Annotated in this window: 54 protein-coding genes (2 of these 54 cut by a window edge); 24 read left to right on the forward strand and 30 right to left on the reverse strand. The window is 41.2% G+C overall.

The features are described from left to right. Nucleotides 1–74, forward strand: partial view of a GNAT family N-acetyltransferase gene (locus tag RIC88_RS19345; protein WP_350219307.1) — the end only. The gene continues 109 nt to the left of window position 1, outside the view; 74 of the gene's 183 nt are visible here — the last part of the coding sequence; its start codon lies off the left edge, out of view; it ends in the stop codon at nt 72–74. A 189-nt stretch (nt 75–263) separates the two neighbouring features. On the opposite strand, the gene RIC88_RS19350 is transcribed toward RIC88_RS19345, so the two are convergent. Next, a complete protein-coding gene (locus tag RIC88_RS19350) occupies nt 264–3098 on the reverse strand; it encodes a M16 family metallopeptidase (protein WP_350219227.1) in 2835 nt (944 codons plus the stop codon). Nucleotides 3099–3293: 195 nt separating this feature from the next. On the opposite strand from RIC88_RS19350, the gene RIC88_RS19355 reads away from it, so the two are divergent. Then, nucleotides 3294–5405, forward strand: a complete 2112-nt coding sequence (locus tag RIC88_RS19355) for a M1 family metallopeptidase (RefSeq protein WP_350219228.1) — start codon at nt 3294–3296, stop codon at nt 5403–5405. A 41-nt stretch (nt 5406–5446) separates the two neighbouring features. Here RIC88_RS19355 and RIC88_RS19360 read toward each other — a convergent pair whose 3' ends face one another. The 9 genes from RIC88_RS19360 to RIC88_RS19400 form a co-directional block, all read right to left on the reverse strand. Beyond that, nucleotides 5447–5800 (reverse strand): SiaC family regulatory phosphoprotein, encoded by a 354-nt coding sequence (locus RIC88_RS19360; RefSeq protein ID WP_350219229.1) that lies wholly within the window; start codon nt 5798–5800, stop codon nt 5447–5449. Between the two features lie 241 nt (nt 5801–6041). Continuing rightward, the gene (locus tag RIC88_RS19365) at nt 6042–7976 is read right to left on the reverse strand and encodes a S9 family peptidase (protein WP_350219230.1); all 1935 of its coding nucleotides are present in this window, start codon (nt 7974–7976) and stop codon (nt 6042–6044) included. Between the two features lie 109 nt (nt 7977–8085). Continuing rightward, nucleotides 8086–11703 (reverse strand): ABC transporter permease/M1 family aminopeptidase, encoded by a 3618-nt coding sequence (locus RIC88_RS19370; protein WP_350219231.1) that lies wholly within the window; start codon nt 11701–11703, stop codon nt 8086–8088. A gap of 25 nt (nt 11704–11728) precedes the next feature. Beyond that, a complete protein-coding gene (locus RIC88_RS19375; protein ID WP_350219232.1) occupies nt 11729–12622 on the reverse strand; it encodes an ABC transporter ATP-binding protein in 894 nt (297 codons plus the stop codon). 213 nt (nt 12623–12835) lie between these two features. Then, entirely contained in the window at nt 12836–14878 is a 2043-nt protein-coding gene (locus RIC88_RS19380) for a penicillin acylase family protein (RefSeq protein WP_350219233.1), read from the reverse strand. Nucleotides 14879–15132: 254 nt separating this feature from the next. Continuing rightward, entirely contained in the window at nt 15133–18270 is a 3138-nt protein-coding gene (locus tag RIC88_RS19385) for a WD40/YVTN/BNR-like repeat-containing protein (RefSeq protein WP_350219234.1), read from the reverse strand. A 91-nt stretch (nt 18271–18361) separates the two neighbouring features. Beyond that, a complete protein-coding gene (locus RIC88_RS19390; protein WP_350219235.1) occupies nt 18362–20977 on the reverse strand; it encodes an ABC transporter permease in 2616 nt (871 codons plus the stop codon). Further along, the gene (locus RIC88_RS19395; RefSeq protein WP_350219308.1) at nt 20974–21306 is read right to left on the reverse strand and encodes a PadR family transcriptional regulator; all 333 of its coding nucleotides are present in this window, start codon (nt 21304–21306) and stop codon (nt 20974–20976) included. The genes RIC88_RS19390 and RIC88_RS19395 overlap by 4 nt, the downstream gene beginning before the upstream one ends. A gap of 221 nt (nt 21307–21527) precedes the next feature. Then, nucleotides 21528–22028, reverse strand: coding sequence for a metallophosphoesterase family protein (locus RIC88_RS19400; RefSeq protein WP_350219236.1), 501 nt, complete (start codon nt 22026–22028; stop codon nt 21528–21530). Between the two features lie 106 nt (nt 22029–22134). On the opposite strand from RIC88_RS19400, the gene RIC88_RS19405 reads away from it, so the two are divergent. The 7 genes from RIC88_RS19405 (at nt 22135) to RIC88_RS19435 (ending at nt 28717) form a co-directional block, all read left to right on the forward strand. Further along, the gene (locus tag RIC88_RS19405) at nt 22135–23058 is read left to right on the forward strand and encodes an ATP-binding cassette domain-containing protein (protein WP_350219237.1); all 924 of its coding nucleotides are present in this window, start codon (nt 22135–22137) and stop codon (nt 23056–23058) included. A 4-nt stretch (nt 23059–23062) separates the two neighbouring features. Further along, nucleotides 23063–23785 carry an ABC transporter permease subunit gene (locus RIC88_RS19410; RefSeq protein ID WP_350219238.1) on the forward strand — a complete coding sequence of 241 codons (723 nt, stop codon included), beginning with the start codon at nt 23063–23065 and terminating at the stop codon, nt 23783–23785. Between the two features lies 1 nt (nt 23786). Then, nucleotides 23787–25301, forward strand: coding sequence for a GldG family protein (locus tag RIC88_RS19415; protein WP_350219239.1), 1515 nt, complete (start codon nt 23787–23789; stop codon nt 25299–25301). A 12-nt stretch (nt 25302–25313) separates the two neighbouring features. Continuing rightward, nucleotides 25314–26213 (forward strand): DUF4340 domain-containing protein, encoded by a 900-nt coding sequence (locus RIC88_RS19420; RefSeq protein WP_350219240.1) that lies wholly within the window; start codon nt 25314–25316, stop codon nt 26211–26213. Between the two features lie 63 nt (nt 26214–26276). Further along, the gene (locus tag RIC88_RS19425; RefSeq protein WP_350219241.1) at nt 26277–26807 is read left to right on the forward strand and encodes a thioredoxin family protein; all 531 of its coding nucleotides are present in this window, start codon (nt 26277–26279) and stop codon (nt 26805–26807) included. Between the two features lie 81 nt (nt 26808–26888). Continuing rightward, entirely contained in the window at nt 26889–27635 is a 747-nt protein-coding gene (locus RIC88_RS19430) for a head GIN domain-containing protein (protein WP_350219242.1), read from the forward strand. Between the two features lie 62 nt (nt 27636–27697). Next, the gene (locus tag RIC88_RS19435; protein WP_350219243.1) at nt 27698–28717 is read left to right on the forward strand and encodes a tetratricopeptide repeat protein; all 1020 of its coding nucleotides are present in this window, start codon (nt 27698–27700) and stop codon (nt 28715–28717) included. Here the strand turns inward: RIC88_RS19435 and RIC88_RS19440 are convergent. Further along, nucleotides 28702–29415 (reverse strand): DUF8737 domain-containing protein, encoded by a 714-nt coding sequence (locus RIC88_RS19440; protein ID WP_350219244.1) that lies wholly within the window; start codon nt 29413–29415, stop codon nt 28702–28704. The genes RIC88_RS19435 and RIC88_RS19440 overlap by 16 nt on opposite strands. Before the next feature lie 74 nt (nt 29416–29489). Here RIC88_RS19440 and RIC88_RS19445 point away from each other — a divergent pair, with 74 nt between their 5' ends. The 7 genes from RIC88_RS19445 to RIC88_RS19475 all read left to right on the forward strand — a co-directional run bounded on the left by RIC88_RS19445 (nt 29490) and on the right by RIC88_RS19475 (nt 34514). Further along, complete coding sequence (locus RIC88_RS19445) at nt 29490–30131, forward strand: NUDIX hydrolase (protein ID WP_350219245.1); 642 nt, start codon at nt 29490–29492, stop codon at nt 30129–30131. Between the two features lie 67 nt (nt 30132–30198). Beyond that, the gene (locus tag RIC88_RS19450) at nt 30199–30348 is read left to right on the forward strand and encodes a hypothetical protein (RefSeq protein WP_350219246.1); all 150 of its coding nucleotides are present in this window, start codon (nt 30199–30201) and stop codon (nt 30346–30348) included. A gap of 173 nt (nt 30349–30521) precedes the next feature. Beyond that, complete coding sequence (gene fsa, locus RIC88_RS19455; RefSeq protein ID WP_350219247.1) at nt 30522–31178, forward strand: fructose-6-phosphate aldolase; 657 nt, start codon at nt 30522–30524, stop codon at nt 31176–31178. 51 nt (nt 31179–31229) lie between these two features. Next, complete coding sequence (locus RIC88_RS19460; RefSeq protein ID WP_350219309.1) at nt 31230–31433, forward strand: fructose-6-phosphate aldolase; 204 nt, start codon at nt 31230–31232, stop codon at nt 31431–31433. A 9-nt stretch (nt 31434–31442) separates the two neighbouring features. After that, complete coding sequence (locus RIC88_RS19465) at nt 31443–32153, forward strand: cell division ATP-binding protein FtsE (protein WP_350219248.1); 711 nt, start codon at nt 31443–31445, stop codon at nt 32151–32153. Between the two features lie 78 nt (nt 32154–32231). Beyond that, nucleotides 32232–33467 carry a DEAD/DEAH box helicase gene (locus RIC88_RS19470; protein ID WP_350219249.1) on the forward strand — a complete coding sequence of 412 codons (1236 nt, stop codon included), beginning with the start codon at nt 32232–32234 and terminating at the stop codon, nt 33465–33467. A gap of 3 nt (nt 33468–33470) precedes the next feature. Next, the gene (locus RIC88_RS19475) at nt 33471–34514 is read left to right on the forward strand and encodes a saccharopine dehydrogenase family protein (RefSeq protein ID WP_350219250.1); all 1044 of its coding nucleotides are present in this window, start codon (nt 33471–33473) and stop codon (nt 34512–34514) included. A gap of 182 nt (nt 34515–34696) precedes the next feature. Here the strand turns inward: RIC88_RS19475 and dinB are convergent, their stop codons facing one another. The 4 genes from dinB to RIC88_RS19495 form a co-directional block, all read right to left on the reverse strand. Further along, entirely contained in the window at nt 34697–35773 is a 1077-nt protein-coding gene (gene dinB / locus RIC88_RS19480; RefSeq protein WP_350219251.1) for a DNA polymerase IV, read from the reverse strand. Between the two features lie 82 nt (nt 35774–35855). Further along, nucleotides 35856–36650: a pilin gene (locus RIC88_RS19485; RefSeq protein WP_350219252.1), complete on the reverse strand. Its 795-nt coding sequence runs from the start codon at nt 36648–36650 to the stop codon at nt 35856–35858. Between the two features lie 286 nt (nt 36651–36936). Then, nucleotides 36937–38154: a hypothetical protein gene (locus RIC88_RS19490; protein ID WP_350219253.1), complete on the reverse strand. Its 1218-nt coding sequence runs from the start codon at nt 38152–38154 to the stop codon at nt 36937–36939. A 112-nt stretch (nt 38155–38266) separates the two neighbouring features. Continuing rightward, the gene (locus RIC88_RS19495) at nt 38267–39172 is read right to left on the reverse strand and encodes an AAA family ATPase (protein WP_350219254.1); all 906 of its coding nucleotides are present in this window, start codon (nt 39170–39172) and stop codon (nt 38267–38269) included. A 185-nt stretch (nt 39173–39357) separates the two neighbouring features. Between RIC88_RS19495 and RIC88_RS19500 the strand changes: the two genes are divergently transcribed. Beyond that, the gene (locus tag RIC88_RS19500; RefSeq protein ID WP_350219255.1) at nt 39358–41268 is read left to right on the forward strand and encodes a PAS domain-containing sensor histidine kinase; all 1911 of its coding nucleotides are present in this window, start codon (nt 39358–39360) and stop codon (nt 41266–41268) included. Further along, the gene (locus RIC88_RS19505) at nt 41261–41641 is read left to right on the forward strand and encodes a response regulator (RefSeq protein WP_350219256.1); all 381 of its coding nucleotides are present in this window, start codon (nt 41261–41263) and stop codon (nt 41639–41641) included. Before RIC88_RS19500 ends, RIC88_RS19505 begins: the two co-directional genes overlap by 8 nt. Before the next feature lie 20 nt (nt 41642–41661). On the opposite strand, the gene RIC88_RS19510 is transcribed toward RIC88_RS19505, so the two are convergent. The 11 genes from RIC88_RS19510 to pdxA form a co-directional block, all read right to left on the reverse strand. Continuing rightward, nucleotides 41662–42300, reverse strand: coding sequence for a transglutaminase-like domain-containing protein (locus tag RIC88_RS19510; protein ID WP_350219257.1), 639 nt, complete (start codon nt 42298–42300; stop codon nt 41662–41664). 19 nt (nt 42301–42319) lie between these two features. Beyond that, a complete protein-coding gene (locus RIC88_RS19515; protein WP_350219258.1) occupies nt 42320–43021 on the reverse strand; it encodes a VOC family protein in 702 nt (233 codons plus the stop codon). Nucleotides 43022–43210: 189 nt separating this feature from the next. Beyond that, entirely contained in the window at nt 43211–43762 is a 552-nt protein-coding gene (locus RIC88_RS19520; RefSeq protein ID WP_350219259.1) for an REP-associated tyrosine transposase, read from the reverse strand. Between the two features lie 281 nt (nt 43763–44043). Next, entirely contained in the window at nt 44044–44943 is a 900-nt protein-coding gene (locus RIC88_RS19525) for a hypothetical protein (RefSeq protein WP_350219260.1), read from the reverse strand. Between the two features lie 228 nt (nt 44944–45171). After that, nucleotides 45172–46518 (reverse strand): acetyl-CoA carboxylase biotin carboxylase subunit, encoded by a 1347-nt coding sequence (accC, locus tag RIC88_RS19530; protein WP_350219261.1) that lies wholly within the window; start codon nt 46516–46518, stop codon nt 45172–45174. Nucleotides 46519–46529: 11 nt separating this feature from the next. Next, on the reverse strand, nt 46530–47000 hold the full coding sequence (gene accB, locus RIC88_RS19535; RefSeq protein ID WP_350219262.1) for an acetyl-CoA carboxylase biotin carboxyl carrier protein: 471 nt from the start codon (nt 46998–47000) through the stop codon (nt 46530–46532). Between the two features lie 66 nt (nt 47001–47066). Then, nucleotides 47067–47630 (reverse strand): elongation factor P, encoded by a 564-nt coding sequence (efp, locus tag RIC88_RS19540; protein WP_350219263.1) that lies wholly within the window; start codon nt 47628–47630, stop codon nt 47067–47069. Between the two features lie 19 nt (nt 47631–47649). Then, a complete protein-coding gene (locus RIC88_RS19545; RefSeq protein WP_350219264.1) occupies nt 47650–48648 on the reverse strand; it encodes a beta-ketoacyl-ACP synthase III in 999 nt (332 codons plus the stop codon). A gap of 10 nt (nt 48649–48658) precedes the next feature. Continuing rightward, entirely contained in the window at nt 48659–48850 is a 192-nt protein-coding gene (gene rpmF / locus RIC88_RS19550) for a 50S ribosomal protein L32 (protein ID WP_089356102.1), read from the reverse strand. 23 nt (nt 48851–48873) lie between these two features. Beyond that, nucleotides 48874–49416, reverse strand: a complete 543-nt coding sequence (locus tag RIC88_RS19555; RefSeq protein ID WP_350219265.1) for a YceD family protein — start codon at nt 49414–49416, stop codon at nt 48874–48876. Nucleotides 49417–49454: 38 nt separating this feature from the next. Further along, entirely contained in the window at nt 49455–50498 is a 1044-nt protein-coding gene (pdxA, locus tag RIC88_RS19560) for a 4-hydroxythreonine-4-phosphate dehydrogenase PdxA (RefSeq protein WP_350219266.1), read from the reverse strand. Nucleotides 50499–50546: 48 nt separating this feature from the next. Here pdxA and rsmA point away from each other — a divergent pair, with 48 nt between their 5' ends. Genes rsmA through RIC88_RS19575 form a run of 3 tightly spaced genes read left to right on the forward strand, consistent with a single transcriptional unit; the run spans nt 50547 to nt 53609 of the window. Beyond that, nucleotides 50547–51305 (forward strand): 16S rRNA (adenine(1518)-N(6)/adenine(1519)-N(6))-dimethyltransferase RsmA, encoded by a 759-nt coding sequence (gene rsmA / locus RIC88_RS19565; RefSeq protein ID WP_350219267.1) that lies wholly within the window; start codon nt 50547–50549, stop codon nt 51303–51305. 1 nt (nt 51306) lies between these two features. Further along, nucleotides 51307–52671: a magnesium transporter gene (mgtE, locus tag RIC88_RS19570; protein ID WP_350219268.1), complete on the forward strand. Its 1365-nt coding sequence runs from the start codon at nt 51307–51309 to the stop codon at nt 52669–52671. After that, nucleotides 52668–53609: an NAD(P)-dependent oxidoreductase gene (locus RIC88_RS19575; protein ID WP_350219269.1), complete on the forward strand. Its 942-nt coding sequence runs from the start codon at nt 52668–52670 to the stop codon at nt 53607–53609. Before mgtE ends, RIC88_RS19575 begins: the two co-directional genes overlap by 4 nt. On the opposite strand, the gene RIC88_RS19580 is transcribed toward RIC88_RS19575, so the two are convergent. Continuing rightward, the gene (locus tag RIC88_RS19580; protein WP_350219270.1) at nt 53604–54131 is read right to left on the reverse strand and encodes a hypothetical protein; all 528 of its coding nucleotides are present in this window, start codon (nt 54129–54131) and stop codon (nt 53604–53606) included. The genes RIC88_RS19575 and RIC88_RS19580 overlap by 6 nt on opposite strands. A 329-nt stretch (nt 54132–54460) precedes the next feature. On the opposite strand from RIC88_RS19580, the gene greA reads away from it, so the two are divergent. The 3 genes from greA (at nt 54461) to RIC88_RS19595 (ending at nt 55597) form a co-directional block, all read left to right on the forward strand. Then, nucleotides 54461–54931, forward strand: a complete 471-nt coding sequence (gene greA, locus RIC88_RS19585) for a transcription elongation factor GreA (RefSeq protein ID WP_502880013.1) — start codon at nt 54461–54463, stop codon at nt 54929–54931. Further along, nucleotides 54931–55326 (forward strand): HIT family protein, encoded by a 396-nt coding sequence (locus RIC88_RS19590; RefSeq protein ID WP_350219271.1) that lies wholly within the window; start codon nt 54931–54933, stop codon nt 55324–55326. The genes greA and RIC88_RS19590 overlap by 1 nt, the downstream gene beginning before the upstream one ends. Before the next feature lie 88 nt (nt 55327–55414). Then, nucleotides 55415–55597 (forward strand): hypothetical protein, encoded by a 183-nt coding sequence (locus RIC88_RS19595; protein WP_350219272.1) that lies wholly within the window; start codon nt 55415–55417, stop codon nt 55595–55597. Nucleotides 55598–55639: 42 nt separating this feature from the next. Here the strand turns inward: RIC88_RS19595 and RIC88_RS19600 are convergent, their stop codons facing one another. The 3 genes from RIC88_RS19600 to ruvC all read right to left on the reverse strand — a co-directional run. Then, nucleotides 55640–56365 (reverse strand): hypothetical protein, encoded by a 726-nt coding sequence (locus RIC88_RS19600; protein ID WP_350219273.1) that lies wholly within the window; start codon nt 56363–56365, stop codon nt 55640–55642. Beyond that, nucleotides 56355–57017, reverse strand: a complete 663-nt coding sequence (locus tag RIC88_RS19605; protein WP_350219274.1) for a hypothetical protein — start codon at nt 57015–57017, stop codon at nt 56355–56357. Before RIC88_RS19605 ends, RIC88_RS19600 begins: the two co-directional genes overlap by 11 nt. Before the next feature lie 114 nt (nt 57018–57131). Next, nucleotides 57132–57671, reverse strand: the 3' portion of a protein-coding gene (gene ruvC, locus RIC88_RS19610; RefSeq protein ID WP_350219275.1) for a crossover junction endodeoxyribonuclease RuvC. 15 nt of this gene lie beyond the right edge of the window; only the last 540 of its 555 coding nucleotides appear in the window; the start codon falls outside the window, past its right edge; it ends in the stop codon at nt 57132–57134.

Below are 57671 nucleotides of genomic sequence, written 5' to 3' on the forward strand. Positions count from 1 at the left end.
CGAATATTGCGGCTCAAAAGGCGTTCGTTGCGACCGCTGGAAGGAGGCAAGAAGAGGGGTGTAGTGTTAGTTGAGTTCTGAAGTAATTGAAACTAACTTTTGGAAAGGTTCAAAAAAGCTTAATAACTAATGGTTAAAACATCCTCGCTAGGGAAGGAGAGGCGAAGGATTATTTTGGTTGAGTAGAATTAATAATCCTACTCCAGTTTATTGAAAAAAACCTCCTCAATCTGAATCAAGGAGGTTCTGGGTCTATTTTAATTTTATTCTTCCGGCATTAATACAATCTCAATCAGATTATCCTCGAGTAGGTATTTTTTGGCTGAGTTTTGAATGTCTTCAAGGGTAAGACTCTCTATAAATTCTTCATAATTGTAAAAAGTAGTGATATCCCGATCATTGGAATAGTAGCTAGATAGTTGATTTAACCAATACCTATTCTCTCTTAAGTTCTCTTTACGATCAATTCGCTGAGCTTCTTTGATTTCATTCAGGTCTTCTTCAGTGATTCCTTCATTTTTGATTTTCTCAATTTCACCGTAAACAGCACTTTTTAATTCGTTTACATTTTCTGGTCCGCACGGGAATGAAATTGTGAATGTATAGTTTTCATATGGACTTTCACTCATATAGCCTCTCGCACCTACGCCATATACACCACTTTTTTCTTCACGTATGAGGTCTATTAGGCGGTTGGTCATTACTTCACCAAGACTTCCCAAAATATAAGCTTCCTCTTCATCATATGGTGCTACTCCCTTGTAGTTAATCGAAACCTGACTTTTTGGATCTGTTCCTTTATTGATCACTTTTTCCAGTTTACCTGCAGGTGGTCTTATTCCAAGATCTTCCCACATTTCATCTTTTTCTATAGTTGGAATACTAGCCAGGTATGTTTCTAAAAGAGGTTTAATTTCTTCCTCATCGAAATTACCCACGAAGAAGAATACAAAATTTGTCGGGTCAGAAAAGCGTTCTTCATAGATATCATACGCCTTATCCAGGTCAATATTGGACAGTTGTTCTGCTGTTGGAAACCCAACTCTTGGGTGATTATTACTTAATATCTTAATGGACTCATTCTGGAAGTAGAACTGAGGATTGGACATCAAGTTTTGATATAACATCGTATTTCTCATCTTATAAGACTCAAAACTTTGAGGGTCTTTTCTTGGGGATGTAAAATACAAGTGGATCATTTGCATGAGTGTCTCCATATCCTTAGGAGCTGCATTTCCATTGAATCCTTCATTATAGGTGCCAACATATGGGTTCACACGCACAGTCTTGCCCGAAAACAGTTTATCAAGATCTGTTTTAGAATAATCAGCTACACCACTTTCTCCAACAATATTTCCTGAATAGGTTGCGCTTTCATATAAGTCATCTTCATACAGCGAGTGTCCCCCATGGCTAAAGGCTGACATCAATACTTCATCATTTTTGAAATCAGTGGATTTCAAAACTACTTTTACCCCGTTTGAAAGAGTTAACTCAGTTGCATCAACTACTTCAAGTTTTGATGTTTTGGAGATTGCTCCTTTTGTTGGTTTGGATGGCATTAGTTCTGATCCAGCCACCTCATCTGTATATGCTTCTATCTTGTTATTTTCAATTTCTTTAAGAAGAGCCAATACATTTTCTTCAGTTACCTCCGGATTCTCCTTTTCAGGCCCTGTTATCACCACCACCCGATCACTATCTTTAATCCATTTCGGAGCGTATTTATTAATTTCATCCAATGAGATATTTTCGAATTGCTTTTCGGCAAACTCGTAAGCGAATGAAGGCGAAACAATGATTGATCCATTGAGAAATGATGAAACATATTGAGATGCAAGTCGACGACTTTCTGTTTTGTCGTCCTCTTTCATTTGTTGTTCCAGGTTGTTAAGTGTTCTCTTTTTCGCCCGTTCCAGTTCGCCATCGGTGAATCCATGTCGTCTGACCCGTTCATTCTCTTCTACAAGGGCTTCAAGGCCGTTCATGATACCATCTTCACCTACCATAGCAAAAGATGAATAGGTTTTCTTGGTTCGCACCATTCGTCCGTACCCGGTGCTGGCAAACACAAATGGGGGCTCACCTGATTGTCTTAGCTCGTTTAAGCGTTGATTTAGCATGCTATTAAAAAGGTCGTAGGTTAGCTCTCGCCGGTAATCATTCAGTGTCTTTTCATCAGACTGGTCGTTTTGTTTATAAACAAGCTGAACTTGAGTGAATGGAGCCTCTTTGTCTTGCTCGATTGCTACATAAGTTTCCTGATGGCTTGGTACCTCAAACTGGTTTCTTTCTTTCGGATCATCAGGATTTTTTAATTTTCCGAAACGACTCTTGATTTCATTTTCCATTTCATCAAGATCGATATCGCCAACAGCAACAATCGCCATCAGATTTGGTCTATACCAATCCCGATAGAAGCTGCGAATGGTCTCATAGCTGGCATTCTCAATAACTTCTTTTTTACCGATAGGTAAACGCTCTGCATATTGAGAATCTTTGAACATGACAGGGAACCATTTATCCCTCATTCGCTGATTGGCACCTTGTCCGAGCCTCCACTCTTCAATGACAACACCGCGCTCTTTATCTATCTCTTCTTCCGAAAAGTCCAGACCACTGGCCCAGTCTTCCAATACCATGAGCCCTTTGTCAAGAACGGCCGGATCACCGGTAGGAATCGGAAGCATATATACCGTTTCATCGAAGCTGGTATAAGCGTTTAAGTCCGCTCCAAACTCCACGCCGATAGATTGCAGATAGTTGATGAGTTCATTCTTTTTGAAGTTCTTACTCCCATTAAATGCCATGTGTTCTACAAAGTGAGCAAGGCCTTGCTGATCATTGCTTTCCAAAATGGATCCGGCATTTACAACTAACCTGAATTCAATTTTATCTTCTGGCTTATTGTTCTTTTTTAGGTAATATGTAAGACCATTTTCCAGTTTCCCTATCCTAACACTAGGGTCTGATGGGATAGGACTTGTAAGTGGGCGATCAATTTCGCCTGAAACTTCTTTTTCTTGACCGAAAGAAACTAGGCCAAGAATAAAGCATAAAAAGAAGCATAAAAGCTTCGTTAAGTGATTAGGATTCATAGTTGTTAAATGATTTAAGTGAAGAATTAAGTGGTTTGTAAAAGAATAGCTAGTTATAAGTATTCCAAATGCACAATTTAATACTTTTTAACTAGTTGTATGCAATGATATTTTTTCAATTTTATAAATGATATTCACTTTCCTACAACAATTTGTTTTCTTTACGCATCATCTTATTCAAAAATTAAAATCACTATGAGAAAAGTATTTGCATTAATCACACTAATACTTTGTGTATCACTCATGGCACAAGAGAAACGATTCTTTATGCCAAAAGAGATGCAGAAAGCTTATAAAAACGGTACCAGATCATATGATGGTATGCCTGGAAAAAACTATTGGCACAATACTGTAGACTATGATATAATAGCTTCAGTAGATCCTGAGACAAGAAGTATCAATGGAGCATCTATTATCAAATATCAAAATAATAGTCCGGATGATCTATCTGCGATTGTGGTTCGTCTTTATAATGATGTGTATAAGAAGGGAAACACTCGGCTCACAACAATAGATGAGCGTGATGTGAATGATGGTATCACATTAAACATGGTACAGGTAAGAGGTGATTCCATTGATTTAGAAGGTAGTTCAGTGACTCGGAGTGGAACAAACTTATTCTTACGACTTGACGAGCCGGTAAAAAGTGGAGAAAGCATAGAACTTGCTATCAACTGGGAAACGGTAATACCATATACTAATAGAAGGACAGGAGTGGCTGACAGTACATCATTTTTTGTAGCTTACTGGTATCCGCAAATTGCCGTGTACGACGATGTGTTTGGATGGGATACTCAGAACTACACATTCCGAACAGAGTTTTACAATAACCTGGCAAATTTCAGTGTTGAGTTTTCGGCACCTGAATCATTTACTATATGGGCGACAGGCGTCCTTCAGAATCCTGGTGATGTTTTCAATAATGATATTCTCGACCGCTACAACACTGCATTAACAGCCACTGAACCACTAGACATCATTGGTGGTGATGATCTTAAGGATGGTTTTGAGCATAAATCTGGTACATGGAAGTTTAAAGCAGATGAAGTGCCTGACTTTGCATTTGCTATGAGTGATCATTATGATTGGAATGCTGCCTCCCAAAAAGTGAATGGTGAGGATGTGTTGATCAGTTCGGTATATCCTACCGGCAATCCTCAGGCCTTTGCGGCTATGACCCCCAATCAGCAAAAAACAATGAAGCATTTTTCTGAGGACATTCCCGGAGTACCATATCCATACCCTCGATTTACTACCTTCATTGGTCTTGGTGGGGGCGGAATGGAATTCCCAATGATGGCCTACAATGGAGGTCCCGGACTAGGAGTAACCGTACACGAAATGTTTCACATGTATTTTCCAATGTATGTTCGTGTGAATGAAAGAAGGTTTGCATGGATGGATGAAGGTTGGGCAGATTACGTCACTTCACTGGTAACGAACCGGTTTTTCCAGAATGACAGTTCTGACCTGTTTACCAACTACAAAGGAAGTGTTGGTGGCATGCAGGGGCAGTATGAGGACTTACCACTTTTTTCTTCTTCACAGTTTATGGATGGAACCAACTACGGCTACTCAGCATATTCATTACCTGCGTTCATCTATTCTGTGCTTCACCAGCATTTAGGTGATGAAATGTTTTTTAAGGCATATAAAGAGTATATCAATCGATGGGCAAAGAAATCACCGATTCCATTTGATTTCTTCTATACATTCGAAGATGTTAGTGGTCAGGATTTAAGTTGGCTATGGAAGCCGTGGTTCTTTGAGTTTGGCGCTCCTGATGTGAAAATCGGAGAACTGAAAAAAGACAAGCTTACCATCATCAACTCAGGAAGCCGCCCGGTCCCTGTTAAAGTGGATGTAAATTATAATGATGGAACTGACTTTTCTACAACACTTTCGTCTAAGGATATTTATGGTAAGAAAGAATTCGAAGTAACAATTCCTGAATACAAGAAAATTGAGACCATAGCTGTTAATGCGAGTGTTCCGGATTTGGATGATACCAATAACTTTTTTCCTTCCCTTCAGGAACGTATGGCAAGTGTGAATATTCCTGAATCAATTCTTGGAACCTACGCCATTGCCAACTTTAATATCAATGCGATATTGGAAAAAGAGGACGGTCTGGTAAAAGTGAAAGTGCCAGCGGCAGGGATGAACATGGTGGTTTTACCGAAAGAAGACAAGTGGCAGTCACTTGATGGACAGGTAATCATTGTATTCGATGAAAGTGGTGATAAGACCAGTATGAACATGGAATTGAAGCAATTTGGTGTGACTGTACAAGGCACAAAGGAATAATCACTAGATAATGCCCTCCCGAATTATTGGGAGGGCATTATTTAGTAATCCACGTATTGGAACTTCATTTCAGACCGATTTTCCAAATCTTCGCCTAGCTCTTTATGATCTTCATCCCCTTTTTCGCTAAACCACCTAACCATAACCATGGCACCCATGGCCTGTTTTTCTTTCAATTCCAACATCATTTGATATAAACACTTCATGGTGCCCGTATCAAAGTGCTCTAGTTTGATTTCTACAATGAATGTGGGGACTGTAGTGTTTTTTATCTGCTCAATAAATGGCAAATAAAAATCCTGTACATCTCTCATTGCTGACCTACCTTCAATTTTTATTAATCCTGTGTTTGGATTAAATCTTATATTTGGTATTACATCTTCATTCGCTGACATGTGGATGGTGGTTTATTGGCTTTAACTCTTCAAATTTATCGGATTACGCTGACTTGAAAAATAGCATTATTTTAATGAAATTTTCTATCCAGAATAAATGGCCTTAACCCCACATTGGAGATAAAAAAACAGCACGACGATTAAAATCTGGATACGTCAAAGTTTCATGGAGTAATGAGTTTGTTTCATAAAAAAGGGCAGCAAAACGCTGCTCTTTCGATTTATTGTTTCATATTTTTTCTTAAAGCGTACCCGCTTCTGAAGATTCCTCTACAGGAGCCTCTCCTTTTAGGAACTTATCCAAAAAATCTTTGATCTGACCATACCCTTCAATTGCATTTTCATTTTTACGGAAACCGTGACCTTCGTCATCAAAGATGACATATTCTACAGGTACACCGTTGGCGCGTACTCCTTCTACAATTTCATCTGACTCCACTTGTAACACCCGAACATCATTGGCACCCTGAAGAACCATGAGCGGCTTGGTCACATTTTGCGTATGAAAGAGTGGAGAGATTTCATAGAGACGCACTGAGTCTGCTGTGGTTGGATCACCGAGTTCATCATAAAGTGCTTTTCTAAAGCTTTCCCAATAGGGAGGAATGGATTTCAGGGTTCTCAACCAGTTGGTTACACCGAAGATATTTACACCCACATCAAATGCCTCCGGCTCAAATGTAAGTGCGGCCATGGTCATATATCCCCCATACGATCCACCAATGATGCCGATTTTCTCCATGTCAACGACACCAGTGGAAGCAAAGAAGTCTTTACCAGCGACACAATCTTTTAGGTCTTTGTCCCCATGGTTTTTGTCATCCAGGTGATTGAATTTCTTTCCATACCCGCTGCTTCCGCGGTTATTTACTGCCAGTATTGCATAGCCGTGATTTACAAGGTATTGATTCAGCGGATCATAGTTAAGTCTTGATTGCCCACCCGGACCACCATGTACTCTAACGAGTGCCGGTACTTTATTTCCTTTCGTTGCTTGTTTTGGTTGATAGTAAATAGCAGGAATCTCTAACCCGTCAAAGGATTTGTAGCGAACCACCTGGCCCTCAACCAGGTCATTTACATCAATCTCAGGATTGAGCGTATTCGTCAGTTTTTTCAATTCTTCCGTTTCAAAATTGTAAACATAAATATTGCTTGGAGATGCGGACGTGCTTACGGTCAGCCGTGCAAGCATTTCGCTTTTTGAGATATTGACGGATGAAATACTGCCACCTTCAATTTCCGGTAATTGAACTTCTTCTCCGCTTTCCTGATTGAAGATTTTGACCACCGTCTTTGCATCTTCATTGATGCCAATCACACGGTATTTTTCATTCCAGGAATCATACGCGTACCACACATCCCAGTCTGTAGCGAAGATGGTTTCCACCTCTCCGGTTTCCAGATCTCTTTTGGCGAGGTATACGAAATCAGCCCCTTCGTCTGTGGTGTAATACAAACTTGAATTGTCTAAGCTGAAAAATTGAGGATTATAGGTTGCATCGCCTTCATGCACTGAGATATCTGTTTTCTCACCTGATTCCCTGTCATACAAATACATTTTTCCGTCGGCACTGGTAATCGCTTCGGTCAGCGCATAGAATCGTTCATTAGGTGAAATGGCCCCCACATCCAGCCCATCATTGTTTTGATAAATAATTTCGCTCACAGGCATTTCATCATCCATGGATGAGATTTGCATTTCATAGATATCCATGTAGCGAGGATCTCTTTTATTGGAAGTCAGGTACATGCTTTGCTCATCCCGACTCCAACCCCAAAATCCATTGCGGATGCTGTCTCCGGGAGTCAGGTCCTTGGATTGACCTTCAGTCGACATCATAAAAACCTTGTAGTTTTCATTTCCACCCTCGTCAAATGAAAAGATGAATCGATCATCATTTGGGAAGTAGGTCTGACCAAAATAGGACTCTTCCGTAGAATTTGTTAATTGCACTTTCTCTCCTGTTGCAATGTCTACTTCGTACACATTGAAGATGCCCGTTTCATTACTGTTGATCAACAGCTTTGACTCGTCCGGTGAGAAGCTGCCTCCACCAATGCTTACATTCTCATAGAATTGAGCGATGGTGTAGTTCTTGACTTCAGGAACTTCTTCTTTAGAGGTACAAGAGGCTAAAATTGATAGTGCAAATAGTTTAGTTAGGAGTTTCATATTTTGATAGGATTTGGTTACTTCTTTTAAGATAAACAATTCGGAAGGCTATAAATAGAAAAAAGCAGCCGAGCGGCTGCTTTTTAGTATAGATGTTCATTTTAGAGTGTCAGGATGATTCTCCCAACGCGGCTTTTTTTGTATTATCATCCGGATTTCTATCGATTAGCTTATTTAATGGATCTATGCCAGCAGATGATGGTTTTTGATCTACCTCTACCTGTATAGAGGTTTCATCTCCGGTAAACAGATGTTTTTTAAGATAAATCAACTTCTCCTTGCCTTTTTCATCACTCGAATAAATACCGACATCAATCCAGTCATTGATGGTTATTTGTGTGGAATAGCCCAGACTGTCAGATTCCATTTTTTTTGTATTTAAATCCAGAGTGACGGTGTATTTATCAGCACTCACTTCCTGATAGGTCGCTTCATCTACTTTATTCTCGTAAAGAATGATTTTGTCAAAGAAGTCAGTTATTACCCCCTGGAGGCTATCAGCCGTTACGTCCCTTAGGTACCTAATTAAATCAATGGTCGTGGCATATCTTCCATTTCGTTCCATGGATCCAAAACCCCAATCATTAATCAATCTATTAAGTGCCACGTTGACGCTATCCTCTCCAATGTAATCCTGTAATGCGTACATGATATTGGCGCCTTTTCCGTAGTGGATGTAGGCCTGATTTTCTGCCAATGCGAGTGGCATTTCTTTTTTCTGCTCCGTTGTTCTTCCTCTGAGATACCTGTTGAGTTCTTCTTTGAGGAATTCTTTTAGGTGCTCCTGAGGATACTCCTGCTTCATAACCATTAATGCAGAGTATTGAGAAAGTGTCTCGGAAAGAACCGCACTTCCCTGGACATTTGCTGGGAAAAGTTGATGACCCCACCACTGGTGGGCCAGCTCGTGAGCGGTCACAAAGTACGTTACATCCACATCATCCTCTTCTTCCACTTTAACCATAAATCCAATGGCTTCTGAGAATGGGACCGTATTGGCAAATGACTGTGCAAAGGAAGCATATCTTGGAAATTCCAGGATCCGCATCTGTCTGTATTGATAAGGGCTGAAGTTTTCCGAGAAGTACTTGAAGGAGTGCTTCATGCCTTTCATCATGCTTTCCAGGTTGTATTCGTGCCCCGCATGGTAGTAGATTCCAAGATCAATGTCTCTTGTCACCGAGTCATTCAATGCGATTGTGGTTTGATCTTTAACCACCTCATAACGGGCAGAAACAATGTTGAAGAATGGCATCATCGGCTGATCCATTTTGTAATGGAAGTATCTTCTGCCATTTTCTTCCCATTCCCTTTGAAGGTAACCGGGAGCTATGGCTATCTGATCAGGCACAGTTCCTATGACGATTTCAAAGTCCACTCCATGTGAGTCGTCACTGATGAAATTCTGACTCAACCCGATTGGATTGTCACGCTTCATCATACGTTCTTTTGGCTTCAGGTCATTGTCTTTCCGGTCATCATCACTCGCCAATTCATTACCGGAATTGTATCCTAAACTCGGAAAACTGCCATTATTTAGAAATGTACCATTGAAGACGATGCTTGTATTTGATCCGGATTCCTTGAATCCTTTGGTGTCATAGACGTACTTAAAGTTTAAGGTAATCGAATCCCCGGGCAGTAACGGAACTGCCAACTGATGGACGTAATATCGATATTCATCATAATCTTCCACAATCGTCGTTGGCCGACTAAAAGTCACAGTCTCATAGGTAAGATCCTCGTCCAGCCCCAATTGTAAATGGATATTTTCGATTGGCTCATCTTCAAAATTTTTAAGGGTGTAGGCGCCTTCCATACTATAGTCACGGTCATATGGATATATCTCACTCTTGACACTAATCGATGTGACTTTCGGCTGCTTGAGAAATTCGTACTTTTTCAAGGTACGTTCATAGTCAGCCTGTAACGCCTCTTGCTCATCAGAATTCCGGTAGGTGTTTTCAATATTGGTGTTGTAGAAAATGTAACATCCGGACATGATGAAAGTAAGGAATGTGGTAATGATGAGCGTTAGTATGGGTCTTGAAAGTCTCAGTTTCCCTATGTGCCACCTCCATTTCATTGCTGCTTCTGATCCTCTCACCGCAAAGACCACCGCCACTCCAAATAGGAAAATGCTGAATGCCAGCCAATACAGATCAAACCAGGAGAAGCTGGTAACGAAATGTCCAAAACCATTCATTTCAGAATAGGTACCCAAACTCGCACTTCCAAATTGGAACAGGCTGTGTTCAAATCCTAGCAGATCTAGGACGCCTGTAGCGATGAAGAATACAATCACCACCGCGTGTCCAAGAAACTTATTATTTACCATTACCTGGACGAAAAAGGCCAGGAGTGAAAACAAGACCACAAATGAAAGTGTCTCTGTAAATAAGGTGTAGAAGTAAACCGGTAGATCAAATTTATAATATCCCTTAAAAGCCTGTATCAGCACCCCGGAACCGATAAGGAAGAAATTGAGCACAATGAATACGAGTATCAGCCCTAAAAACTTACTGACCAGGCTGATAAAGTCCGGCATAGGAAGGGCATCCTGAATTAAGTGGATTTTTACGTCACGTTCTCGCCAAACCAGTTCGCCCGAATAGAATACCAGAATAATCAGAAAGAATAGCCCAAAGGAATTTGTGATCAACTCCACCATCAGGTAGGTGGTGGGGTAGGTATAGGTTCCAAAAACCCTTCCGACAAAGAAGGAATTTACAATCATTAGAAACAGTCCAAACCCAATAATGGCTTTGAACGGAATACTCCGAATGACAGTCTTGAAGTAAAACCAGGTCTGCTTTCTTAGCTGTAACAAATACTTGTTAAAGCCGAAGTTGAAATTAACAGTAGGAATTGAAACGTTGGTTTTCGATGCACTTTCCGCTTTGGCAGCTTTCTTCTTGAACCAGGACTTTCTCACCACATTAAAGCTGAAGGAGAAATAGCCTACAACTAGTGTGATGATACCGATGGCCACCCATATCATTCGATTCCAAAAGACAATTCCTGTAAATGGAACAACCATGCTGTTTTGCTCAGCTACCGTCCAGTATTGAATCTTGTTTTGAATGGTGCGAATGGCAAATGGATCTACGAGTGCTGCTATCGTGCGATTGTCTACTTCCTGAGTAAGTATGAGCGCTATCTGGTATACCGCAAATAGCAAAATCCATTGTGCATATACCGTAACCATTTTTCGTGAAAGCGCACCTGTGATGAAAAATAGTGCGCTCGAAAAGAAAAGGTTAGGGAATACAATAGTTGCAAACGGATGGAGGTAGTGATAGAGGTTAAAAGGGAGCATTTTGTCTTTATCAGGATTAAAAAGCTCTCCTAGCATGAACCCGAGCATCATTCCCACAAACACGAATAATACAACAAGGAATGATCCTAAAAACCGACCAACCAGATAATCAAACTTGGTAATCGGTGAAGTGAAGAGCATGGACTCTGTGTTATGTTCAAAGTCCCTGAGAACGGCAACTCCCATAATAGCCGAGGTGATCATCATCATGATACCGGACAGGATGGCCATCATATTTGCAATGGTGGTAGGAGAGTTTTCCTTCACCAATCCTGACCCACCCCCAACTTGAATGATATCTGTACTCATTGTCAGTACAGCCATCAGAAAAAGTATTGCAAAGTAGACATAGGTGGCAGGCCTCTTTTTACGATACTGAATTTCGAATTTTAATATTTTAAACCACATGATTTTATTCTTTTGGGTTGGGGAATTAAGCTGGTATAGCCTCTGTGCTGACGGAAGACAGAATATACGAGAAATACACATCCTCTAAATCTGCCTCTACACTTTCAAATGAAGGATCAGGATTGGCATCCGATAATACATGGATTTCTGGTTTCCCTGCAATTAATCGGTCAGAAATTACTGTGAACTGCTCTTTGTATTTCTCCAGCTCTGCTTTTTCTATCTTCTTGCGCCACACCTTGCCTTTAATCGCATCCAAAGCATTTGAAGGACTTCCCTGATATAGGAGGTTGCCCTGATTTATGATTGCCATATTGGTGCACAGCTCCTTTACATCATCCACAATGTGGGTACTCAATATCACAACGGTGTTTTCTCCAAGCTCACTAAGGAGGTTTAAGAATCGATTTCTTTCGGCAGGATCCAGTCCTGCTGTTGGTTCATCAACGATAATCAATTTGGGATTTGAGAGCAAGGCCTGTGCAATGCCGAAGCGTTGTTTCATACCTCCGGAGTATCCTCCCAGGTTTTTCTTTCGCGCCTGCCACAAATTCGTTTTGTGAAGTAGTGATTCGACCAGTTCTTTTCGTTCTTTTTTATTGGAAACGCCTTTCAAAACCGCCAGGTGATCGAGTAGTACTTCCGCGCTGATTTTAGGATATACACCAAACTCCTGAGGCAGGTACCCAAGAATTTTCCTCACCTCATCTTTTTCCCTCAATACGTCCAGGTCACCTAAAGTGATGCTTCCGGAATCAGGCTCCTGAAGGGTAGCAATGGTTCGCATCAAACTGGATTTACCGGCTCCATTGGGGCCAAGCAGTCCGAACATGCCAGTAGGAATGTCGAGTGATACATCATTAAGTGCCTTTACCCCATTGGAGTAGGTCTTCGATAGATTTTTAATCAATAGGTTCATTGGTTGGATTATTTTTTAGTAAGATGCACATGGAGGTCTATAGGTGTCAATTTATTTCATTTTAGTGTTCCGGGGTTACATGAAATGATAAATGGTCGATCAGGCAGGTTGTATGACCTTATTCCTTAGGACTGTGGGATTGACAATCGATTCTTCTGTAAGTTTTTTTTGATTTCTGGAGACACAAATCGATGTATGAGCTAAAAATCAACCTCACTCGGGATGATAAATACGCTCAGCATTTTTCTTCACTTCATTGATATCCAGCGTCATGGGCTTTCGCTGCTGGTTAAGGAATAATGGAATCTGGTCATCATAGTGCGGACTTTCCTGACGATTGGATGCGCCAAAGACATTGACGGTCTCGATGATTGGAAGGCCGTCTTTGGGATATCGCACCATCATGATGTACGATTCGCCGGTTTTCGCTCGTACTTTTCCTTCCCCCATGTAATCAGAGTGCATGGCTGCAATGACATCCGGCAGCCCACCGATTGGGTATTCATCATCCCCCCGTACGAGCTTCTGATATTCACCCAGCGTTACATCAATCTTTCCGAAATAGAGAAGCAGGTATCTTCTCACATAATCCACTGCTTTGTAATACTGTTCGGTTGAGATGTTCTTGACATCAATTTTATCAGAAATACGGGCTAAACCCTGGTACAAAATATTCAGGTGAGCAGCTCCCATTGCATTCACGTCTGCTTTCTTATTCCAACTTTGGATAATCTCCAAAACTTGAGCCGCTGAATCCGCAAGGGCCGGATCCAGGTCAAATACAGGATTAAGGTCGATCCAATAAACAAGTGAGTCAGGGAGGGTAGCATCATATTTGATGTCCAGGAAATCATTCCAGCTAAGCTTATCGTACTGATCAATCAACTCCATGAAACGATAGCTTCGGTTGTTGTCAAAAGCACGATACCCCATGGTGGAATCGAAATCAGTGGGGTTTAGATTGTTGGCTGGATCTGTTGCGCTAAAAGCGCCATTGTTGGTATTGAAAAGATATCCTGATGACGGGTTTGTGATCTGGGGGAGATCGGAGAATGGATGGTATTCCTGAGGAATTGTTTCCAATGTGTTTCCCGGAAGGGTAGTACTCCAGTCATATTCAGAATTCCTAACGGGTACTTTGCCATTACCTACATAAAAGAGGCTGTCATACTTGTCCGCATAGACGATGTTAAAACTAGGAATGGCAGTCATGGACAAAGCTTCTTTAAACTCCAGCAGGTTGGTAGCTTTATTCATTTTATACCACTGTTCGATCGCCCGGATCTCTTCAAAAATGGCCATATGAAAGGCGAAAGCGCCTTTTGTATTTTTAACAACCGGTCCATAAACGGAGTAGTAAGCATCTCGTTTCACTCCGATCTTGATTCCCAGGAATACTTTGACTTTCAGTTTGATCTTTCGTTTTTCCAGCTCCAGCCACTCATCATCTACCCGGTACAGGTTTTCTTCTTCAGGATGCATTTCCAATTGAAATACATCGCGCTTATCAAAGTAGTTGACCGTATGAGCCCAACCTAAATGCTCATTGGTTCCATGAAAGATCACCGGTCCACCAGGGAATAATCCTCCAAGCATATTCCAACCTTCATCACTGACCAGATGCGCTTCATACCAGGCGGCAGGACCTTCCAATGGTTGGTGTGAGTTCACTGCCAGAAATACTTCATCATTGGTTGTTTTTTTTCTACTGATCGCAAAGGCATTGGATCCCTTCGTTTCAAAATCAACCGTATCAATATTTCCATCAAAGAGATTTCGAATCAGGTTATCAGCTCCATCCTGAACAGCCAGCTGTAAAACATACGCTTTGAAAATATCAGTCAGAGACACAGGAAATGCCTTTTTTACCAGCACTTCGTCTTTGTGCGATTCAGCGTATGCGTTCAATCCAGCAATGTATCCTTTGGCTATTTTGATGAATGCAGGATCCACTTCATCCAAATGCTCGTTGACGATATCCTCGCATCGTAAGAGCCCAACAACATAGTCAATGGGTGCACCATCCGGTCCCTGATAGCGTCCCATCATTTGCTTGGCTGCCAACAAGATCTCCTGAATGGTTTTAAAATCATCCTCCGCATGCGCCCAGGCTAAACCATAGGAAACCTGAGCATCTGTAGGGGCATAGATGTGCGGCACACCCCATTCATCACGAATGATTTCAATTTCAGAAGGGTTGAATTGCCCATTGCAAACGAAAGTTGCAAGAACCAATATCAGAACTAGTAATCGCATGGTCCTCCGGTCTTTTTGCTGTTAATTTAGGATTTTATTTACGTGCTGTTTTTGGTTCGTAATTCAAAATGGCACTTCTATTTCAAAATCAGATTCCCATGACTCAAATGACTATCGTCATTTTCCCAAGGGAATAAGGTTGATAAAGGAACCCGATTCCCTTGCGAACGACGAAGGAGTAAGACTTGGGAATCTCGTCTCTCAAATAGTAATTATAGACCACAGTTTGGGACTTCACAGCCAGATTTATGATTTCAATCTTCCAAAATCACCGCCGGCAAGTTAAGTTTTTTGTAGAGGTCATTGAATGCTTTTAACTCAATATTGATCAACTCATTTCTGCGATCAGCATACGATTCCCACTCTGCTTTAAGGTCGTCAAAGCGTTCTTTTGCTCCCTGCGTCAACCGTGGATCTGCCACATCAATGAATGATTTCAAGCTCATCAATTGACTGTTTAGCTTATTCTGGAAGTTGATCACATCCTGAAAGGTTTCTTGTTTCGGTTGGATGAGTTCGTTTTCCCAGTCTTCAATTTTCTGAACCAGTGCTTTAGCGGTATCTAATAAGCCCTTGGCTTCCTTCATGTCTTTCAGCCTTTTCTGATAGGCCTGAAGTTGTGACTTTCCTGACCTCATGGTATTGACACTTTCGTGCATGTCACGAACCATGTCCTCAATAGCTGTCAGCATTTTTTGCTGAGCGTCCCATTCGGTTTTAGCATATTCCTGACCGGGTACTTCCAGGATATTCACCTGAGTAGTTATGGTGTCTTCAGTTGTCAAAAGTCTGATGGAGTAAGATCCAGGGGCGACTCTTGATCCGGCGTAATCACCAAATGAGAACACACCATCCACTGCCGGAAGCGTCTCTCGTTTGAAGTCCCAGGTAAAGCGATTGAAACCCTTTTTGACTGGTAAAATCTGCGGAGCAGGAGGGCCACCCTGAAAGGATTTGAAGGATTCATCTTTTTGACTGGAATAACTTCTGATCACCTGATCTTTTTCCAATATTTCAACTCTCAATTCCACACTATCCGGTAATTCCTCGCTTAGGAAATAGTCAAAAGTCACTCCGGAAGGAGGGTTCTTCCCGGCTTCAACCGGCGCACTACCACCCAGGATTCTGTAATGATTTTCTTTGGTGAATACTGCGCCGTTTTTCTTTTCTTTTCCTAAGGTTCCCTGAATAGCACTCAAGTCATCCAATATCCAGAATGATCGTCCGGCCGTGGCTGCCACCAGGTCATTTTGTCGGATGGTGAGGTCATTGATTGGAACGATGGGTAGGTTTAATTGCAGCTTTGACCAGTTTGCTCCATCGTCCGGTGATACATAAAGTCCGGTTTCAGTGCCTGCATAAAGTAGGCCTTTCACTTTCGGATCTTCTCTCACCACTCGCACAAACCCATTCGGATCATCGTATCCGTTCGTGATCTTCGTCCATGATGCCCCGTAATCATTGGTTTTGAAAACCAGAGGCGTGAGGTCATTGAATTTATATCGCATCACAGTGATATACGCTGTTGCAGGATCATGCGGTGACACTTCAATTGAGTTGATGATGCCTTCCTGAAGTCCTTTTGGAGTCACGTTGGTCCAGTTTGCTCCTTCATCCTTTGTGATATGCACCAGACCATCATCAGACCCAACCCAAATCACTCCCTTTTCATGTGGAGAGGCGGCTAAGTACATGATCGTGTTGTAATTCTCTCCACCGGCCGCTTCGTTGGTAAATGGTCTGCCGCCCGGCCCTTGTTTGGTGGTGTCATTTCTTGTCAGATCAGGAGAAATGGTGTTCCAGGTGAGCCCACCATCCGTAGTTTTGAAAACCACATTACCCGCATGGTAAATGGTATTTGGATCATGCGTAGAGGCCACAATCGGTGCATTCCAGTTAAATCGATGACTAAAGTCTTTCGGAATGCCACTCAATCGTTGTTCCAGGTATTGCATCACCGGTTTTCCTTCTCCAGTTGATTTCTCCCATCGCTCGATAATACCCTGATAGCAGCCTCCATAAATGACCTCCGGGTTTTTCGGATCGAATGCCAAATAAGCACTTTCACACCCTGCTACAGAATACCAGTCTTTCCAGCCAATGCCCCAACCATTGGTCCGGCTTGGAATGGCAATGGCAGAATTGTCCTGCTGACCGCCGTACACATTGTAGGGAACCAGATCATCGGTGATCACCCGGTAAAACTGAGCGGTTGGTTGATTTTCTTGAGTCGACCAGCTATTGCCTCCATTAAACGAGACATTCGCTCCACCGTCATTGGAGTTGATCATCAGTTGGTTGTTGGTTGGGTTGATCCACAGGTGATGATTGTCCCCATGAGGAACAGAAACATTCGAGAAGCTTCTACCTCCATCGATGGATTTCATGACAGGTGCATTGAGTACAAAGACCTTATTCTCATCCTGCGGATCGGCAAATACTTCCATGTAATACCACGAGCGTGTGATGAGGACACGGTCCTTGTTTAACTGCGTCCACTTTTTCCCAGCATCATCGGATCGGTATAATCCACTTTTGCTCCCTTCAGCTTCGATGATGGCAAAGACTCTTTCCGGATTTGCTCTGGAAACGGAAATACCAGCTTTTCCAAACTCTTCAGGTAATCCTTCTTCCATTTTCTCCCAGGTTTCGCCACTATCCACTGATTTGTAAAGTCCCGATCCCGGGCCACCCGATCTTACGGTCCATGGGTACCGCTGATGATCCCACATCGCTGCATAGAGGATGCGTGGGTTGGTCATGTCCATGGATAGAGATGAAGCTCCTGTACTATTGTCTACAAACAAGATTTTCCGCCAATTGGCACCACCATCGATGGATTTGTAAATACCTCGTTCACTCGAAGGACCATACAATGCACCCTGAACAGAAACATAAATGATATCCGGATTGCTAGGGTGGATGACTACATCAGAAATATGCATGGATTTATCCAATCCGATGTGTTTCCAGGTTTTTCCTGCATCTGTGCTTTTGTATACGCCATCACCACTGGAGGTCATGACCCCTCGTACGGCATGTTCGCCCATTCCTGCATAGATGACATTCGGGTCTGATTCAGAAACGGAGATTGCTCCGACAGTTCCGGTCTTCAGTTGGCCGTCTGAGATGTTTTTCCAGTTGATACCACCATCGGTTGTTTTCCAGATACCACCTCCGGTTGTTCCCATGTAGTAGGTCATGGGGTCATTTACCACGCCACATGAAGCGACACTTCGCCCGCCTCGGGTCGGTCCAATATTTCGCCATTTGAGCCCCTCATACAGGGAAGCATCTATTTTGTTGGAGTCGGTTGATTTGGTTTTTTTCTTTTGAGCTTCCAAGGCCAAAACAGAAAGTACCAGAATGGTTAAAGTCAGGAGTTTCTTCATAATCTAATTAGGTTAGGATTATGAAGATACAAAGAGCTGATCACATAGCTGCTTGTTGTGTGATCAGCTCTCATTTTTCATATTTGAACGGTCATTCTTCTTTCAATGCATTGGCAGGATTAGCTACTGCGGCCCTATAGGATTTAGCACTCACAACTACCCATGTAAGTAATAGAATCAGGATAATGGGTACTATCAATAGATACCATGAAAGCTCTATTCGGTAACTATATCCTTCCAGCCAGGAGCTGAGCCAATAAAATGCGCCCGAGATTCCTATAGCTCCACCAATAATCACCAGACGGGTAAAGTCTTTGATCATCATCCGAAGAAGTGAAGGTACTGTAGCCCCCAGTACTTTTCTTACAGCTATTTCTTTGAATCGTTTTTGCAGAACGAAAGTCGTAAGTGCGAACAGACCTAAGAGTGCAATGATGATCGCCAAAAAGGAAAATGTAGTGAATACCTGACCAAACTTCAATTCACTTTCGTACTGTTTTTGATAGGAATCATCTAAGAAATGGCCATCAAAAGGATAACCTGGAACATGCTCGTTCCATTTTTGCTCCACCTGATTGAGCGTGTTCAGAATATCTGAAGTGTTCACCTTCGCCAAAACATACGCCTGATGGAACATTCCCACCTCTGAATTGATCGGACCGTATCTGTATATCAATGGATCGATCTCACTTTTCAAGGAGGCATAATTGAAATCTTTCATTACACCAATCACTCGATAGGTGTGACCACCGGGTCTTTGCAATTCTTTGCCAAGCGGCTCTTCCCAACCAAGCTCTTTCACCAATGATTCATTGATAACGACAGTTGCACTGTCAGAAACACTGTTATGTTCAAAAAAGCGTCCTTTTACAATTTCCAGTCCGAGGACTTTTTCCATGTCCGGAGATGCAAACCCATTATTAGGTGCAATGCGTCTGTTATCTTCATTTGGAACCTGGTACGTCCAGTCACTCGATCCATGGAAAGGAATATGGCTCGATTTGGAAACTACTTCAATGTCTGCAAGTCCTTCCAATTCATTCTTGAAAACATCGTACTTTTCTCCAAGCTGTCTTCCATTGTTTATCACGAGTGTCTGTTCTGTGTTGATACCGAGATCCTGAGACTGCATAAACATCACCTGCTTAAAAATGACAGATGTTGCAGCTACAAGGAAGATCGAGATGGCAAATTGAAAAGCTACTAACCCGCTCCGCAAGCCTTTTTTCCCTGCTTGCTGCATTTGACCCCTAAGCGCCTTCAAAGGTGTGAAGTTGGAAATGATATAAGCAGGATATCCTCCAGCCAATAAACCAACGATGAACAGAATAACAAGTATGGAAAGGATGTTAGTCAGTGAGAACAGGTCGGTTATTTCAAAAGCTCTGCCCGTAAGCTGATTGAAATAGGGGAGTGAGAAGACGGATATAATGACAGCTAATATGATTGCGAGAAAAGTTATAAGGATCGATTCTATTAAGAACTGTGAAATGATATTTTTTCGATAAGAGCCAAGCGCTTTTCTAATTCCTACTTCTTTGGATCTCACTGCAGATCTGGCTGTAGCCATATTAATGTAATTAACACATGCGATTAGCAGAATGAATAAAGCGACCATTGAAAAGACGACTACATTTTTTTTGTCTCCTCTGGCACCCATTGAAAAATGCGGATTCTCCAGATGGATTTCTCTTAATGGGTGGAGCGTAAATCCGTAGATCCGATCCGGATATTCTTCCACCAGATCTTCGAATGTAGCATGCCCGGAATACGCAATTAATTGTGGACCTACATATTTTTCGTAAAGACTTACCAGCTTATTATTCATTTCCTGACTTGTGATGCCAGGCTGAATTTTAGCATACGTCCAGAAATTGTTTCCTGTCCAGTTTTGATTGGCGGATACATTGTCCCAAACTCGTCCAATAAATTTGAATGGAAAGTGAGTGTTTTTAGGCGGATCCTTCACCACAGCAGTCACCTTCATATTGTTTCCATCAACAACAATGGTTTTTCCCATGGCCGATTCGCCCGGAAAAAATTTCGTAGCTAAGGATTCCGTGAGTACCAAATCCTCAGGCCCATTGATTGCGCTTTCTGGATTTCCACTTACAAACTCCATTTGAAAAACCTTGAAGATGTTTTCATCAGCCCAAGCAGATCCGTCTTGAAAAAAACTTTGGTTACCTATTTGAAAATGAGACTCCCAAAGCCCACTAATTCGAGTTGTAGCTTCCACCTGTGGATATTCCTCCATCATTGTTTTAGCCAGCAGCTCCGGTGTGTATCTTCCACGCTCACCATTTGCTACCCTGTATACATGCTCGCCTTCAGGATAAAAATTATCATAGCTCTGCTCATGAAATACATACATCATGATAAGGAGACATGAGGCAAGGCCTATGGCTAGTCCTGCAATATTTATCCCCGCGTAAGACTTCTGTCTGATCAGGGTTCTAATAGCAACTTTTAAATAATTCTTGATCATGGCAAGAGTGGTTAACCGTTCAAAATCTTCTAGTCCTTTTAAATATCTTAATCTGAAAAAGCGAATGGTGTTCCACCCGAACCTTCTTCTGGCTTTTTTGGTAGCTCCATCTCGTTCAAAGAGCTCATACAAGTCCCCCTCGATCTGCTCCAGGTATTTTTCTTTGTAGAAAAACTGAAGAAACTTGAGGGCCCATTTTGGTGGAGTATGCTTTTTCATCCGTATCCTAAAATCGTTTTGGGAATTTGGTTGTAAAGCTCATTTCTGGTTTGATACACATACGTGATCGCTTTTGAGCCTTCGGCTGTTACTTTAAATAATCTCTTTCTTCTACCGCCTCGTTCAGCACTTGCACCTCCCATATAGGAGGAAACAAAATCCTTTTTTTCAAGACGATCCAGTACCGTGTGGACTGCACTTATGTTAACCTTCCGTCCAATCTGGTTTTGGATTTCATCCATCACCTTGACTCCATATGCTTCTTCATTAAGGATAGCAACGATCATTAGTACTAGCTCCTCTAGTTCCCCCAATTGATATGATTTAATCTTCATCGCACATTTTCGCTTTTCGCGATACTTGTTTCATTCATAAATGTAAATCAAATACAATTGAAAAAAAGAAAGGTTGCATTTTGAAAACATTTTTGTTTCAGTATTCCATTGCGAACGACAAAGGAATGGGACTTTGGAATTAATTAGAAGATTCCCATGACTCGGCTTCCTGCTAGTAAGCCTCCCAAGGGAATAGTGATTAGGACGAATGGATTTTAAGCTTTCGCTCTTGGCCCCATCTCTACCACTTCCAAATTCTTGATCTCACCAGCTTCCAAATCAAACCTCAATAGTGTCTTCACTTTATGAAACCCATGCTTGCCTGCAGCACCCGGATTCATAAATAGAAGATTATTGACTTTGTCAGGCATTACTTTCAAAATGTGGGAGTGACCACAAACCAGTAGCTTAGGTTGGTATTGTTTCACATAGGATAGCACCTTCTTATTATACTTAGGAGGCTTTGCAGCAATGTGAGTGATGAGTACTCTGACCCCCTCTCGTTCAAATATTTCACCTTCTTTGTATTCCTGTCTCAGTTTACCACCATCAATATTACCCCAAACAGCAATGGTCGGTTTAAAAGCCTGAAGTTCTTCCAACACCTCCATGGTTCCGATATCACCGGCATGCCAGATTTCATCAACCTGTTCAAAGTATTTGAAGACTTTAGGGTCAAGGTATCCATGTGTATCAGATAGGAGTCCTATTTTCATTTTAAAAGGTCGTGTTAACAAATTTTAACAGCTTAGAAGCTGTTCACTATTGAACTTTTTTTCTTCAGTTTTTAAACTTGCCAGCGATTTTTGAAAGCTAGCAAATATGGCAATAGTAGTAGAGAATCTCACCAAAAAATATGGTGTTCAGAAAGCTGTAAATGATATCTCGTTTGAAATAAATACAGGTGAGGTCGTCGGTTTCCTCGGGCCGAATGGGGCGGGTAAGAGTACGACAATGAAAATGATCACCTGCTTTATGGCACCAACCATTGGAGATGTAACGGTTGAAGGCGCCTCCATCTTATCTGAACCGGAGGAGGTAAAACGAAAGATCGGCTATTTACCTGAAAACAATCCCCTGTACCTGGATATGCCCATTGTGGATTACCTGCGATTTAGCGCGGAGATTCAGGGAGTGGAAAAATCGGAAATACCTGCTCGCATAGGTGAGATGATCGAAAAATGTGGTCTGGATGCTGAGAAGCACAAGAGTATTCAGGAGCTTTCCAAAGGATACCGACAAAGGGTTGGGTTGGCACAGGCGATGATTCACGATCCGGAGGTGCTCATTTTGGATGAGCCAACTACCGGACTTGATCCTAACCAGATCGTTGAGATCAGGAAGTTGATTAAGGAGCTTGGAAAGGAAAAAACGGTCATCCTTAGCTCGCATATCCTTTCAGAAGTAGAAGCGACATGTGACCGTATTCTAATCATTAATAAAGGAAGAATTGTTGCAGATGGCACTTCGGATACTTTACGCCAACAGGCTCAAGGTCAGGAGCTGCTCACCGTTCATATTGAAGCTTCCAAAGGAGATATTCAGAAAGAACTGCTGGGATTAAAAACAGTAGAGACCGTTTCATTAATTGAAGGAAAAGAGCATTGGTTTACGGTGCAAAGCAAACCGGACGCTTCTTCAAGAAAGGAAGTGTTTGACATGTGTGTCAGTAAGAAATGGTATTTGCTTGAAATGACAGGCATTGAAACTCGCCTGGAGGATGTGTTTAGAAACCTAACCAACTAAAGTGATGAGCAAAGTTTGGATCATAACGAAACGAGAATTGTCGGCCTTTTTTGATTCACTCATAGCCTATGTGATGATTATCCTCTTTCTGGGACTCAGTGGATCATTTACCTGGTTATTTGGAACAAACATCTTTATGCTGGGGCAGGCCAATCTGGATGTGTTTTACGATGTGGCATACTGGTCTTTGTTCTTTTTTATTCCTGCTATTACAATGCGTATGATTGCAGAAGAAAGCAAGTCAGGAACGATAGAGCTGTTGATTACCAAAGCAATTTCAGATAATCAAATCGTCTTAGGAAAGTTTTTGGCTTGTCTGATTCTTGTCGGAATCGCATTGATGTGCACCATTCCTTATTACTTCACCATCAGGCAGCTAGGTAATGTAGATGATGGAGCCGTGCTTGGAGGATATCTGGCCATGATATTTCTTTCAGCCAGTTACATTGGTATCGGTCTTTTTGCCAGCAGCCTCACGCAAAATCAAATTGTGGCGTTCCTTTTAGCGCTATTCATAGGCATATTTTTTCACATGCTTTTTGACGTGATCGGATCCGGGTCCACGGGATTTATTGGAGAGGTATTTAGCTATTTAAGCATTCGTACACATGTTGATTCACTGAGTAGGGGAGTGATCGATAGCAGGGATATCATATATTTTCTTTCACTCATCCTTATTGGCTTACTAGGTACCCAAATCATGTTGTCTAAAAGAAATTGGAAGTAAGATGAAAAAGCAGACGATAATCATACAACTGCTGGTCATTATCGCGATTGTAATTGTTGGTAATATTCTGTCAAACCAACTATATCTCCGGCTAGATTTTACTGAAGATAAGCGATATACACTGAGTGATGCTACCCATGAGGTTTTAGAGGGTTTAGAGAATGTAATTACCGTAACCGCCTATTTTTCTGAAGACCTTCCACCACAGCTTTTGAGCAATCGTAAAGATTTTGAAGACATGCTCATTGAGTATGAACAGCGGTCAGGAGGCAATGTAGTGTATGAGTTTGTTAACCCAAATGAAGATCAGACCAAAGAGCAGGAAGTTCAGCAGAAAGGTATTGGACCTATTATGATCAATGTCAGGGAAAATGACCGGGTGGAACAGATGCGGGCTTATATGGGTGCGGTGTTGCAAATGGGTGATAAAAAAGAAATCATTCCTTTGATCCAGCCAGGTGCTGCGATGGAATATGAACTGACAACTTCGGTTAAGAAATTGTCAATCTCTGATAAGCCAAAGATAGCCTTACTTCAAGGACATGGGGAGGTTGGTCTTTCGACTATATCTCAGCTTCGGCAGCAATTGAATGTTCTTTATAATGTCGAGAACTATACCATTTCGGAAGGAGAAAATATCCCGTCATATTATCGTGCAGTCATCATTGCAGCTCCAAATGACACCATTCCACAAAGTCATTTTAATAAGTTGGATAACTACTTAAGTAGTGGCGGAAACATTTTTGTGGCATATTCTAATGTTCAGGGAGACCTACAGCAAGGGATGCTCACAACCTCTCCGGATATTGGCCTAGTGAAATGGCTTGAGGATAAAGGCATAAAGCTTGGTAGCGATTTTGTGATTGATGCAGAGTGCGCTACAATCACCGTAACTCAACGGCAAGGTTACTTTACCATCAATAGCCAAAAAGAATTCCCATTCTTTCTACGAGTGACCAACTTCGCGGATCATCCGATGACCAAAGGCTTGGATGAATTAACATTCACATTTACCTCAAGCGTCGTTCCGATAGCTAATGATTCAACCGTTAGTATTTCATCCATTGCTTCTACATCAGCCAATTCAGGGGTGGAGCGTGCGCCATCATATATTGATATACAAAGAAGATGGACTCAAAATGATTTTGGCATGGGTGTGCAGTCTTTGGCAGTTGCTGCCGAAGGAGTCAGTAAGGGGTTTGGAAAAATGGTGGTGGTTGGAAACGGGGATTTCTTCGTAAATGGTGAGGGGCAGCAAGCCAGGCAGGTACAAGCGGACCATGTGAATTTTGCTTCCAATGCGATTGACTGGCTGGCAGATGATACCGGGTTAATCGATTTGAGAACCAAAGGAATCACCTCCAGGCCACTGGAAAGCATTGAAGACAGTACCAAAAATGTGCTTAAGTACAGCAATGTGTTTGCTCCGATTTTATTGCTACTTATTTACGCATTCATAAGAAAGCTTCGCAATCAGCGAAAGAAACAAAAATGGATGCAAGGAAATTTCGAATAAATCTATGAGTCGATGAAAACGAAAAATCTGTTAATCATTTTAGGTGTTTTGGTTGTCGGTTTGGCAGTAGTTCAGTTGACTAAACGATCTGGAAAGAGTGATGCATTAGCTGATGAACTGGTTTCCATAGACACGGCTAAAGTATCCAGGGTGGAAGTTGTAACGCTTGAAGGAACAATGTCACTCAAAAAATCTGAAAATGGTTGGGAGGTTTCCTTACCGAGTGGAGGATTTAAACAAGCTAAAACAAGCTCAATTACTTCATTGCTAACCAACCTGAATACCATAAAGCCTGGTCGACTTGCAGCCAGAAAACAGGATAAGTGGAACGATTATGCAGTTGATTCAACAGGAACCAGAATTCGTATTTTCGAAGGAGATGATTTATCCTCTGATCTGGTGATTGGCCGCTTTGGGATGGAGGGGCAGAGAAGTTACTACACATTTGTTCGATTGTTTGATGATGAAAATGTATATGTCGCCGATAATTTCATGGGAATATCCGTAGGTAAAGAAGCTGTAGATTACCGAGATGGTTTATTAATGCGTTTGAAAAAAGATTCATTGACACAAATCAAATTTGATTATCCTGATAGTGCATTCGTCCTTACGAAAGATGAGCATTGGTACCTCAATGATTCAAGGGCCGACAGTGCATCTGTTGAGCAATATTTAAGAGGCTTAAGCTATGTGAATAGTAAAAATTTTTATGACGCAGAATTGCAATCAAATCCTTCACATACGATTACTTATTCTTTTACAAATGCTCCAGAGATCATGGTTAGCGGGAATCTGCAAGATGACACCCATATCATCCAAACCACAGAGAATAGACACGAGGTATTTAATGACAGCACCATTGCTGCGAAGCTATTCAAGGGAAAAAATGCTTTCCTGCCGACATCTGATTAATTTCTTAAATCATTAAATTCGTGAAATGAACCAAGAGAAGGTGTTGTCTCGTTAAAGGTTACAATGAAGATTTTACGAATTTTTTTAAGTACTGTACTTATACTCTTACTAGGTAGCTGGGGGCAGCCAGAAGTTGCTGAAGTTAATTGGCTTACTTTTGAAGAAGCCATTGCCCTGCATGAGCAAAAACCTAAAAAACTCCTTATTGATCTGTATACCGATTGGTGTGGCTGGTGCAAAGTGATGGATCAGAAAACCTACAGCAAGTCAGAGATTGCGAATTACATCAATGAAAATTTTTATCCGGTAAAGTTCAATGCTGAGCAAAAGGAATCGGTAGAGTTTCGTGGACACACATTTAATTTTGTAGCGCAGGGTAGAAGAGGAGTTCACGAACTGGCGGCTGCTCTTACCAGAAACCAGCTAAGCTACCCTACAACTGTTTTTATGGATGAAGAATTGAGAATAATTCAACCAATTGCCGGATACCTTAAGCCGGAACAAATGGAGCCCATTTTGCTATTCATTGGCGGTGATCATTTCAAGACGACAGCCTTTGAGGATTTTAAGAAAAATCACAAATCTTCACTCTGATCTGCAACCTTTGATTTTTTCTTGAATCTATATGAGTAAATATTGAGTACAAAGCTCATCCTAACTCTTAAATAAAAAGTCATGAAGAAATCATTACTAATAACACTACTCGGAATTTTTGTAGCAGGTGCTGCATTAGCCCAATCAGAAGAAACCAGAAGCTTATCTTCATTTTCAGAAATTTCAGCTCATGAAGGCATTGATGTTTTTATCAAAGCAGGCGATAAAGAAGAAGCCAGAATTGTCTCGGACAGTCACGATCTTGATGAAGTGCTTACGGAAGTGAGCGGAGGTCGTTTGAAAATACATCTGGAGGGAAATAATCACAGAAACATTGATGTAGATGTTTATGTGACCTACAAATCAATCAACGCCATATCGGCCTCTTCAGCAGCATCATTAACAGCAGAGGGTACGATTGACGCTAACGGAAGTGATTTTGATATAGATGTAAGCAGTGCAGGCGATATAGAAGCTAGTATCGAAAATGCTGATGAAGTGGAGATAGATGCTTCGAGTGCTGGAGATGCCAAATTAAGAATAGAGGCGATTGAAATAAATGCCGAAGTATCCAGTGCAGGAGAGATTGAAATATCAGGTGTTGTAAAGAAACAGGATATTCAGGCCAGTAGCTCAGGAGATTATGATGGGTACGATCTGGAAAGTGATGAAGTGGAAGCAAGTGCCAGTAGCGGCGGAGGCATTAAAGTTAATGTCAGTAAAAAATTGGACGCAAGAGCGAGTAGTGGTGGCTCTGTAAGATACAAGGGGTCGCCTACTTATTTAGATGCCAGCTCCAGCAGTGGTGGATCTGTAAGGAAATCCTAAGTTTTTCTAAAAAACACTTCATGGCCTGCATACATTTGTGCAGGCTTTTTTTATGCTCTCAAATGAAGAACATCTTACAACTCTTAACGCTTTCCATTTTAATCTTTGGGTGCGAAAGTTCTGACGAACGCACAACTCGATTTTTCAATCTGGGAAACAATGCCCTAAACAAGGGAGATTATGACCAGGCGATTGAATACTACAATCAATCTTTAAAAGAAACTCCTGATTACGCACCTGCTTTGAATAATCGTGGAGTAGCTAAAATTGAGTCTGACCATCCTTACGAGGCAATCCTTGATTACAATCAGGCAATAACAATCCAGCCTGATTATTTAGATGCACTCTTCAATAGAGCTTATGCTTACGAGGAGATCGGCCAGTTTGAAAAAGCGTTAAATGATATTGATGCTATTCAGAAGATTTCAGGAGATTCATCTTTTGTCTATTTCTATCAGGGGTTGATTCAAACCCAAATGAGACTATATGATGAAGCACTTAATAGTTTCCAGGTCGCTGACAGCCTTAATCCATTAAACCCGGAAACGCTAATCAATATGGCTACCATATTTTACTTTAAAGAGGCGTATGATACGGCAATTAATCTGGTGAATCGGGTTTTGGAATTGAGTACTGAGGATGCCAACGCATTTAGCCTTCTTAGTTTAATAGAATTAGAAAAAGGTAACTATCAGGGTTCATTGGCAGAAGTCAATCGAGCAATGGATATCGTTCCCGGCGAACCGTATTTTCTGAATAACCGTGGCTATATCTACTTGCAAATGGATTCACTCAATGCTGCAATTGGAGATATCAACCGCAGTATTGTCCTAAACCCTAAAAATGGTTGGGCTTATCGGAATAAAGGGATTTATATGATGAAAAAGGGTGATTTAAAAGAGGCAATCAATCTCTTTAATAGGGCAATTACGACCGGAGAATTTATAGATGAGCTTTACTTTTATTTGGGAAACGCACATTTTAAGCTCGGAGATACCAAAACAGCCTGTTCTTCATGGAAAATTGGTAAGAATCTTAATGAGTTAAAAAGTCAGCAGATGCTGGATCAATATTGTAACTGATCGGTTTTCAGGAAAAGTTGCAATAATGAGACAAGGTGACTGAAAACCAGTACCGGAATGATGAAAGTTGGTAACAGTATATAAGGAAAGAAGAATACAGCCAGATTGGCTACATCTGTTAGGGATGGGGTGTAGAAATAAGGCGTATAACCAATGGCCATTCTTACAAACAGGAAAAGCAATGCAACAGACATCAGGTTCCAGAATATGGCCCCAATTCTATTCTGAGTGCGTGAACCCACAAGGAAAACTGCTGCAAACGGTGCTGAAATTCCTGAAATAATATCCAGGTTTGATCCTTCGAAAGTGACATCCATCGGCATAGCTTTTGAGATGGCAAGCCACCATAGCACCATTTGGAGTGGAATTCTTACAATATGAATATAATGAAGCGTTGTGATCGGCATTTTGGCGATTACAGCTCTGGATCTGGGAATTATAAAAATGAAAAGGATGGAAGAAAAAGCAATGCCGGCGGTTATCGGAATTCTGGGGATACCGGACAGGTTTGTATAGAATCCGTCAAACACAAGAACACAAATAGTAAAAATCCAGGCTACCAGAATGGTGATGACAAGCGAAGAAGTAATGTTTTTCTTCCCCGGAGTGGCATAGCTCACAGCGTAATATATAAAACCTAGCAGGGCGATTACGATGGCGATAAACGTTCCCGCTACGTATCCAGGGACATCTTCCATTTGATATGAGTAGGGTGCTTCTAGCAAGATAAATAAAAAATGAAATCAAACTGTCATGCTTAATTTGCATCGAAATGAATTTCGATGAACTGACCGGATTCTTGGAGAAGCGTGTGCAAATGCCCATGCCCGGAGACGTTGCGCACCAGAAAATGAAGCCAAAAATGGCAAATGGAGCTCCTTTAAAATTAAAACACAGCACTCCGCCACGCAGAGGAGGTGTACTGATTTTGCTCTATGAAGATCAAGGAAAGGTGCGATTCCCACTTATTCAGCGGCCTAGTTACGATGGAATACATAGTGATCAGATGGCCCTCCCGGGAGGAAGATATGAGGAGGAAGATCTTGATCAATTTCATACAGCTTTAAGGGAAAGTCATGAAGAGATTGGAGTAAGTAAAGAAAAAGTGGAGGTGATAGGTAGTTTATCGGAGTTTTTTGTTGCTGCCAGCAACTACATGGTCTTGCCTGTCATTGGTAAACTGGATCATAATCCCAAATTCATTCCTGAACCACGAGAGGTGGCAGACATTGTTACCCCACTGGTCAGTGATCTTATTGATCCTAGTCGTTTGAAAGAAAAGGAAATAGTGGTTAGGAATGGATATAAACTACAATGCCCCTATTTCGATTTGGAAGATCGCACAGTCTGGGGAGCTACTGCAATGATGTTAAGTGAATTGGTAGAAATTCTAAAAGAATATCCGGTTCGGTAACATATTCATTACCCAATCATAACTTTTTACGTTATTGATCGTCATTGTTTGACAAGTAATTTTGAGTATGGAACCTTTTGAAAGAGAATATGACGACTCAATGTCGGATTTTGATGATCGTTTAGATATCAATGAGGATTATTATACGGTTGAAAATGATGATTCTGAATCACTAAAGGAAGAAGATGGATTTTATCGCCACCTTGATGAATACTAATCCCAAATAATCCTTACTTCCTTCTGATCTATTTACTAATTTTGCAGCGGCAAACGGGTACGACCAGCTCCTGCTGAATCCCCCAGGACCTGACGGTAGCAAGGGTAGGCGGTCGTAGCGGTGCGATGCTTCGTTTGCCATTTTTTCTTTCCTCAAACTAACTTCCTTAACAAATGAAATTTTTCATTGATACTGCAAATCTTGACGAAATCAGAGAGGCTCAGGATTTGGGCGTACTCGATGGTGTAACGACCAACCCATCACTTATGGCCAAAGAAGGCATCACAGGTGAGACGAATATCCTGAAACACTACAAAGACATCTGCAACATCGTGGACGACAATGTAAGTGCAGAAGTGATAGCTACCGAGTATGATAAAATGGTAGCAGAAGGGAAAGAGTTGGCTAAAATCGACGACAAGATTGTCGTGAAAATACCAATGATCAAAGATGGTGTTAAAGCCATTTCAGCTTTGACTGCTGCGGGAATTCGGACAAACTGTACCTTAATATTTAATGCAGGACAGGCAATTCTAGCTGCGAAGGCAGGAGCAAGCTATGTTTCTCCATTCATCGGTCGATTGGATGATATATCCATGGATGGATTAGCATTGATTGAGCAGATTGTAGGAATCTATGATAATTACGGATTCGAAACGGAAGTATTAGCAGCCTCAATCAGACATAATATGCACTTGATACAGTGTGCTGAAATTGGTGCTGATGTTGCAACCTGTCCGCTGAGTGTCATAACAGGGTTGCTTAAGCATCCGTTAACAGATTCAGGTCTCGAGAAATTTTTAGCTGATTATAAAAAATCGAACAAATAAGATAATACGTAGTTGGTGATGGAAGCATTAGATTTACTTAAGTTAGAAGAAATGTACATCATCAAGGTGAAGGGAAAAGCTAAAATTCCTGACTATATTCAAATCAGGGATCAGGACTTTGTACTGGTTGCTTACTTCAGAACCGACCGTCCGCTCAAACGTATGGATAAGTTTGGTCTTGAAGGGAAAGATCAGGAGCTTAAAAACCTGATCAAAGAGTTGCCATACGGCAAACTTCAAAAATTAGAGTTATAAGTAAATCAAATGTCTTTTTCTGAAGAACCCGTCGTTCGCGTTTCCAATGCATCCATTTTTCAGGAAGATCATACGGTCTTAAGTGAACTAGATTTCACCATTGACAAAGGAGAATTTGTCTATCTGATCGGCAGAACAGGAAGCGGAAAATCCTCACTTTTAAAGACATTATATGCTGACTTGCCTTTGAGGTTAGGTCATGCAGAAGTAGTTGGCTATCCCATCAGTAGTATAAAGTCCAAAGATGTTCCTTTCCTTCGTAGAAAGATTGGCATCATCTTTCAGGATTTTGAACTTTTTTACGATCGATCAGTTGCAGAGAACCTGACTTTTGTGATGAAAGCAACTGGCTGGAAAGAGCCGGCTAAGATGAAAAACCGAATAGCCGAAGTTTTGATGAGGGTTGGACTCGGAGCTATTTCAGCCAAGATGCCACATCAGCTTTCCGGCGGGGAGCAGCAGCGTGTGGTGATTGCCCGGGCTATGATAAACGAACCTCAAATTCTTTTCGCAGATGAGCCGACTGGTAATCTGGACCCTGATGTAAGTGACGGTATTTTGAAACTTTTCGAAGAGATCAACAACAGCGGGACAGCCGTCTTGATGGCGACTCACAATCATAAATTCATCGAAAGATTTCCACATAGAGTTTTGAAATGTGAGAAAGGAAGAATACTTGATTCTTCCAAAGAAAAATTCGAACTGAGCGGTTGGTTTTAATCTCCCTATTTTTTTCGGCGTACCTTTGTCAGACATAAGGAATGGCACTAAGTATCGCTATTTCTTTAAACAATCTTTATGACATTTAATTCATTGGGTTTGTCCGAACCCCTGCTGAAAGCAATCAGTAAAAAAGGATATTCAGAACCTTCACCTATACAATCGAAGGTTATCCCCATTATTTTAGAGAAAAATGATGTGCTGGCTTCAGCACAAACCGGAACAGGAAAAACGGCCGGGTTTACTTTGCCTATTCTTCAACTTTTATCCAATGGAGAAGTTTATCGCAAAAGACCGGTGAGAGCACTTATCCTTACTCCTACACGAGAGTTAGCAGCACAGATTTATGATAACGTCAGAGCCTATTCGGCTTACATGGACATCAGATCTGCAGTAATCTTTGGAGGGGTAAAAGCCAATCCCCAAATAGCGGCATTGAGAAACGGAGTGGACATCCTAATCGCCACACCGGGACGATTACTCGACTTATACAATCAGCAGGCACTTTCTTTACATAAGGTTGAAATACTGGTATTGGACGAGGCAGATCGAATGTTGGATATGGGCTTTCAAAGAGACATCAATCGCATTTTGGATAAGCTTCCGCCCAGGAGACAAAACCTTCTTTTTTCAGCTACTTTCTCCAGAGAGATCAAACGTCTGGCAAATGAGTTTATGCGCCAACCAAAATATGTGGAAGCAACTCCGGAAAACACGACCGTTGAAAAAATCAACCAGCAAGTATACCGTGTAGATAAGAATCGAAAAACTGATTTGATACTTGATTTGATTGCCGGAGGAAGATGGCAGCAGGTGCTGGTATTTACCCGTACCAAACACGGAGCAAACCGATTGGCAGAAAAGATGGTGAAAGCAGACATCAGTGCTGCAGCCATCCATGGAAATAAGAGCCAGGGAGCCAGAACCAAGGCTTTGGATGGATTTAAAAAAGGAAATGTAAGAGTTTTGGTGGCAACAGACATTGCGGCACGGGGTTTGGATATACCTTTATTGCCACATGTGATCAATTTCGAATTGCCCAATGTGCCTGAAGATTATGTGCATCGGATTGGACGAACAGGAAGGGCAGGAGCGAGTGGGATTGCACTGTCATTGGTTAGTTTAGATGAAATGGAGTATTTACGAGACATTGAAAAATTGATTGATACGCAGATACCAAAGGAGGTGATGGAGGGGTTTGAACCAACAGAAAAGCAAGGAGACTTGCCTCCGTCTACAAAAAAGAAGAACTTTAAACGATCAAATTCAAAGCCCAAAAATTTCAGAAGAAATAAAAATCCAAAACGCAAGTAAACAATGAACAACCTCCTTATTTATGGTGCTTATGGATATACAGGGCGATTGATTGTAAAAGCTTGTCTGAAACAGGGAATAAAACCCATTATTGCTGGTAGAAGTCCGGAAAAGGCCATGATTTTTGCCAACAAACATGGTCTGGAATATGACGTGTTTGAAGTTTCAAACAGGGAAAAGCTGGAAAACTGGTTGCGAAGAGGAGATGTAGTGATTCATTGTGGCGGTCCATTCATACACACTGCCAAAGCGATGGTTCAGGGATGCTTAGCTACCAATACACATTACCTGGATATTACGGGCGAGTTTCAGGTTTTTGATTTAATAAAAGAGTACGGAAATAAAGCAAAAGAGAAAGGCTTGATGCTGCTTCCAGGTGTAGGTTTTGATGTAGTTCCATCGGATTGCCTAGCCAAGCACCTACACAATAAACTACCTTCTGCTACCGATTTAAAGCTTGCTTTTGTCAGCAAGGGAGGAAAGCTTTCACGTGGTACAGCCAAAACCATGATTGAGAATTTGGGTGAGCCGCAGACCAGGCGAAGAGATGGAGACTATGAAGGTGTTCCAATGGGAAAGTCTGCCATGGAAATTGACTATGGTTCATTCAAGCAGATATCCATGGGGATTTCCTGGGGTGATATTTCCACTGCCTATCACAGCACCGGAATCCCGAACATTGAAGTGTTTTCAGGAACTACAGAGCAGCAGCTTTCAAAAGTGAAACGTGCCATGAGGTTATCATTTATGCTTCGGTCTCGAACCATTAAAAATTTTCTGATGAACCAAATGGACAAGCGACCGGATGGGCCCAAAGGAAAGAGGAGAAAGGAATCAAACATGTATTTGTGGGGTCAGGTGAGTGATGGAAATAAGAAATTAGAAGCAAGGCTAGTTACTCCGAACGGCTATACGCTTACTGCTCTCACCTCTGTACTGATTGCCAATAAGATATTAAACGGAGACATCAAGCCTGGTTTTCAGACTCCATCTTCAGCTTATGGGGAAGGGTTGATTCTTGAGATCGCAGGATGTGAGTATTTGTAATGCTGAAAAGCATTATTCTACAAAACTGTTATATAATGGCTCAAATCTGAGCTTAGTGAGTGATTCCCATGACTCGATCATTACTTATGGGAATGATCTCCCAAGGGAATAGGGAGAGCGTTTTTGCCGTATTCCCTTGCGAATGAGGTACGAATGAGGCATGGGAATCTCAACAAAACAGCTCAAAACTCTAACGTCAGCTGACTAGGAGTTTCCGGCTCCTCATCTTTCTTAAAATTCGAAATACCAACTCCGATTAATCGTATCCCTTCTTCATTTAAGAGTTGTTCCGTAAAGAGGGATTTGGCTACCTGGACATAAACCTCTTCTTCATTGATGGCCTGATCCTCCGTTTTACTTCTGGTAATCTGTTGGAAATCCGCATATTTGATTTTGATGGTGATGGTATGTCCATCCTCAGCTTTACTTTTTTTATAGCGCTCAAACGAGATGTGCGCGATCCGTTCAATCTCCTCGATGACATCCTCCCATTCATAAATGTTGTCCTCGAAGGTACGCTCTGCGCTGACTGATTTGGTATCTCTCGTAGGTTGTACTTTTCGAGGATCAATTGCCCGACAGATGTTGTAGTAGTACTGACCTGATTTGCCGTATCGTAGTTTCAGATCTTCCAGGGACTTTTTGCGTAGATCCTTTCCGGTAAAGATTCCTGCCATTACCATCTTCTCTGCTGTTACTTTCCCGATCCCGTGAAAGCGATGTACAGGTAGCTTAGCCACAAACTCCTCTGCATCCACCGGTAGGATGACGTAAAGGCCATCTGGCTTGTCCATGTCCGAGGCAGTTTTGGCAAGGAACTTATTGTAGGAGATTCCGGCGGAGGCAATGAGCCCTGTTCGTTCTTTAACCTTTTGCTTGATCTCTTTAGCGATAAGTGTAGCCGAGTTCAGTCCAATCTTGTTCTCCGTTACATCGAGATATGCCTCATCGAGGGAGAGTGGCTCCACCAGGTCGGTATATTCAAAAAACACTTCTTTGATCTGTGCTGATAGCTCTTTGTATCTGTGGAAGCGAGGTTGCACAAAGATGAGATGTGGACATTGCTTAGCTGCTTTTGCGGAGGGCATGGCTGACTTCACGCCATACTTGCGGGCTTCATAGCTGGCAGCTGCAACAACGCCGCGCTGCGAATTACCACCAACAGCCACAGGCTTGCCTATAAGCTCCGGGTTATCCAGCTGCTCCACAGAAGCATAAAATGCATCCATATCCACATGTATGATCTTACGATGCTCCACTTGTGCAAAGTAAAACAGGGAAATGACAACCCTATGTCACTTAGTGATCTAGTAAATGTTAGATTAAGTATAAATAGATTATTTATTCACAGGTATAATACTTATCGGTGAAATGCTCGTTTGGACACCACTTATCCAAATTCACGATATATACATCACTTCTCAATTTACTTTTATGGGCGTCCAAATATGCTGCTGCCTCACTTTTAGAAGTGAATATTTTCGAAATAGTTCGAAAGTAATTTCCACGGTAGAAAATCTTTGGATTCTCAATTCCGGCATTTTTGAGATTATTTAGTTCATATTCAGATTCTTGCAGATTAGTATCTCCTGTAAATACAATGACCCATCTACCAACATTTATTTCCAATAAACTTCTCTCATAAGTTGCCTTTTCTTGCTGGACAGTATTTAGTTTTTGTTGCTCTTCTTGAGTTAAGGTAGCTTGACTAAGTAGTTTGTTTTCTGTTTCTTCTAATTCTTTGAATTTTTTGTAGTCGGACTTAATCGTATCTTTATATGCAATCCATCTATCTCTAAGTCGTTCGGTCGGTGTTACGGTAGAGAAATATTGAGCAAGCTTCCATCTGGTTTCTATATTATCAGCTTCTAAAATCGTAGCAACATATTTATCATACACTTGCATTTCTTTAATTCCTGCCTCTCGTTCGGTAAATCCTGCCTCGATGGTTTTGGCAGAAAACACAATTGCCACTGAGACGATGTACCATTTGCTTATCTCTATTAGCTTTTCCAGATTCTCCTTGGATATTTTTCCTCCCCAAATAAAATAAATGCTTAAAATGACAATGGCTAATAATGGAATGCCTACATATACTAAGCCAAACCAATTGATTATGTTAGAAATAACTTCCATCTGTATAATATAGCTAACAATAAGCGATCAGGTGTGTACTATAAACCAATATAGTTAAGTATGACTGGATTTACAACAAAGACTTTGTCTGTCCTTTGCTTGTACAATGCTTTCGGGCTGCAAATCCGAAAGCACTTAGCAGCGAGACGCTAAGGCCAGAAGGGGGCATGACTCAGCCTCCAGTGCTCTTGGTATTCATCTCGCGCACCGCCCGTTCAATGCCGTGCGGAGTAAGAGGAAACATGGGCACGATTTGTTTCATCGCCTGAATGGTGTAGGTGCCTGGCTAGTACTTCAGTGGTTCGGGGTTTAGCCACACAGATTTTTTGAATTTCTTTACGATTGCCTGAATGTTTCGGATGCTCAGTGCGCTTAGTTCATAAGGCGCCATGGCAGAATCTCCGATGAAAAATACCCGGTAGTCTTTATTGTGCATCAGCAGCTTTTCAACCGAAATGTATTTAGACCTACGCTCATCAATCCAGACCCGATCGTAGATAGTATTGTGAAAATAGTATACCTCCAGGTCGTGAGCGAATCGCGTTCTCATTTTGCGAAATAGCTGCTGGACAGTTCGAACATATGGAGACATAGAATACCCACCATTATCGATCAGGACAATAATCTTCAATTCTTCATTTTTCTCACTGGAAACCTCCGGGATAAATAGGCCTCCACGTTTGAGCCCCGACTTGATCGTATGTGGTATATCCAGCTTTTCTATAGCGCTCTCTTCAATAACCCCTTTGATAGAGGCAAGTGCAGCGTCTACATTATTGTCGTTCAGTAGCGCATCCCGATCCACCGGATAATAGTTTTTGTCACCGATAACTTTCCGTGCCATCCGACCACCACCTTGTCCACCTACGCGGATTCCACTTTTAGCAGCACCACCATGTCCATAAGGGGAAATTCCACCCGTGCCAATCCAATGACTACCGCCGCTGTGATTGGTGCGTTGCTGGTCTTTCACCTTTTCCATTCGTTCCAATAGCTCTTCCAGTGTCAGATCAGAATAGTCAGCCATTTTATCCAATACCCTTTCCACTGGCTGTCCGTCTATTTCCTGAGGGTCTCCATCTTCAAGGTCCGGATTGTCCTTATCCCAGATTTCTTTTCCATTGATCACTTCCTTGATGTCATAGGATGTGAGGTGCACCTGATCCAGAAACGTATTGACCAAATCTTCCTCGGTAAGGTCAACATCTTTGTCAGCTTCATCAATGTATTGGGTCTTCCATTTTTGAAAGGTCTCCGATCGTAAGATCGCATCTTCTAGTGTCTGACCAGGAGCTATCGGGACATGCAAAAAGTATTCGTAATATGCTTTAGTGAAGGGACCAATATCTGTAGGCTCCTTTACCACAATTCCTTTTAGGGTATTGTGAAGATCTCCCAGGGTTTTAACCAATCCTTTCTGCATCGCCTTCCTCAAAATGAGCAAGGTTCTTACATCAGCCTGAAGACCATGTTTTCGAAATGCATGTGGGAGTGAGCTTAACATTTAAATTTTCTATTCAATTGTCCCCTTGAGCCTGCCTGCGGCAAAGGCGGGGGACCACAGGGCTTCAAAATTTTTCATAGTCGTCCCACCACTCAATGTGGTGGGACGACTTTTAATTCCATGATGGACTTCCCAAATTGTTATCCGCACCAATCATTCGGTTAACACGTTCCATGTCCATTTGTGTTTTAATCAATGCACCAATTCCTTCTAGTCCTTCTATTTTCTCTATGGCTTCTTTAGGTGCTATGTCACTCATATACTTTAACCAATTCAGAATTTCCCTGGTGGTAGGAGCTCTTTCAAGTCCCAATCTTCTAAGGTGGTAAAATACATCCAGGGCTACTTTCACCACTTTTTCATCTACTCCGGGGTGATGTTTCGCTACGATCTTTTCCATTACATCCTTTTCAGGAAAATGAATGTAATGATAGATACACCTTCCTTTAAATGCCGTAGGAAGCTCTTGTTCTCTATTTGATGTGATCACGATTGCAGGCATATCTTTCTCAGACGCCTCAATAATCTCACCGGATTCAGGCATGATAAATTTACGATGACTTAAAGCATATAGCAGATCATTCGGAAACTCCCGAGGGGCTTTGTCAATTTCATCGATTAGCAAAACAGAGTTTGGCTTACTGTAAGCAATAGCAGCTGGTCCTTTCACTACATAATCAGACAGATTCTCAGGATTTCGATTATTGGTAGGTCTACTCTGCAGCCCTTTTTCTTCACGTTGGGCATTGAGAATTTCTATCTGTGAATCTCGTAAATATTTCACATGATCAAATCTTGCAACAAACTGCTCTACATTGCTTTTAGATCCAACAGGATATACCTCAATATCAAGTCCCCGATCTTTTGCATAGTGAATCGGTAGTTCTGTTTTACCTGTACCCGGTTCACCTTCAATAAGTAGCGGCATCCCGAGTGTGCGTGCCATGTGAAATGCCTGTGCCAGTTCCGGATCGCAGAGGTATTTTTCAGATCCGGTCCAGTGTGTAGTTTCTGCCATTATAGATTAACTGTTTGCTGCAATTTTAGTTCATCTTCATTCATGAGCGAAAGAAATCTCAATTGTTCATTTTTTAAAGTCAGGGAACTAATAAATTTTACCGTTAAGCGAAAAGTCTTTTAATATTTTCAAACAAATCGTTATCTTTTATAAAACATTAGGAATTACGCTTAAACCACCAGCAAATGGAAAGCACCACCGATTCTTTCATTGGGAATCACATACTTGATAGAAGGATACGAACCACCCTGTCCAACGCTAAAATTACGTTATGTGAGCTAAACCTCACCACTCGGACCATTCATTGGTCTGTCGATCATTCATTTCATTTTTTCGAGTTTTCCAAATCCTATGGTGGGACATTCGACGGTTATTTTGAATTGATACATGAAGATGATAAGGAAAAGGTAGCCAGGGCCCTCGAGAATTTGAACGCGGAAGAATACATGACCCTTCAGCATCGGGTTTTATGGACAGACGGCACCTATCATTGGCTGGAAGGAATAGGTAAGCTTTACCAGGAGAATGGTGCATTACTTTTAATTGGCACCATTCAGGATATCACCGAGCGGAAAAATTTGGAAATAGAGCGTGAAGACTGGGAGCAAAGGCACAAGCTGGTAGCTGATGCAGCGGGTATTATTGTTTACGATTATGATATTGAATCCGGAAGTATCATTTGGAGTGGAAATATTGAAAGGATTCTATCATTCTCCAATGAAGAAATGGGAGATATAAACCGATGGGGAGGACTTATACATCCGGATGATCGTGAAGCTACATTTCAAGCCTTGGATGAAGCGCAAGCTCAATTGAAGACTTTTGAAGTCTATTACCGCTTCAAGAGAAAAGATGGTGAATACCGAAACATATATGATAAAGGCACCTTTCTGTCAAATGGGAAAAAAGCAATTCGTATGCTTGGAATGATGAGTGATGTGACTGAAATGATGCAGTCACGCATGGCATTGACACAAAGTGAGAACCGGTTTAGGTCTCTCATGAATAATTTAAACATTGGGGTAGCATTGTACGATCTTAATACTGTCCCTATTATGCATAATAAGACTGCCTTTACCCTTTTGGGGATGACAGAGTCACAGTTTGTCGGTACAGCAGCTCTCGACTCAAAATGGAATGTAATTGACAGTGATGGAAATAGCATGCAACCGGAGGACTTCCCCATTCCGAGGTGTATAAAGCAAAAACAGGCAATCAAACAAGTAGTGATGGGTGTTTATAGACCTGTCACAAAAGACCGGGTATGGTTGATGGTAGATGCTGAACCAATCTATGATCACAATCAGGATTTATTGCATGTAATCTGTACATATATGGATTTTTCTGCCCGGAAAAGAATGGAAGAAATTCTAAAAGAGAAAAACCGGCAATTAGTTACAACCTCAAAGGAGGTTGAGCGTAGGAACGAACGGTTGGTTGAATTTGCACAGATTGTGTCTCACAACTTGAGGTCACCGCTGAGCAGCATCGCTGGTTTGAGCGAATTGTACTTCAATAGTAGTGAAAAAGATAAAGACCAGGCGGTGAGCTATATAAAAGACGTTTGTGACAAAGCTTTGGGAACAATCGATGACTTGAACCAGGTGTTGAAAGTACAACAGGATGAAAGGGTTAAATCTGACCTGATAGCGTTTGATGAGTGCCTGGGTTCTGTTTTGGAACTTTTGAAAATTAGCCTTTTGGAAAAAAACGTTATAATCGAAACAGATTTTATTCAAGCTCCGAGTATTAATTATCCGCAGGTTTTTCTGGAAAACATTTTACTGAATCTGGTCAGTAATGCGATAAAATTCAGCTCAAAAATGGAAAAGCCGAAGGTGATTATCCGAACTGAAAGGATTGAAAATAATGTTGTTTTGTATTTTACAGATAATGGATTAGGTATAGATTTGTCTAAGTATGGAAAAGATATTTTTTCTTTTGGAAAGACCTTCCATGTTAACAAAGACAGCAAGGGTGTAGGGCTATTTCTGGTGAAAAATCAAATACGAACAATGGGTGATGAGATAGAGGTAGAAAGCATGGTTGATAAGGGTACAACATTTAAAATTGTCTTTAGGAATCAGTATGAATAATAAAGTTATTGGGTTGGTTGATGATGAAGAAGTGTTTCATTGGATAGTGGAGAAGTATGTGAAAAAACTAAATGAAGGATGCAAATTCATGTCCTTTTTTAATGGCGAGGAGATTTTAAAATACTTGAACTCAGCGCCAGAGGAGGTGCCGGACATTTTGCTTTTGGATTTAAATATGCCGATTTGCAGTGGATGGAGGTTTTTGGAAAACTATGTGAGCTCTAAAGTCAAGACAGATATGGATATTTATATCCTTAGTTCATCGATAGATCCAGAAGATAAAGTAAGAGCTAAGAATTTTTCTATAGTCAGGGAATTCATTTCAAAGCCAATCAGTAATGATTTTTTAAAGAGAGCGTTGAAAAGAATTTAGCTATAACATGGTTGATTCAATTACAACTTTAGCTCACCAGCTTCATTCAACAAACTTTTTAGTTTTGGATAATTTTCTTTCATGTTTCGCTCTATAAAGTCCAATGGTACATCATCGAACGAACCATAATCGTCTAGGTATTCCATAAATTCCTTCCCTTCCTGATTGTATTCCTGGAAAATGGAGTCTTCGCTTCCATCAAACTCCAAAGGTTCTACACCAGTGAGTCTACATAATTCCTGATTAAATGCAGGAGTTGCTTTTACCCATTTTTCATTCAAAAAAACATCAACCATTCCATGAGGGGTAAGCTCATTTGTTCCAAATTTTTCTGTGAGCCGTTCTATCGCAATGTGATTTTTAACTTTTGCAAGGTGAAGTTTGGCAGGAATACCTAGTGCCCTGAGTCCAGCAATGTAAAGTACGGATTTATCAATGCAGTGCCCATGATCTTTCCGCGCAATGTTACTTGCCTTTAGGGCCTCTTTTCTGAAGCTGATATCATAGGGATTATATCTCCAATTATCACGTACTTTCAGGTAAAGTCCAGCCGCTTTCTCCTGATCACTCAAATCAGGCGCTTTAAATTCAGCAATCAGTGCTTGTATTTCGGGTGACTCATAATCAAAGAAATAAGTACTTTTTGTGTTCTCTGTCATTCTATGTTTGAGATGAGGTTTAATTCAGACTTATCTTCAGAGTATCATTCGCGTTTTGTTTACCGAATATGACTTCTTTAATTCGAGGACGTTCAATATGTGTCAATGGCATGATTGTTACACTTCCTGTTCTAGTTTGGAATTCTACAAAACCCTGAGTATCCTTTTCACTTTTTAAATCAAAGTTCTCAAGAAGTTTGATCAAGGTTTGAGTACCCTCAATCTTTAAATTTTTAATTTTATCAAACCCGTTTGAATGGGTTATTTCATCCACTGAAAATCTCTGATCAATGTGATAATTGATAAAAAAGATATGTGCGAATTCCGATTTACTGGGGAATGAAATATAAGTCCATAATTTGCCAGGTGTAACATAGTACCGAATACCCAAAGTATTCAATTCAGATTCGATTCTATTGCGAGTTAAGCCAGTGAAAGCAAGGTAAGCTCCTTTAATTCCATCTTTTATAAGTGAGTCATATTCTTTCGCGATTGCATCTTTTGGTTCCCCCTCAATAGACATTAGTTCAAAGGAGCTATAGTTATGAAACTTAATATGGGCGTTGATCAAACCGTTTTCATGAAGTCTGCCTTGTTTAATAGAGAATCCCTTTTTAGAAAAATCATCAATTGCTTCATTTAGATTAGTGTTTATCGATATCACATGATCGATAACTAGTTCTTGGGAAAAAGTTGGTAAAGGCATTCCTGTCGCTATCAATAAAAGGATTTTAAGTCTCAGAGTAAACCACATAGAAGTCTTTATACTGTGTATAACAGCGGGTTTGTTGGAATAGGTTTCTTTCTCTTTTACCTGATGGACCGGGAGCTGAAGCGAATTATTGTGGGGTAGGGGATTAAAGATTTGGGACATTCTAAACCAACTGGTCTTAGCGTCTCGCTAAGACCGCTAATCCAAAAATACTAATTCAATCAGACCTTTCTCTTCCCCATAATCTCTGGCACTACTATACGTCCAATCTCTGGGCTCATCTACAAATCCCGCTGCAACTGGATTTTGATGAATGTATTCCAGTTTTGAGTCTATGATTTCGTTTGAATTCATTTCTATCGGATGATTATGCTGCTGCCAAAACTGAAAGTCTCTATTATTAGATTTCGCTATTCCAGCTTTCACCATTGCATTCATCAGCCATTGCTTCCTACTTTCTTGAGGATTGTTTTCAATCGCTTTTCTTATGTGCCTTGATGTATATGATTTGAAATCTCTGATAATGTCTTCGAGCTTCATTGTACCGGAAGTACCAATGATCAAATGCGCATGACTGGTCATCAAACACCAGGCTCCAACCTGCAATCCTTTCTCCTTTTGACAATACTTTAAGCTATCAATGAATATGTTCCTGTATTCTTCTCTTATGAATATATCCATCCAATGGATTACCGTGAAAGTGACGAAATAAAACTTCTCCTGATCACGGATGGCATACTTTCTACCCATCCATCAAAAATAACACATAAACTGGTTGGTATTGGTCTCAGCGAGACGCTAAGACCAGAGAGGGTGGCTTTTACTTGAGCAAATGAGATATTGGTTAGGAAGATGATTGTCAGGGTGAAAAGTTTGGTTTTCTTTTTCATTATGTGAAATTTATATCATAGTGAAGATCGTTTATAACGATCAACCAAAATCCATAGGCTTACACTTTACAAATGCTCCTGAGTGTCTAGTTCCGATACCATTTACAAATATCTCAGCAAGCCTATGGATTTTAGTTCCTGTTATTGATTTTCAATGAGTTGAACTTTCTCTTTGAGTTGGGTATTTTCAGTTTCGAGTTGGTTCATTCGCTTGTTCATGTCGATCATGTAGAGAGTTAGTTCCTCGATCTTCTGTAGCAATTTAGCGTTCATCTCTCCAAGATTGACACCATTCTCCGTTACCTCTTCTTCACTAGGTATTTCAGGAAGATGGCCGTTCTCGTTTATATGCTGTTCTACTTCTTCAAGAGTTCTGAGTTCATAATCTTTCTCAAAAACAAAGTCCGACCAACCACTTGCTTCTACTTTGATTTCTCGTGCTCCAATTGAGCCTTCTACAGCCAATTGGTGAGACCCCATCGAGTTTGTACCAATTCCAACTTGGCCATTATTTTGGATGAAAAGTCGATCGGTATTGTTTGTACGTAAATGTAAGTTAGCATTACCTTCAGCATCTATTACCACTCCTGAACCACCTGACCAAAGTTGCATGTGTTGAGTGCCAGAACCATTTGTAATCCTCATTCCATTGCCAGCTCCAGTTTCGGATTGGCGCAAGGTGAATAGGTAATTACCAATAGCACTAGTTCCAACTCCTATTTGGCCATTATTCTTAATATAAATCCTATCTTGATTATTAGTCCGAAGATGTAGATTAGCGTCCCCTTCGGCATCAATCACAACACCAGTTCCACCTGCCCAAAATTGCATGCTTTGAGTACTAGACCCATTGATAATTCTCATTCCGTAACCTGTTCCGGTATTGGACTGCTTTAACGAAAGCGAATAAGTGCCTAGCGTACTTATTCCTATTCCGACATTGTCAGTAGTTGTTAAACTGGTTCCATTATCTGACCATTGAGCAAAAACTGGAAGGTGGAATAGAATGACTAATAAGGTTAAGAGAATTGTCTTTTTCATATCTTTTGAAGATGATTGTTGAAGTTCAGAAATTGATCATAACTATAATGAAACAAGCATAAACCCATGCCAATTACGGTTTAAATGCTTTTCACATTATTCACCTTCAAATATACCGTTATCAAACAAAAACCCCTCACCGTTTCCGATGAGGGGTTTCAAATTCCCCTCCCTGGAGCGGTTCGACGGCTCGAGGTTAGGGGTGGGTTTCTTTACACCACCTACTAATTACTTCAATACACTAAAGTCCCACGTGTCCAAATACTTCGTAGTAAAGTTCCCGGACTTAAATGCTTCGTCATCCATCATTGCCAGGTGGAAAGGAATGGTCGTTTTGATGCCTTCGATTACCGTTTCTTCCAATGCACGCTTCATTTTAATGATTGCTTCCTCTCTGGTCTGCGCACTTACGATCAACTTACCGATCATCGAGTCGTAGAAAGGAGGGATAGTGTAGCCTGCATATACATGGCTATCGATCCGCACACCATGGCCACCGGGGAAATGAAGGTTTGTGATCTTGCCCGGACTTGGTCGGAATCCATTCGCAGGATCTTCTGCATTGATACGAACTTCAATCGAGTGTAACTGTGGGTAATAATTTCGTCCTGAGATCTTCTCTCCGGCAGCAACTTTGATCTGTTCTTTAATCAGGTCATAGTCAGTCACTTCTTCTGTGATCGGATGCTCTACCTGAATACGCGTATTCATCTCCATGAAGAAGAAATCGCCATGCTTGTCTACAAGGAACTCGACAGTACCGGCTCCTTCATATTTGATAGCTTCAGCGCCTTTTATAGCTGCAGCACCCATTTTCTCACGTAGTTCTTGCGTCACAATCGGAGAAGGGGTTTCTTCGATTAGCTTCTGGTGTCTTCGCTGAATGGAGCAATCCCTTTCGGATAAGTGGCAAGCTTTTCCGGTGCTATCACCAACTATTTGAATCTCAACGTGACGGGGCTCTTCCACAAATTTCTCCATGTACATCCCATCATTTCCGAAAGATGCCGCTGCTTCCTGTCGGGCACTGTCCCAGGCCTTTTTGAATTCACTTTCTTCTTTGATGAGCCGCATACCCTTACCACCACCACCGGCAGTCGCTTTGATCATCACCGGATAGCCGATTCCTTTGGCCAACTTCATGCCTTGCTCTGCAGACTCCAGCAACCCCTCAGATCCGGGGACCACAGGAACACCGGCAGCAATCATCGTTGCTTTCGCAGTTGCTTTGTCTCCCATTTTGCTGATCATCTCTTCGCTTGCGCCGATGAACTTGATACCATTTTCTGCACAAACTCTTGAGAATTCCGCATTTTCAGACAGGAAGCCATATCCCGGATGAATAGCATCAGCATTGGTCACCTCAGCAGCGGCGATGATATTAGGAATTTTTAAATAGGAATCCTTGCTGGCTGCAGGGCCGATGCATACCGCCTCATCAGCAAATCGAACATGAAGACTTTCAGCATCTGCTTTTGAATACACCGCCACCGTCTTGATACCCATTTCCTTACAGGTACGGATAATACGTAATGCAATCTCGCCTCTATTGGCGATCAAAATCTTGTTAAACATAGGAGGGTTGTTTACGAAGGTTCAACAAGGAAAAGTGGCTGATCGTATTCTACTGGTTGCGCATTGTCTACCAGCACTTTCACGATTTTTCCAGACACTTCAGATTCAATTTCATTGAATAGCTTCATTGCCTCAATGATACAGACAGGATCTCCTGCTTTTACCGAGCTACCAACTTCAACAAATGCCGGTGATTCCGGATTTGCAGAACGGTAGAATGTACCGATCATTGGGGATTTTATTTCTATCAGGTTACCATCAGATGCAGGAGCACTTCCACCACCATCTGCAGCGGGAGCAGGGGCCGCCTGAGGGGCTGGTGCCGGAGCGGGTGCTGCCAGGGGAGCCGGAGCAGAAGCAATCACATGCTGCTCAGCACTTCGCTTGATGCTCACCTTAAAATCATCTGTTTCGATATTTACTTCTTCCAAACCTGACTCAGAAAGGAAGTTTATTAATTCTTGAATTTCTTTGGCCTTCATAGGTTAATTGTTGATTAATAAAATCTTAAGAACTAAGGTATAAAATTTCTTTCAGGGAGCGTGAAATTATTTAACTCGCTCCACATAAGTTCCATCAACGGTATTGATCTTGATGACCTCATCCTGCTCAATAAACATTGGAACCTGTATGGTTGCTCCGGTTTCTACTACGGCATTTTTGGTAGCATTAGTTGCAGTATTACCCTTCACACCGGGATCCGCCTGAGTTACAGTCATAATCACGTGCTGTGGGAGTTCACATCCAAGAATTTTTTCTTCTTCAGCATGAAAAAGGATTTCAACTTCCTGTCCGTCTTTAAGAAACTTGGGTGCGTTGATAAGATTTTCTGGCACGGCAACCTGTTCGTAGGTATTGGTATCCATGCAGTGATATCCCATATCATCTTTATATAAGAATTGATGGGGTCTTCTCTCTACTCGTGCAGTAGTCACTTTTACCCCGGATGAAAAAGTATTGTCCAGCACTTTTCCAGTAGAAATGCTTTTTAATTTCGTTCGAACAAACGCAGGACCTTTACCTGGTTTTACATGCTGAAATTCTACAATAGTGAATAGATCATTATTGTATTCAATCACTAATCCATTTTTGAAATCTGCTGTACTTGCCATGAAATTATTTTTTGACTAGTTATTTAGGATCGTATGCCCATTTTACCCAGATAGCTCCCCAGGTGAATCCTCCACCAAAAGCTGCTAAAATAAGGTTGTCTCCTTTTTTAAGTTTGCTTTCGTAATCAAACAAACAAAGAGGAATGGTCCCACTGGTAGTGTTGCCATACTCTTCAATATTGAGCATTACTTTTTCATCACTAACCCCCATTCGGTTTGCCGTAGCATCGATGATTCGTTTATTTGCCTGATGGGGCACAAGGTAAGCTACATCTTCGGCCACAAGACCATTCCGTTCCATCACCTGAGCAGCAACGTCGGCCATGTTTTTAACCGCAAACTTGAATACGGTGGATCCTTCTTGGTAGGCGAAATGCTCTCTGTTTTTCACTGTTTCTTCAGATGCAGGGCGTCTGCTGCCACCGGCTTTCATATGAAGGAATGGCTCACCAGAACCATCCGATTTTAGAATGGAATCTTTGATACCAAAATCTTCCTCGGTAGGTTCTAACAAAATAGCACCTGCTCCATCGCCAAAGATGATACAGGTAGCCCGGTCAGTGTAGTCTACTATGGACGACATCTTATCAGCACCAATCACAATTACTTTCTTGTATTTGCCGGTTTCAATAAACTGAGAACCGGTAGCCAGGGCATAAAGAAAACCTGAGCATGCAGCCTGGATATCATATCCAAATGCATTCACAGCTCCTATTTTATTTGAAATGATATTGGCAGTGGCCGGAAATACAAGATCTGGTGTTGTAGTTGCACAAATCACCAGATCAATATCCTCTGCTTTGGTATTGGTTTTTTTCAGTAGCCCCTCAACAGCTTTCACAGCCATTACTGAGGTGCCCTGATTTTCACCTTTTAGTATATGTCTCCTTTTGATGCCCGTACGTGAGGTGATCCACTCATCGTTGGTGTCCACCATCTTCTCAAGGTCTTTGTTGGTTAATACATCCTCAGGGACGTAACCATGAACGCCAGTTATGGCAGCTTGAATTTTAGGCATCTGACTTAGCTTAAGCTAAAACTTCTTTCTCCATCACCACTTTACCTTTATAGTAAAGTTTGCCTTCATGCCAGAAAGCTCTGTGTGGAAGGTGTGCTTCACCTGTAGTAGGACAGATTACGAAGCTCTTGGGAGTAGCTTTGTAATGTGTTCTTCTCTTGTCTCTTCTGGTTTTCGAAATCTTTCGTTTTGGATGCGCCATCTCTTTCTCTATCTAAATTTTTCTTATTTCAATTTTTTTAGGGCTTCCCATCTGGGATCAGTGCTCTCTTCCTGTGATCCTTCATCTGTATCCGAAACATAAATCATTTCGTCAGTTTCAGGTTCGTCCTGGAATTTTGGATGAAGTTTTTTCATCGGTACTTCCAGACTGATTGATTCGTACAAAAACTCTGCAATATTGATTTCCTGTTCCCCTTTCAATATCACAAATACATCCTCACTCAATTCCTTCTCTTCGTCCCCGTATTTGTAAATGACTTCCTTATTTATAGAAATAGGGTAGTCGAAAAGCTCCAGGCTTCTATCGCATTCTAACTCAATGGAACCCTCAATGGTCAGATCGAGTGTAATCATGGAGTCTGTTTTTGTCAAAATCACATCACAAGTGCCTTTGCCCTTGCTTACCAGACTATTTTCGAAATGAGTGAAGAAATCGTCATTAAATGCGAAATTAAAGTCGTGAGTGCTGTTACTCAGTCCGAAAATCTCAATTTTAAACGCTTTCAAATCCTTCATGTCCGTCCACTTCCCGGTAAAGACCCGCAAATTTAGATAGTTTCCAAGTACTACAAAAGCTTTATGAATTACTTTTCTTCAGCACTTTCATACTGATTTTCATTTCGTTGGCGAATAATATCGTTAGCCAGGTAGAGCGCATTACGAAATGATGTCTCATCTGCTTCGTTTTTTCCCGCTATGGAAAAGGCCGTACCATGGTCGGGTGAGGTGCGAACAAAGGATAGACCAGCAGTGTAATTGATGCCCTCTTCAAAGGCCAAAGTTTTAAAAGGGATCAGCCCCTGATCATGATACATGGCTAAAACACCATCATATTGTTTGTAGGAGCCCATTCCGAAAAATCCGTCGGCGGGAAATGGACCCATCACAATGTGGTGACCGCTTTTCACTTCTTCAATAGCCGGAATAATGCTTTTCTCTTCCTCGTCACCGAGCAATCCATTTTCCCCGGCATGTGGGTTTAAGCCAAGCACTGCTACTCTTGGTTTTTTTATCCCAAAATCCTTTTGAAGGGATTTGAGCATTTTTTTCAGCTTGGTCACGATTTTCTCTTTGGTGACTTTATCGCTGACTTCCTTGAGTGGAATATGTCCGGTCACTACCCCAACCCTGAGTCCCTCATGAACCAAAAACATCAGACTTTCTTTTTCACCGTCTTCCTGTGTCAGGTATTCCGTGTGCCCGGGGAATTTGAAATCGTCAGATTGTACGAGTTCCTTGCTGAGTGGTGCAGTGGTGATTGCATCAATTTTCCCTTCTTTCAGGTCTGCTACAGCTCTTTGTAATGAAAGTACGGCATATTTTCCACCGATTTCATTGGCTTGCCCCGGATTGATTTCTACGGTTTCATCCCATACGTTTAATACATTCACTTTTTTGTGAGCCACCTTTTCGATGTTGGAAATCTGCTGATAATTGAAATCCTCTTTATCCAATTGCTTGCGGTAAAACGATATTACCTTTCCGGATCCATAAATGACGGGAGTGAACTGTTTCAAAATTCGATTGTCTTCCAATGATTTGATAATCACCTCAGGCCCAATCCCATTTACATCACCAATCGTGATTCCAATGACAGGTTTATTTTTTTTGTGTGATGATTCACTCATTTTGAAACTGTACTTTTATAAAATCGGAAGTTAATAACGGAGAATAAGTTGGCAAGCGTAAAACCCAAAAAACATTTAGGTCAGCATTTTTTAAAGGATGAAAATATCGCTTTGAAAATTGTAGGAGCACTAAAAAATGAAACAAACCTTCCGGTATTGGAAATTGGACCAGGAACAGGTGTGCTTACCAAGTACCTGATCGAAAAAGAGAATCAGAAGTTTTACGCACTGGATGTAGATACCGAATCAATCGAGTATTTGAAGAATACCTATCCTGCTCATGCGGAGCAATTTCTTTTTCAGGATTATTTGAAATATGATGTCTCGCTGGACAGGTTTAATATCATTGGCAATTTCCCATACAACATTTCATCTCAGCTCTTCTTTAAAATTTGGGACGATCGGGATAAAGTGGATGAAGTGGTGTGTATGATTCAAAAAGAGGTAGCCGATCGAATATGTGAAAAGGAGGGGTCAAAGACATATGGCATACTAAGTGTCCTGCTCCAGGCTTTCTATGAGATTGAATACTTATTCAAAGTGCCGCCCGGCGTGTTCAATCCTCCTCCAAAAGTTCAGTCTGCAGTGATTCGATTGAAACGGAATAATGTGACACAATTGTCGTGCGACGAAAAGCTATTTAAACGAGTGGTGAAAGCAGGATTTGGCAAGCGCCGCAAGACCTTGCGCAACGCTTTAAAAGACCTAAATTTGCCTGAATCTGTGACGTCTCTTGAGGTGATGAATCAAAGGGCGGAGCAGCTTTCTGTTCAAGAATTTATCTCGCTTACCGAAAAAATCGCCTGACATGGAAGCAGAAATGACTTTTGAGTTATCCGTTGAGTTCAAAGACCGGTTTCAACAAGCACTGGATGAGAAGGATACTGCTTTCATTAAATCTTCTCTTGAAGGTGTTAATCCTGCAGATATTTCTGCTTTACTTGATGAATTTGACTCAGAGGAATGCAAGTATGTTTTTGATCTCCTCACTCCTGAGACAGGTGCGCAGATCCTTGAAGACCTTGAAGAGGATGTAAGGGAAGAGTTTATCAAAGAATTCTCCCCCACAGACCTTGCATCTTTTGTGGAGTTGATGGATTCTGATGATGGAACAGATATCCTGTACGAAATGGCAGTGGCCGATCGGAATGAAGTCATTCGTCAAATTTCAGACGAGGAGAAGGCTTCCAACCTTATGGAGCTTCTTGAATATGACGAGGATGTGGCTGGTGGGTTGATGGCCAAAGAGTTAATCAAAGCAAACCTGAATTGGAGCATTTCTCGGTGTATAGAAGAAATCAGGTTGCAAGCGGAAAATGTTCAGAAAATTTACTCTGTGTATGTGGTGGACGACCGGGAAAATCTACTGGGTAAAGTCGGAATAAAGAATTTAATATTAGGGAAGTCCGGATCTAAAGTAGCTGATATCTATGATGATCAGATAATCTCTGTTGAGACATCCACCAGCGAGGAGGAGGTTGCTGCCATCATGCAGAAATATGATCTGGAGGCGCTTCCTGTTGTAAATGCAAGAGGAAGATTGGTTGGACGCATTACCATTGATGACGTAATTGATGTAATTCGGGAAAATGCGGAGGAGGAACGTCAACTTATGACAGGTGTCAGCTCCGATGTGGAGGAGGATGATACGGTCTGGAAGATTTCAAGGGCAAGATTGCCGTGGCTTATTATTGGGATGGCCGGTGGATTGGTTGGTGCGCAGTTTCTTGGGTTGTTTAAGGAGGAAATCATCATCGTTCCCGCACTGGCGTTTTTTATTCCGCTAATCACAGCTTCCGGTGGTAATGTGGGTATTCAGTCATCATCCATCGTAGTTCAAAGTTTAGCTAATCCGAACGTGTTTGCGGATAGCATGTGGAAGCGGCTTTTAAAAGTATTTTTTGTAGCCATTGTGAATGGAGCTATTCTTTCATTGATGGTTTTTGGCGCGGTAATCCTGTTTATGAAAGAGCAACCCCTGGCTGCTACTGTAGCGATTGCGCTCTTTGCAGTTGTTCTCTTAGCCTCATTTATGGGCACGATTACCCCATTGGTTTTGAATCGTTTTGGCGTAAACCCAGCGTTAGCCTCGGGTCCGTTTATAACTACAACGAACGATTTGCTGGGTTTGGCTGTCTATTTCTCGACGGCACACCTTTTGTATAATTTATGAGCACTGAAAGACGCATACTCATCGCCGATGACATGCACGAATGTATCCTCCCGCTGCTGAAAGAAGTGGGTTATGAACCTGTGTATTTACCGATGATAGACAGAGCAGGTATTTTAGAAATTATCCATGAATTCGATGGGCTGATTATCCGTAGCAAAACTTCTGTAAATAAAGAGCTGATTGATGCTGGTGTAAAGCTAAGGTTCGTTGCACGAGCCGGAGCGGGGATGGATAAAGTGGATCGGGATTACCTCGAGTTTAAAGGAATTAAAGCCATCAATGCACCTGAAGGGAACCGAGATGCACTTGGCGAGCATGCTCTTGGCTTGCTATTGTCCCTACTTCACAAAGTACCATCATCTTATGAGGAAATAAAGCAAGGAACATGGAATAGAGAGGGAAACCGGGGGATAGAGTTGAAGGGGAAGGTAGTTGGTATCTATGGAGTAGGAAATATGGGTATGTCTTTCGCTGAGAAACTTAGAGGGTTCGATTGTGAGATTATCGGGTTTGATAAATATAAAGGTGATTTCCCTGGTGGATTCATCAAAAATGTTGAATTAGAAGAGTTATTTGAGCGAACAGAGATTTTGAGTATTCACATCCCTTTGTATAATGAAACAAGACAGTTATTTAATGAGCCTTACTTACGCAGTTTCAAAAACTTAAAAGTACTCATCAATACTGCGAGGGGTGAGGTGCTGGATACGTCAGCATTAATCAAGTTACTGGAAGATGATACATTGTACGGTGCAGGTCTGGACGTATTGGAAAATGAAAAGCTGTATGCTTATTCAGAAAATGAAAAAGCTCAACTGAACAAACTCATCTCATTTTCAAACGTCATTATTTCCCCTCATGTGGGCGGATGGACTTATGAGTCTTACCAACGAATCAGCCTGGTAATTGCTGAAAAAATACGAGAGTTGAACTTATAGCAACCAATCAAGTGCTTCTTCTACAGCGTCAAACCTTCTCATATCAAGATTAGGGAGGGCTTCCTTTAATTCGCTGCTGGCAAAATGACTAAAAATACTTCCTTTTGTAGATTTTGGTTTAATGGAAGCCAACATTAGCAACTTACTTGAGACATTTCCAATACTACTTTTTATAAATACTTTGATCCACAATCTGGCCTCTGTATCAAATTGATCTAAAGTTGATTGATCAATTAGGAGTTTCTTATTTCCTTTTTCAATGGCTCTTGCACAGTGAATGACTAAATGCTTAGCAGTTTTAATGTTCACATTCCCCTTCCAGATTATTCTCGCAATTCCGTTTGTTTTATCAACTTCGAATGAGCTTCCATCCATTTCATACACGACTTCAAATTTTGCAGTCTTTTTGATGGTCTGTGCTTTGGTAGGAATTGCCATATCTTTTACTTCAGGTCGCCTTCTTAATGGGTTGAAGGTGTTAGGATTCTGATTGAAGTAATTATCGATAAATGAGGTTTTCATAGTGCTAATGAATGTTTCACAGTACTAAGCTATTTATTCCAAAGTAACGATTTTAAATATTCCGATGTAGCATGATTTCTTTGGTGTGAATAGGACTTTTTTTACGATTAAAAAATCGTGGATTCCTTTTGGAATAATACCAATTGGATAAATCTAATATCAATCATAACGATTGTAAGAGGGTCTTTTTTTAAGAATAAATTGAAAAACCGCACTTGCTTGACTTGACCTAATCAATAATGTATATTTGCATCATCAAAATAAGACAACACGAAGAAACGGCTTCACTGTGAGGCCGTTATTTTTTGTTTAAAGGGGTAAGAACAATTATGGCAGTTAATTACTACACAAAGGACGGTCTTGAGAAACTCAAAGCAGAGTTAAACGAGCTAAAGACCAAGGGAAGAGCTGATATGGCAAAGCAAATTGCTGAGGCTAGGGATAAAGGTGACTTGAGTGAGAACGCTGAATACGATGCAGCGAAGGAGGCTCAAGGACTATTGGAGTTAAGGATATCCAAGTTAGAGTCGGTAGTTGGAGACGCACGTGTAATTGACGAGTCAACGATTGACACCTCTAAAGTTTCTATCCTTTCCACTGTGAAGATCAAAAACAAGAAGAACAACATGGAGGTGACCTATCAGTTGGTTGCTGAAGAGGAGGCAGATCTGAAAAACGGAAAAATTTCGGTGCAATCCCCAATTGGGAAAGGATTGCTGGGTAAGAAAAAAGGTGATAAAGCCATGATCAAAGTTCCTGCCGGCGATATTGAATTTGAAATTCTGGACATTACTGTCTGATGGCGAGCATTTTTACAAAAATTATTGAGCGAGAAATTCCTGCACACATTGTAGCTGAGGATGATAATTACCTTGCGTTTTTAGATATCAATCCACTGACGGAGGGGCACACACTAGTGATCCCAAAGAAAGAGGTAGACTACATCTTTGATCTGGATAATGATACCCTGGCCGGACTTCACCTGTTTGCCAAAAAAGTAGCAGCAGGCATTGAATCTGTCATTGAGTGTGAGCGAATAGGCGTGACTGTGATGGGGCTGGAAGTGCCGCATGCGCACGTTCATTTGATCCCCATGCAAACCATGGACGACATGAACTTTGCAAACATGAAGCTTTCACCAAGCAAGGAAGAAATGGCCGAGACCGCTAAGAAGATTAGCAAAGCGATTAAGTAATTTAGATACTAGATCTTTGAATGTTAGATATTAGACCCGCCGGAAGGTGGGTTTTTTGTTTTAATTACACCACATTAATTTACCCACCATGGATGCAGGAATGATCAAGAAAATAGATGAGGTTCGTTCACTTCTAACCGATCCGGGGGAATTTGATAAAATAGTTGCTAAATACGAAGCTGACCCTTGCGAAGAGACCCTTAGAGCTGTCATTGATCAGATGACTGTTGAGATTGCAAAGGGGCGTGTGAAGGGTATGGAGAAAGGTTAAATTTTTGTAGGTCTGGTGTGAGAAACCGATGTAAGAATGTTTTTATGTGATTTTTTGTAAGGATCTGATTGCTCTTTGAGTTGATTCTTTTATACCCTCCGGTTCATTAGAAAGTAAATCATTAAAAAAAGTGTTGCAACATTTAATGAAATGTTTGATAACATCAGAAGAGAAAATCTTAGTAGAATATGTCTTATGGATTCTTTGAAAAGACAATGGCTGGCTTCTAAAATTTTTATCAATAAAGTTGGTCTCTTCAAGGTAACTTAGAAATTTAGCTGACCACTCATCGTGAATCTCACTCTTTTTTATAACCTGTGATTCTCCCTGGCTATTATCGATATCATCTATTGAAGCAACATTGTAAGAAAAAGATGCACCATGAGCCACCATATTCCTAAGCTGACTTAATGCTATCATGGATTTCCACTTTTTGATTTTTGATAGTTCAATTCCAATTAATTTAAATCGTGTCTTTAACTCTTCTAAATTTCTAGGATTATTTACGATTTTTTCATAGATAAAATTGAATGTAACAAGATCATGATTATTTCTTGCTCGTTTGTAGCCCTCTGAATTTTCTAGTTTTTCTTTTAAAATTTGAGTCAATGCTCCCTCAGAAAAAGCATGAAGAGCCATTATCACAATTGCATTTAATTCAGTTTTAGCTTCACTGTCTTCTATTTCTAAAATCTTCTTTATGGCCTGAACCGAAAATGAAAAGGTGAATAAATTAATTCCTAATGTTCGTATTACTCTATCCTCCACTCTTATGATTTCTTTTTTTGAAAATCACCATCTCCTCAGGCTTCCCTTTCATCAACCAGGAGATACCAAAAGCAGTCACCCCAATGATCTCCCCGATTAGTATTCCATTTGGAAATATTTCTTTGAGATTGAATCTTTTTTCCAATCCAAAATAGATAAGCATTAAAGCTATGGAAGCCCAAACAATTATGCCCATGGTTTTGTAGAACCTTACTTTCTTACCCCCAAGAGGAAACTTAAAAAAGGACATTGCCCCCACAAAAAATAGAAATAGCCCGGCAGAAACAAGATGGATGGCGCCAATGACACTACTGTAATGGCAGAAGGTGTGACATTGACCAGCATGACAAGTGGTAGGAATAAAAACAGGGATCAAGGCAAAAAAGCCCGCAATATTGGTCAATTTGTTGTCACTTACTTTTTCAGTTGCTGTCAGCGGATGTCCACGGTAGGAGAGTAAAAACACAGCCCATAGGATTAAAACCCCTGTAAAAATGGGAGTGCCAATTGTATAGTAATAATGACTTATGGAGGGTTCTACTTTCATAGTTCTCAACATAAGTATCCATGGCAGTAGAATTCCGAGGATTCCTATCGCTCTTCTTAAAGCACGATATGAACCATTAATAAGAGGTTTATTGGTGTCTGACATCTGTTTAGGTGATTGATGATACACCTAAAATTGCGTTTTTTGTCATTTAAAAGCAATACCCACATTAGGGTATATGATCTAACTACCAACAAAACAACCTACCAATTACCAACCTCACTTCACCCTTCCAGGATTATCAGCAATAAACGATTTCCAGCTTTTCTTTCCGGCATTTGAAATTCCTGACTTAGATGAGTAATGATGACAAATCGCTACTGCCAGTGCATCCGTGGCGTCCATTAGTTTAGGTGCATCTTCAAATTTTAAAAGCATTTGGATCATGTTAGCCACTTGCTCCTTACTGGCATTACCATTTCCAGTTACAGATTGCTTCACCTTCTTGGGTGCGTACTCATGGATCGGCATGTCTCTATTAAGTGCAGCTGCCATGGCAACTCCCTGTGCACGTCCCAGTTTTAGCATGGATTGCACGTTTTTCCCAAAGAAAGGAGCTTCCAGTGCTACTTCATCAGGTAGATATTCTTTCAGAAGCTCCGTCACCCGATCAAAAATTTTCTTGAGTTTTATTTCGTGGTTTTTATACTTGCTGAGGTGGATTACCCCAAACTGGATAACACTCATTTTCTCGCCTTTGCAATGGATCAAACCGTATCCCATTACATTCGTGCCCGGGTCTATTCCCAAAATGATTCG

The organism is Ekhidna sp. (assembly GCF_040220215.1).
Classification (GTDB): Bacteria; Bacteroidota; Bacteroidia; order Cytophagales; family Cyclobacteriaceae; genus Ekhidna.

What these genes read in the sequence shown, in the direction of transcription:
- RIC88_RS19425 (WP_350219241.1), top strand. Translation starts at nt 26,277, where the DNA reads ATGAAGATTTTACGAATTTTTTTAAGTACTGTACTTATACTCTTACTA.
- RIC88_RS19360 (WP_350219229.1), bottom strand. Translation starts at nt 5,800, where the DNA reads ATGTCAGCGAATGAAGATGTAATACCAAATATAAGATTTAATCCAAAC.
- RIC88_RS19490 (WP_350219253.1), bottom strand. Translation starts at nt 38,154, where the DNA reads ATGTTAAGCTCACTCCCACATGCATTTCGAAAACATGGTCTTCAGGCT.
- rpmF (WP_089356102.1), bottom strand. Translation starts at nt 48,850, where the DNA reads ATGGCGCATCCAAAACGAAAGATTTCGAAAACCAGAAGAGACAAGAGA.
- RIC88_RS19505 (WP_350219256.1), top strand. Translation starts at nt 41,261, where the DNA reads ATGAATAATAAAGTTATTGGGTTGGTTGATGATGAAGAAGTGTTTCAT.
- RIC88_RS19380 (WP_350219233.1), bottom strand. Translation starts at nt 14,878, where the DNA reads ATGCGATTACTAGTTCTGATATTGGTTCTTGCAACTTTCGTTTGCAAT.
- RIC88_RS19545 (WP_350219264.1), bottom strand. Translation starts at nt 48,648, where the DNA reads ATGCCTAAAATTCAAGCTGCCATAACTGGCGTTCATGGTTACGTCCCT.
- RIC88_RS19595 (WP_350219272.1), top strand. Translation starts at nt 55,415, where the DNA reads ATGGATGCAGGAATGATCAAGAAAATAGATGAGGTTCGTTCACTTCTA.
- RIC88_RS19440 (WP_350219244.1), bottom strand. Translation starts at nt 29,415, where the DNA reads ATGGAAGATGTCCCTGGATACGTAGCGGGAACGTTTATCGCCATCGTA.
- accC (WP_350219261.1), bottom strand. Translation starts at nt 46,518, where the DNA reads ATGTTTAACAAGATTTTGATCGCCAATAGAGGCGAGATTGCATTACGT.
- RIC88_RS19355 (WP_350219228.1), top strand. Translation starts at nt 3,294, where the DNA reads ATGAGAAAAGTATTTGCATTAATCACACTAATACTTTGTGTATCACTC.
- RIC88_RS19605 (WP_350219274.1), bottom strand. Translation starts at nt 57,017, where the DNA reads ATGTCAGACACCAATAAACCTCTTATTAATGGTTCATATCGTGCTTTA.
- RIC88_RS19475 (WP_350219250.1), top strand. Translation starts at nt 33,471, where the DNA reads ATGAACAACCTCCTTATTTATGGTGCTTATGGATATACAGGGCGATTG.
- RIC88_RS19450 (WP_350219246.1), top strand. Translation starts at nt 30,199, where the DNA reads ATGGAACCTTTTGAAAGAGAATATGACGACTCAATGTCGGATTTTGAT.
- RIC88_RS19580 (WP_350219270.1), bottom strand. Translation starts at nt 54,131, where the DNA reads ATGAAAACCTCATTTATCGATAATTACTTCAATCAGAATCCTAACACC.
- RIC88_RS19370 (WP_350219231.1), bottom strand. Translation starts at nt 11,703, where the DNA reads ATGTGGTTTAAAATATTAAAATTCGAAATTCAGTATCGTAAAAAGAGG.
- efp (WP_350219263.1), bottom strand. Translation starts at nt 47,630, where the DNA reads ATGGCAAGTACAGCAGATTTCAAAAATGGATTAGTGATTGAATACAAT.
- RIC88_RS19390 (WP_350219235.1), bottom strand. Translation starts at nt 20,977, where the DNA reads ATGAAAAAGCATACTCCACCAAAATGGGCCCTCAAGTTTCTTCAGTTT.
- greA (WP_502880013.1), top strand. Translation starts at nt 54,461, where the DNA reads ATGGCAGTTAATTACTACACAAAGGACGGTCTTGAGAAACTCAAAGCA.
- RIC88_RS19485 (WP_350219252.1), bottom strand. Translation starts at nt 36,650, where the DNA reads ATGGAAGTTATTTCTAACATAATCAATTGGTTTGGCTTAGTATATGTA.
- RIC88_RS19575 (WP_350219269.1), top strand. Translation starts at nt 52,668, where the DNA reads ATGAGCACTGAAAGACGCATACTCATCGCCGATGACATGCACGAATGT.
- mgtE (WP_350219268.1), top strand. Translation starts at nt 51,307, where the DNA reads ATGGAAGCAGAAATGACTTTTGAGTTATCCGTTGAGTTCAAAGACCGG.
- pdxA (WP_350219266.1), bottom strand. Translation starts at nt 50,498, where the DNA reads ATGAGTGAATCATCACACAAAAAAAATAAACCTGTCATTGGAATCACG.
- RIC88_RS19435 (WP_350219243.1), top strand. Translation starts at nt 27,698, where the DNA reads ATGAAGAACATCTTACAACTCTTAACGCTTTCCATTTTAATCTTTGGG.
- RIC88_RS19500 (WP_350219255.1), top strand. Translation starts at nt 39,358, where the DNA reads ATGGAAAGCACCACCGATTCTTTCATTGGGAATCACATACTTGATAGA.
- fsa (WP_350219247.1), top strand. Translation starts at nt 30,522, where the DNA reads ATGAAATTTTTCATTGATACTGCAAATCTTGACGAAATCAGAGAGGCT.
- accB (WP_350219262.1), bottom strand. Translation starts at nt 47,000, where the DNA reads ATGAAGGCCAAAGAAATTCAAGAATTAATAAACTTCCTTTCTGAGTCA.
- RIC88_RS19510 (WP_350219257.1), bottom strand. Translation starts at nt 42,300, where the DNA reads ATGACAGAGAACACAAAAAGTACTTATTTCTTTGATTATGAGTCACCC.
- RIC88_RS19495 (WP_350219254.1), bottom strand. Translation starts at nt 39,172, where the DNA reads ATGGCAGAAACTACACACTGGACCGGATCTGAAAAATACCTCTGCGAT.
- RIC88_RS19525 (WP_350219260.1), bottom strand. Translation starts at nt 44,943, where the DNA reads ATGAAAAAGACAATTCTCTTAACCTTATTAGTCATTCTATTCCACCTT.
- RIC88_RS19415 (WP_350219239.1), top strand. Translation starts at nt 23,787, where the DNA reads ATGAAAAAGCAGACGATAATCATACAACTGCTGGTCATTATCGCGATT.
- RIC88_RS19420 (WP_350219240.1), top strand. Translation starts at nt 25,314, where the DNA reads ATGAAAACGAAAAATCTGTTAATCATTTTAGGTGTTTTGGTTGTCGGT.
- RIC88_RS19430 (WP_350219242.1), top strand. Translation starts at nt 26,889, where the DNA reads ATGAAGAAATCATTACTAATAACACTACTCGGAATTTTTGTAGCAGGT.
- RIC88_RS19410 (WP_350219238.1), top strand. Translation starts at nt 23,063, where the DNA reads ATGAGCAAAGTTTGGATCATAACGAAACGAGAATTGTCGGCCTTTTTT.
- RIC88_RS19385 (WP_350219234.1), bottom strand. Translation starts at nt 18,270, where the DNA reads ATGAAGAAACTCCTGACTTTAACCATTCTGGTACTTTCTGTTTTGGCC.
- RIC88_RS19590 (WP_350219271.1), top strand. Translation starts at nt 54,931, where the DNA reads ATGGCGAGCATTTTTACAAAAATTATTGAGCGAGAAATTCCTGCACAC.
- RIC88_RS19520 (WP_350219259.1), bottom strand. Translation starts at nt 43,762, where the DNA reads ATGGGTAGAAAGTATGCCATCCGTGATCAGGAGAAGTTTTATTTCGTC.
- RIC88_RS19460 (WP_350219309.1), top strand. Translation starts at nt 31,230, where the DNA reads ATGTACATCATCAAGGTGAAGGGAAAAGCTAAAATTCCTGACTATATT.
- RIC88_RS19405 (WP_350219237.1), top strand. Translation starts at nt 22,135, where the DNA reads ATGGCAATAGTAGTAGAGAATCTCACCAAAAAATATGGTGTTCAGAAA.
- RIC88_RS19365 (WP_350219230.1), bottom strand. Translation starts at nt 7,976, where the DNA reads ATGAAACTCCTAACTAAACTATTTGCACTATCAATTTTAGCCTCTTGT.
- RIC88_RS19350 (WP_350219227.1), bottom strand. Translation starts at nt 3,098, where the DNA reads ATGAATCCTAATCACTTAACGAAGCTTTTATGCTTCTTTTTATGCTTT.
- RIC88_RS19445 (WP_350219245.1), top strand. Translation starts at nt 29,490, where the DNA reads ATGAATTTCGATGAACTGACCGGATTCTTGGAGAAGCGTGTGCAAATG.
- RIC88_RS19465 (WP_350219248.1), top strand. Translation starts at nt 31,443, where the DNA reads ATGTCTTTTTCTGAAGAACCCGTCGTTCGCGTTTCCAATGCATCCATT.
- RIC88_RS19470 (WP_350219249.1), top strand. Translation starts at nt 32,232, where the DNA reads ATGACATTTAATTCATTGGGTTTGTCCGAACCCCTGCTGAAAGCAATC.
- RIC88_RS19400 (WP_350219236.1), bottom strand. Translation starts at nt 22,028, where the DNA reads ATGAAAATAGGACTCCTATCTGATACACATGGATACCTTGACCCTAAA.
- RIC88_RS19375 (WP_350219232.1), bottom strand. Translation starts at nt 12,622, where the DNA reads ATGAACCTATTGATTAAAAATCTATCGAAGACCTACTCCAATGGGGTA.